At 63.3% G+C, this 57,671-nt stretch carries 50 protein-coding genes and 1 pseudogene (2 of these 51 only partly in view); 30 read left to right on the forward strand and 21 right to left on the reverse strand.

Annotated elements, in window-relative coordinates:
- The 3 genes from BM413_RS06320 to BM413_RS06330 form a co-directional block, all read left to right on the forward strand.
- A protein-coding gene (locus tag BM413_RS06320; RefSeq protein WP_091911501.1) for a mannitol dehydrogenase family protein crosses the window boundary here: on the forward strand, positions 1 to 211 show its final stretch. Its footprint begins 1,268 nt before the window's first position; the window shows 211 of its 1,479 coding nt (coding positions 1,269-1,479); the start codon falls outside the window, past its left edge; the stop codon is at positions 209 to 211.
- 117 nt (positions 212 to 328) lie between these two features.
- Entirely contained in the window at positions 329 to 1,909 is a 1,581-nt protein-coding gene (locus BM413_RS06325) for an FGGY-family carbohydrate kinase (protein WP_210188916.1), read from the forward strand.
- 402 nt (positions 1,910 to 2,311) lie between these two features.
- On the forward strand, positions 2,312 to 3,715 hold the full coding sequence (locus BM413_RS06330) for an MATE family efflux transporter (RefSeq protein WP_091911504.1): 1,404 nt from the start codon (positions 2,312 to 2,314) through the stop codon (positions 3,713 to 3,715).
- Here the strand turns inward: BM413_RS06330 and BM413_RS06335 are convergent.
- The 9 genes from BM413_RS06335 to speB form a co-directional block, all read right to left on the reverse strand.
- Complete coding sequence (locus BM413_RS06335; RefSeq protein ID WP_175544260.1) at positions 3,705 to 4,481, reverse strand: carbon-nitrogen hydrolase family protein; 777 nt, start codon at positions 4,479 to 4,481, stop codon at positions 3,705 to 3,707. The two genes, BM413_RS06330 and BM413_RS06335, sit on opposite strands and share 11 nt — an antisense overlap.
- Complete coding sequence (locus BM413_RS06340; RefSeq protein ID WP_091911754.1) at positions 4,478 to 5,278, reverse strand: ABC transporter permease; 801 nt, start codon at positions 5,276 to 5,278, stop codon at positions 4,478 to 4,480. Before BM413_RS06340 ends, BM413_RS06335 begins: the two co-directional genes overlap by 4 nt.
- Positions 5,278 to 6,132: an ABC transporter permease gene (locus tag BM413_RS06345; RefSeq protein ID WP_091911507.1), complete on the reverse strand. Its 855-nt coding sequence runs from the start codon at positions 6,130 to 6,132 to the stop codon at positions 5,278 to 5,280. The genes BM413_RS06340 and BM413_RS06345 overlap by 1 nt, the downstream gene beginning before the upstream one ends.
- Entirely contained in the window at positions 6,129 to 7,166 is a 1,038-nt protein-coding gene (locus BM413_RS06350) for an ABC transporter ATP-binding protein (protein WP_091911509.1), read from the reverse strand. The genes BM413_RS06345 and BM413_RS06350 overlap by 4 nt, the downstream gene beginning before the upstream one ends.
- Before the next feature lie 213 nt (positions 7,167 to 7,379).
- Positions 7,380 to 8,468 (reverse strand): ABC transporter substrate-binding protein, encoded by a 1,089-nt coding sequence (locus BM413_RS06355; RefSeq protein ID WP_091911511.1) that lies wholly within the window; start codon positions 8,466 to 8,468, stop codon positions 7,380 to 7,382.
- Between the two features lie 59 nt (positions 8,469 to 8,527).
- Positions 8,528 to 9,175, reverse strand: coding sequence for an amino acid ABC transporter permease (locus BM413_RS06360; protein WP_091911512.1), 648 nt, complete (start codon positions 9,173 to 9,175; stop codon positions 8,528 to 8,530).
- Positions 9,172 to 9,840, reverse strand: a complete 669-nt coding sequence (locus BM413_RS06365; RefSeq protein WP_091911514.1) for an amino acid ABC transporter permease — start codon at positions 9,838 to 9,840, stop codon at positions 9,172 to 9,174. Before BM413_RS06365 ends, BM413_RS06360 begins: the two co-directional genes overlap by 4 nt.
- Before the next feature lie 3 nt (positions 9,841 to 9,843).
- Positions 9,844 to 10,647 (reverse strand): transporter substrate-binding domain-containing protein, encoded by an 804-nt coding sequence (locus tag BM413_RS06370; RefSeq protein WP_091911516.1) that lies wholly within the window; start codon positions 10,645 to 10,647, stop codon positions 9,844 to 9,846.
- Between the two features lie 89 nt (positions 10,648 to 10,736).
- The gene (gene speB / locus BM413_RS06375; protein ID WP_091911518.1) at positions 10,737 to 11,798 is read right to left on the reverse strand and encodes an agmatinase; all 1,062 of its coding nucleotides are present in this window, start codon (positions 11,796 to 11,798) and stop codon (positions 10,737 to 10,739) included.
- A 208-nt stretch (positions 11,799 to 12,006) separates the two neighbouring features.
- Between speB and gcvA the strand changes: the two genes are divergently transcribed.
- From gcvA to BM413_RS06425, 10 genes are all read left to right on the forward strand, one after another.
- Positions 12,007 to 12,975, forward strand: a complete 969-nt coding sequence (gcvA, locus tag BM413_RS06380; RefSeq protein ID WP_091911519.1) for a transcriptional regulator GcvA — start codon at positions 12,007 to 12,009, stop codon at positions 12,973 to 12,975.
- A 122-nt stretch (positions 12,976 to 13,097) separates the two neighbouring features.
- Complete coding sequence (gene pncB, locus BM413_RS06385) at positions 13,098 to 14,402, forward strand: nicotinate phosphoribosyltransferase (RefSeq protein WP_091911521.1); 1,305 nt, start codon at positions 13,098 to 13,100, stop codon at positions 14,400 to 14,402.
- A 196-nt stretch (positions 14,403 to 14,598) separates the two neighbouring features.
- The gene (locus tag BM413_RS06390) at positions 14,599 to 16,065 is read left to right on the forward strand and encodes a hypothetical protein (protein ID WP_091911523.1); all 1,467 of its coding nucleotides are present in this window, start codon (positions 14,599 to 14,601) and stop codon (positions 16,063 to 16,065) included.
- Positions 16,066 to 16,234: 169 nt separating this feature from the next.
- Complete coding sequence (locus BM413_RS06395) at positions 16,235 to 17,539, forward strand: ABC transporter substrate-binding protein (protein ID WP_091911524.1); 1,305 nt, start codon at positions 16,235 to 16,237, stop codon at positions 17,537 to 17,539.
- 66 nt (positions 17,540 to 17,605) lie between these two features.
- Positions 17,606 to 17,890: a CopG family ribbon-helix-helix protein gene (locus BM413_RS06400; RefSeq protein ID WP_091911526.1), complete on the forward strand. Its 285-nt coding sequence runs from the start codon at positions 17,606 to 17,608 to the stop codon at positions 17,888 to 17,890.
- Positions 17,887 to 18,162, forward strand: a complete 276-nt coding sequence (locus tag BM413_RS06405; RefSeq protein ID WP_091911527.1) for a type II toxin-antitoxin system RelE/ParE family toxin — start codon at positions 17,887 to 17,889, stop codon at positions 18,160 to 18,162. The genes BM413_RS06400 and BM413_RS06405 overlap by 4 nt, the downstream gene beginning before the upstream one ends.
- Positions 18,163 to 19,044 (forward strand): branched-chain amino acid ABC transporter permease, encoded by an 882-nt coding sequence (locus BM413_RS06410; protein ID WP_091911528.1) that lies wholly within the window; start codon positions 18,163 to 18,165, stop codon positions 19,042 to 19,044.
- Complete coding sequence (locus tag BM413_RS06415; protein ID WP_091911530.1) at positions 19,041 to 20,006, forward strand: branched-chain amino acid ABC transporter permease; 966 nt, start codon at positions 19,041 to 19,043, stop codon at positions 20,004 to 20,006. The genes BM413_RS06410 and BM413_RS06415 overlap by 4 nt, the downstream gene beginning before the upstream one ends.
- The gene (locus BM413_RS06420) at positions 20,003 to 20,731 is read left to right on the forward strand and encodes an ABC transporter ATP-binding protein (protein ID WP_091911531.1); all 729 of its coding nucleotides are present in this window, start codon (positions 20,003 to 20,005) and stop codon (positions 20,729 to 20,731) included. The genes BM413_RS06415 and BM413_RS06420 overlap by 4 nt, the downstream gene beginning before the upstream one ends.
- The gene (locus tag BM413_RS06425; RefSeq protein ID WP_091911532.1) at positions 20,728 to 21,435 is read left to right on the forward strand and encodes an ABC transporter ATP-binding protein; all 708 of its coding nucleotides are present in this window, start codon (positions 20,728 to 20,730) and stop codon (positions 21,433 to 21,435) included. Before BM413_RS06420 ends, BM413_RS06425 begins: the two co-directional genes overlap by 4 nt.
- 48 nt (positions 21,436 to 21,483) lie before the next feature.
- Here the strand turns inward: BM413_RS06425 and pncA are convergent, their stop codons facing one another.
- Complete coding sequence (gene pncA, locus BM413_RS06430) at positions 21,484 to 22,083, reverse strand: bifunctional nicotinamidase/pyrazinamidase (RefSeq protein ID WP_091911534.1); 600 nt, start codon at positions 22,081 to 22,083, stop codon at positions 21,484 to 21,486.
- Between the two features lie 197 nt (positions 22,084 to 22,280).
- Between pncA and BM413_RS06435 the strand changes: the two genes are divergently transcribed.
- From BM413_RS06435 to BM413_RS06465, 7 genes and pseudogenes are all read left to right on the forward strand, one after another.
- Complete coding sequence (locus BM413_RS06435) at positions 22,281 to 23,141, forward strand: FAD binding domain-containing protein (RefSeq protein WP_091911535.1); 861 nt, start codon at positions 22,281 to 22,283, stop codon at positions 23,139 to 23,141.
- On the forward strand, positions 23,138 to 26,116 hold the full coding sequence (locus tag BM413_RS06440) for a molybdopterin-dependent oxidoreductase (RefSeq protein ID WP_091911537.1): 2,979 nt from the start codon (positions 23,138 to 23,140) through the stop codon (positions 26,114 to 26,116). Before BM413_RS06435 ends, BM413_RS06440 begins: the two co-directional genes overlap by 4 nt.
- A 364-nt stretch (positions 26,117 to 26,480) precedes the next feature.
- Positions 26,481 to 28,022, forward strand: a complete 1,542-nt coding sequence (locus tag BM413_RS06445) for a 6-hydroxynicotinate reductase (protein WP_091911538.1) — start codon at positions 26,481 to 26,483, stop codon at positions 28,020 to 28,022.
- A pseudogene (locus BM413_RS06450) lies at positions 28,019 to 28,852 on the forward strand (UPF0280 family protein); the annotation flags it as partial. The gene BM413_RS06445 and the pseudogene BM413_RS06450, both read left to right, overlap by 4 nt.
- A 345-nt stretch (positions 28,853 to 29,197) precedes the next feature.
- Positions 29,198 to 29,782 carry an amino acid synthesis family protein gene (locus tag BM413_RS06455; protein WP_091911541.1) on the forward strand — a complete coding sequence of 195 codons (585 nt, stop codon included), beginning with the start codon at positions 29,198 to 29,200 and terminating at the stop codon, positions 29,780 to 29,782.
- Positions 29,779 to 30,237 carry a MarR family winged helix-turn-helix transcriptional regulator gene (locus BM413_RS06460; RefSeq protein WP_091911542.1) on the forward strand — a complete coding sequence of 153 codons (459 nt, stop codon included), beginning with the start codon at positions 29,779 to 29,781 and terminating at the stop codon, positions 30,235 to 30,237. The genes BM413_RS06455 and BM413_RS06460 overlap by 4 nt, the downstream gene beginning before the upstream one ends.
- A 261-nt stretch (positions 30,238 to 30,498) precedes the next feature.
- On the forward strand, positions 30,499 to 30,729 hold the full coding sequence (locus tag BM413_RS06465) for a hypothetical protein (RefSeq protein ID WP_091911544.1): 231 nt from the start codon (positions 30,499 to 30,501) through the stop codon (positions 30,727 to 30,729).
- A 272-nt stretch (positions 30,730 to 31,001) separates the two neighbouring features.
- Here BM413_RS06465 and BM413_RS06470 read toward each other — a convergent pair whose 3' ends face one another.
- Positions 31,002 to 32,744 carry a hydantoinase B/oxoprolinase family protein gene (locus tag BM413_RS06470; RefSeq protein WP_091911546.1) on the reverse strand — a complete coding sequence of 581 codons (1,743 nt, stop codon included), beginning with the start codon at positions 32,742 to 32,744 and terminating at the stop codon, positions 31,002 to 31,004.
- A gap of 169 nt (positions 32,745 to 32,913) precedes the next feature.
- Entirely contained in the window at positions 32,914 to 34,983 is a 2,070-nt protein-coding gene (locus BM413_RS06475; protein ID WP_091911547.1) for a hydantoinase/oxoprolinase family protein, read from the reverse strand.
- A gap of 210 nt (positions 34,984 to 35,193) precedes the next feature.
- On the opposite strand from BM413_RS06475, the gene BM413_RS06480 reads away from it, so the two are divergent.
- The 5 genes from BM413_RS06480 to BM413_RS06500 all read left to right on the forward strand — a co-directional run bounded on the left by BM413_RS06480 (position 35,194) and on the right by BM413_RS06500 (position 41,484).
- Positions 35,194 to 36,021 (forward strand): ferredoxin--NADP reductase, encoded by an 828-nt coding sequence (locus BM413_RS06480; RefSeq protein WP_091911756.1) that lies wholly within the window; start codon positions 35,194 to 35,196, stop codon positions 36,019 to 36,021.
- Between the two features lie 1,607 nt (positions 36,022 to 37,628).
- Entirely contained in the window at positions 37,629 to 38,489 is an 861-nt protein-coding gene (locus BM413_RS06485) for a metal ABC transporter substrate-binding protein (RefSeq protein ID WP_244537789.1), read from the forward strand.
- Entirely contained in the window at positions 38,486 to 39,418 is a 933-nt protein-coding gene (locus BM413_RS06490; RefSeq protein WP_091911550.1) for a manganese/iron ABC transporter ATP-binding protein, read from the forward strand. Before BM413_RS06485 ends, BM413_RS06490 begins: the two co-directional genes overlap by 4 nt.
- 208 nt (positions 39,419 to 39,626) lie before the next feature.
- Positions 39,627 to 40,484 (forward strand): metal ABC transporter permease, encoded by an 858-nt coding sequence (locus tag BM413_RS06495; protein ID WP_091911552.1) that lies wholly within the window; start codon positions 39,627 to 39,629, stop codon positions 40,482 to 40,484.
- A 148-nt stretch (positions 40,485 to 40,632) separates the two neighbouring features.
- Positions 40,633 to 41,484 carry a metal ABC transporter permease gene (locus tag BM413_RS06500; RefSeq protein ID WP_091911554.1) on the forward strand — a complete coding sequence of 284 codons (852 nt, stop codon included), beginning with the start codon at positions 40,633 to 40,635 and terminating at the stop codon, positions 41,482 to 41,484.
- 60 nt (positions 41,485 to 41,544) lie between these two features.
- Here BM413_RS06500 and BM413_RS06505 read toward each other — a convergent pair whose 3' ends face one another.
- The 5 genes from BM413_RS06505 to BM413_RS06525 all read right to left on the reverse strand — a co-directional run bounded on the left by BM413_RS06505 (position 41,545) and on the right by BM413_RS06525 (position 48,085).
- Positions 41,545 to 42,657 carry an ABC transporter ATP-binding protein gene (locus BM413_RS06505; RefSeq protein WP_091911556.1) on the reverse strand — a complete coding sequence of 371 codons (1,113 nt, stop codon included), beginning with the start codon at positions 42,655 to 42,657 and terminating at the stop codon, positions 41,545 to 41,547.
- Positions 42,658 to 42,687: 30 nt separating this feature from the next.
- The gene (locus tag BM413_RS06510; protein WP_091911557.1) at positions 42,688 to 44,352 is read right to left on the reverse strand and encodes a beta-galactosidase BglA; all 1,665 of its coding nucleotides are present in this window, start codon (positions 44,350 to 44,352) and stop codon (positions 42,688 to 42,690) included.
- Positions 44,353 to 44,358: 6 nt separating this feature from the next.
- Positions 44,359 to 45,513: a carbohydrate ABC transporter permease gene (locus BM413_RS06515; protein WP_091911559.1), complete on the reverse strand. Its 1,155-nt coding sequence runs from the start codon at positions 45,511 to 45,513 to the stop codon at positions 44,359 to 44,361.
- A 1-nt stretch (position 45,514) separates the two neighbouring features.
- Positions 45,515 to 46,528, reverse strand: a complete 1,014-nt coding sequence (locus tag BM413_RS06520) for a carbohydrate ABC transporter permease (protein ID WP_091911560.1) — start codon at positions 46,526 to 46,528, stop codon at positions 45,515 to 45,517.
- 201 nt (positions 46,529 to 46,729) lie between these two features.
- Positions 46,730 to 48,085, reverse strand: a complete 1,356-nt coding sequence (locus tag BM413_RS06525; protein ID WP_091911562.1) for an ABC transporter substrate-binding protein — start codon at positions 48,083 to 48,085, stop codon at positions 46,730 to 46,732.
- 352 nt (positions 48,086 to 48,437) lie between these two features.
- On the opposite strand from BM413_RS06525, the gene BM413_RS06530 reads away from it, so the two are divergent.
- Positions 48,438 to 49,460 carry a substrate-binding domain-containing protein gene (locus BM413_RS06530; RefSeq protein WP_091911564.1) on the forward strand — a complete coding sequence of 341 codons (1,023 nt, stop codon included), beginning with the start codon at positions 48,438 to 48,440 and terminating at the stop codon, positions 49,458 to 49,460.
- A gap of 77 nt (positions 49,461 to 49,537) precedes the next feature.
- Positions 49,538 to 50,212: a ribulose-phosphate 3-epimerase gene (gene rpe, locus BM413_RS06535; RefSeq protein ID WP_091911565.1), complete on the forward strand. Its 675-nt coding sequence runs from the start codon at positions 49,538 to 49,540 to the stop codon at positions 50,210 to 50,212.
- 264 nt (positions 50,213 to 50,476) lie between these two features.
- Here the strand turns inward: rpe and nagA are convergent, their stop codons facing one another.
- The 4 genes from nagA to BM413_RS06555 are packed head-to-tail and all read right to left on the reverse strand — an operon-like array spanning position 50,477 to position 54,327.
- Positions 50,477 to 51,640 (reverse strand): N-acetylglucosamine-6-phosphate deacetylase, encoded by a 1,164-nt coding sequence (nagA, locus tag BM413_RS06540; protein ID WP_091911567.1) that lies wholly within the window; start codon positions 51,638 to 51,640, stop codon positions 50,477 to 50,479.
- A complete protein-coding gene (locus BM413_RS06545) occupies positions 51,637 to 52,647 on the reverse strand; it encodes an SIS domain-containing protein (protein ID WP_091911569.1) in 1,011 nt (336 codons plus the stop codon). The genes nagA and BM413_RS06545 overlap by 4 nt, the downstream gene beginning before the upstream one ends.
- Positions 52,648 to 52,682: 35 nt before the next feature.
- A complete protein-coding gene (locus tag BM413_RS06550; RefSeq protein ID WP_091911570.1) occupies positions 52,683 to 53,450 on the reverse strand; it encodes a GntR family transcriptional regulator in 768 nt (255 codons plus the stop codon).
- Positions 53,443 to 54,327: a glucosamine kinase nucleotide-binding domain-containing protein gene (locus BM413_RS06555; protein WP_091911572.1), complete on the reverse strand. Its 885-nt coding sequence runs from the start codon at positions 54,325 to 54,327 to the stop codon at positions 53,443 to 53,445. Before BM413_RS06555 ends, BM413_RS06550 begins: the two co-directional genes overlap by 8 nt.
- A 445-nt stretch (positions 54,328 to 54,772) precedes the next feature.
- Between BM413_RS06555 and BM413_RS06560 the strand changes: the two genes are divergently transcribed.
- The 3 genes from BM413_RS06560 to BM413_RS06570 all read left to right on the forward strand — a co-directional run.
- Entirely contained in the window at positions 54,773 to 56,032 is a 1,260-nt protein-coding gene (locus BM413_RS06560) for an ABC transporter substrate-binding protein (protein WP_091911574.1), read from the forward strand.
- Between the two features lie 231 nt (positions 56,033 to 56,263).
- The gene (locus tag BM413_RS06565) at positions 56,264 to 57,196 is read left to right on the forward strand and encodes a carbohydrate ABC transporter permease (RefSeq protein ID WP_091911575.1); all 933 of its coding nucleotides are present in this window, start codon (positions 56,264 to 56,266) and stop codon (positions 57,194 to 57,196) included.
- A 10-nt stretch (positions 57,197 to 57,206) separates the two neighbouring features.
- Positions 57,207 to 57,671 carry the 5' portion of a carbohydrate ABC transporter permease gene (locus BM413_RS06570; protein ID WP_091911577.1) on the forward strand. The gene runs 375 nt beyond the window's last position, so the window shows 465 of its 840 coding nt (coding positions 1-465); the start codon lies at positions 57,207 to 57,209; the stop codon falls past the right edge of the window.

Genomic DNA, 57,671 nt, shown 5'->3' on the forward strand with positions numbered 1-57,671 from the left:
CATCGAACCCAACGACCCGAACTGGGTACGCCTGCAGAAAGCGGCGCATGCGGCGAAGGACGATCCCTCGGCATGGCTGGCGATGGAGGACATCTATGGCGAGGTCGGGCGTTCGCCGGTCTTTGCCGCCGCCTTCGCCAAAAAACTGAAAACGCTGTGGGAAAAAGGCACGCGCGAGACGCTGAAACGCTATCTGGCTGACGCGCACTAGATTCACACCACATAGATTCTCACCCCTCTGGCCCCTTGCGCCGCACCCGGCGGGCTTTATTCTGCCAGCCATGATGCTTCGCCCTCGCTCCCCGAAATCCAGAAAGCCCGCCTGCTGATGGCGGGGTTCGTCTGCGCAGTCGATGTCGGAACCGGTAGCGCGCGCGCCGGCATTCTCGACCGCAACGGCAATCTGCTCGGCCGCGCCGACCACAAGATTGCGATGCGCCAGCCCAAGCCCGGTCATGCCGAACATGATTCGGAGGACATCTGGTCGGCGGTCTGCGCGGCGGTGAAGGCGGCGCGCGAAAAGGCAGGCGTAGGGGCCGAAGACATCGTCGGCATCTCCTTCGACGCCACCTGCTCGCTGGTGGTGCGCGATGTGGAGGCAAACCAGCTCAGTGTTTCAGACGACGGCGACAACCGCTGGGACACCATCGTCTGGCTGGATCACCGGGCGCTGGCCGAGGCCGACGAATGCACCGCCACCGGTCATCACGTGCTCGACCATGTTGGCGGGGTGATGTCGCCCGAGATGGAAATTCCCAAGCTGATGTGGCTGAAGCGCCATCTTCCGAGCCAGTGGCAGAAGACCGGATACTTCTTCGATCTGGCCGATTTCCTGACCTGGAAAGCTTCTGGCTCGACGGCGCGCTCGCAATGCACGCTGACCTGCAAATGGACCTACCTTGCCCACGAGACGCCCGGCTGGCAGGACGATTTTCTCAACACGGTAGCACTCGGCGATCTTCTGGCACGCGGGAACCTGCCGGAGCGGGCGAGCCCCGTCGGCGCCGACCTCGGCCCGCTTACCGCGCAGGCCGCGGAAGCGCTCGGCCTCACCACCGCCTGCCGCGTCGGCTCCGGGCTGATCGACGCCTATGCCGGTGCGCTCGGCGTGCTTGGCCGCTTCGTCGGTGATTTCGCCAGCATAGAGCGTCACATGGCGCTGATTGCCGGCACGTCGAGTTGCGTCATGGCGATGTCGCCGGAGCCGCGTCCGTTCGCCGGTGGCTGGGGCCCCTATTTCGGAGTCACGCTGGCGGACTGCTGGACCAGCGAAGGCGGCCAATCAGCAACCGGCGCGCTGCTCGACCACATCATCCGCTGGCACGGCGCCGGCGGCGAACCGGACGCCGCCATGCATGGCAGGATCGCCGAGCGCGTCATGGCGCTGCGGGCGGAAGAAGGCGAGGCGTTCGCGTCGCGGCTGCATGTGCTGCCCGATTTTCACGGCAACCGCTCGCCGCTGGCCGACTCGCATGCGGTCGGCGTCATTTCCGGACTGACGCTCGACGCCTCCTTCGACAGCCTGTGCCGGCTTTACTGGCGCACTGCCGTCGGCATAGCGCTCGGCGTGCGCCACATTCTCGAGACACTGAACGAGAACGGCTATGTCATCGACACGCTGCATGTCACCGGCGGCCACACCAAGAACCCGTTGCTGATGGAACTTTATGCCGATGCCACCGGCTGCACGGTCATAGAACCTTTAGCCGACGAAGCAGTCCTGCTCGGCACCGGCATGGCGGCAGCGGCGGCAGGTGGCCTCTATCCGACGCTTACTGAGGCGGCAGCGGCCATGCAGCAGGGCGGACGCGAGCGCAAACCCAACCCGGCGGCGCGGAAAGGTTTCGAGCGCGACTATCGTATTTTTCTGGAGATGCACCGCCAGAGGCAGGTGCTGGAGGGGCTGTAGGCGACGCGGCATCTATCCTTCTCCTCGATAGGGAGGGATTATCGCGTATGGAATTCGACCCCCACTCCGTCTCGGCTTCGCCGATCCACCTCTCCCCCGATCGACGGGGGAGAGGAAACGTCTGCAAAGCTGGCGCCCTTCGGCGAAGCCGAGACGGAGTGGGGGTAGGCCGTGCCGGATGCAAGTGCCTTCCCTTTCACGAGAGGGACAAATTGCCCTTCCATTAAGGGAAGTAAGACGTAGCCACCTCACCCTGGCTCAATTGTCGGCGACGCTGGTGGCTTGCTTAACGGGAACATTTGGTTCAAAAGGCGTTCAAAATCGGAAAAACCGTCTGTTTTTCCGTAAAAACGCGACTGGCGGCATGATTTTCGCCGCGGTTCGCCCCTGAAAGTTAGAAAAATGTCTGCGATACAGGTCGAGGCGAGAGCTTCGGCAAACCCTTGGCGTCTCGAAATTCGCGCGATGCTGGCGCTGGCCTGGCCGATGATCCTGACCAATCTCGGCCAGACCGCGATGACGGCCACCGACGTGATGATGATGGGCCGGCTCAGCGCCGATACGCTCGCCGCCGGTGCGCTTGGCGCCAATCTCTATTTCGCGCCGCTGATCTTCGGGCTCGGCCTGATGCTCGCCACATCGCCGATGATTGCGACCGAACTCGGTCGCAGGCGTCATTCCGTGCGCGACCTGCGCCGCACCGTGCGCCAGGGGCTTTGGCTCGCCATCCTCGTTTCGATCCCGATCTGGATCGTGTTGTGGAATGCGGAGGCCATATTGCTTGCCATGGGGCAGGAACCGGCGCTCGCCGCGCAGGCCGGCATCTATGTGCGTTGGCTGCAATGGGCAGTGCTGCCCTTCTACGGCTATATCGTGCTGCGCTCCTTCATCTCGGCGCTGGAGCGTCCGGGCTGGGCGCTGGCCATCGTCTTCGTCGCGGTCGCCTTCAACGTGCTCGCCAATTGGTGCCTTATGTTCGGCAATCTCGGCTTTCCGGCCATGGGCATCGCCGGCTCCGGGCTGGCGACGAGCCTGTCCAGCGCCTTGATGTTCATCGGCATGGCCGCCGTGGTGATGATGGAACCGAAATTCCGGCGCTATCGCCTGTTCGGCCGCTTCTGGCGCTCGGATTGGCCGCGTTTCGTCGGGCTTCTGAAGCTCGGCCTGCCGATCGCCGGCATCCTGGCTTTCGAAGTTACCATCTTCAACGCCGCGGCGCTGTTCATGGGCCTGATCGATTCACCGTCTCTGGCAGCACACGCGATCGCCATCCAGATCGCCTCGATCAGCTTCATGGTGCCGCTGGGGCTGAACCAGGCCGTCACCGTGCGCGTCGGCCTGGCCTATGGCGCGCAGAATCCGGAGGGCATCAGCCGCGCCGGCTGGACCGCCTTCGTCATGGGCGTTTCCTTCATGGCGCTGACCGCGCTGGCGATGATCCTGTGGCCGCGCCTGTTGATCAGCGCCTTTATCGATCTCCATGACCCGGCCAACGCGGTCGTCATCGGCCTCGCCGTGTCGTTCCTGGCGCTGGCGGCGCTGTTTCAGATCGTCGACGGCGCGCAGGCGGTGGCTGCCGGCATGCTGCGTGGCCTGCACGACACCACCATACCGATGATCTATGCGGCGATCGGCTATTGGGGCGTCGGCCTGCCGCTCGGCGTGGCGCTGGCCTTCCATTTCGGCTTCCACGGCGTCGGCATCTGGATCGGCCTGTCGGTGGGGCTTGCGGTCGTGGCGGTGCTGCTGATGTGGCGCTGGCTGCGCCGCGACCAGCTCGGCCTGACCGGGATGGCTAGACTCTGAGATCGATCAGATAGGAATTCGCCGCCGCCGAGGCTTCGTAGTCGGCGGGGCGGATTTCAGCGAACAGCAATGCCTCGGCGCTTCTACCGGCTTCGGCCAGCATGGTGCCGTCGGGTGCGGCAATGCCTGAAAGACCGGCATAGGCAAACAGCGCGTCCGCGCCGCAATGGTTCACATAGGCGACAAAAATCTGGTTCTCGAAGGCACGCACCGGGATAAGCTTTCGGGCGATGAATTCGTCATGGTCGCTTGCCGGCAGCGCCGTCGGCACGATGACCGCATCGACGCCGGCCTGCGCCAGGCGGCGGACGTTTTCGGGGAATTCGACATCATAGCAGATCAGCAGGCCGATCTTTGCGCCACGATGGTCGACCACGCAGGCGGCAGGCCGTTCCGGCTGGAACAGACCGCGCTCGTAAGGCCCGTAGAGATGCGACTTGCGGTAGACGACCGCAGCCGCTGAGCCATCGACATAAAGCGCGCTGTTGTAGATCGTCTCACCGTCGCGCTCGGCAAAGCCGATGACCATCGCGATTCCGGTTTCAGCCGACAGCGCTGATAGCCGGGCGGCCAGATCACCGCCCGCAGGCTCGGCCAGTGCCTTCACCGCCTCGCCCGCGCCATAGCCGGTGACGGCGAGTTCGGGCGTGACAAGCAGATCGGCACCGTTACTTGCCGCCTCGCGCACCGCCCGTTCGATGCGCGCAAGATTGGCCGCAACGTCACCGGCCACGGCCTGCATCTGGAGTGCCGCCAGTCTCATCACTTGCCCTCCGAGCCCATGGCGCCGAGCAGTTTTCGGATATCGCCGAACCTGGCGATCAGCCCGAAGACGAGAGCGGCGATCGCCACGAAGAACACCGATACCGACGCCATGGTCGGCGTATAGCCGTAGCGCAGCGCGTTGAAGATTTTTATCGGCAGCGTTTCCATGGTGAAGCCGATGGTCATATAGGCAACGATGTATTCGTTGAGCGACAGCACGAAGGCGAAGGCATAGCCGGAAACGAGATAGGGCAGGATCAGCGGCAGCACCACGGTTCTTGCAATCGTGCGGTCGTCGGCGCCCATGGTCGCGGCGGCTTCCACGAGCGAGCGATCAATGGAGGCGAAGCCCAGCGACAGCGTCACCAGCGGCAGCGTGACGAAGAAGATCGCGTGGCTGATTGCTGCCGTCCATGGCTGGCCGTAAAAGCCGGTCGTCGCCCAGAAGGTCAGGAAACCAAGCGCCGTGATGACCGGCGGGAGAATAAAGGGCGCAACGCCGAGAAGCTGGAAGATATGCGCCCAGGGCGCATGGCGCCGCCACAGGAACCAGGCCAGCGGCAGCGCAATCGCCACGGCAAGGGCTGCCGCCGAGATCGCCAGCAGCAGCGAAGCGATCAGCGCACTGCGCCATTCCGGGTCCATGAAGATCTGCGCATACCAGGCGAGCGAAAAGCCCTTTGGCGGGAATGACAAATCCTGTTTCTCGTTGACCGAGACGCCGAGCACGACGATCAAGGGTGCTGCGAGAAACAGCGCGACGAGGACGAAATAAAGCCGGCGAAGCAGTTTTTCCATCATCCCGCATTCTCCCGTCTGCCAACCAGCAAGGTAAGCCCGACCAGCGCCAGCGACATCAGCACCAGGAACACGGCCATGGCCGCCGCGAAAGGCATGTTGGACTGGTAGATCGCCTGATCGGTGATGAGCACCGACAGCGTCCAGTGCTGCGGCCGGCCGAGGATCTGCGGCAAGAGGTATGAGCCGAGCGCGAAGACGAAGACCATGATCAGCGTCGCCACCAGCGTGTTGCGCAGCGCCGGCGTAACCACGTTGAAGAAGGCGCGCACCGGCGAGGCGCCGAGCGTGCGCGCGGCCTCAAGCAATGTCGGATCGAGCCGCACGAGGGCTGGGTAAAGCACGAGGATCGTATAGGGCAGCGCCTGGTAGACCATGCCGGTCAGCACCGCGCCGAAGCCCGGCAACAGCGCCTGCGGCTGCGACATCAGACCGACCGCGACCAGCAGGTTGGTGATGCCGGCGGTGCGCGAAAAAAGCGTCGACCAGGCAAAACCGATGATGACTTCCGACAGCGACAGCACCGAAAGCAGGCAGACCAGCCACACCGTCTGCACCTTGCGCGAGCGCTTCGTCAGCAGATAGGTGAAGGGAAAGGCGATGGCGATGCAGCAGATGGCGACCAATACCGCCAGCATCAGCGAGAAACCAAGCACGCTGCCAAAGAAGGTCGACAGGAAGCGCGCATAATTGTCGAAGACGAAATCGGTCTTGTAGAAGCCGGCCGGGTCGCGTTTGAAGAAGCTCACCGCGATCATGGTCGAGAACGGCACGACGAAGAACACGATCAGCATCAGCGCCGGAAAGAACAGCGGCGTGTAGTCAGCGATGGTGCGCGGCGCCTCGCGTCTCATGACTTGAGCACCACGCAGCTTTCGGGCGGCAGCACGATGCCGACGCTTTGCCCGACCTTGACTTCGGGCCGCTCGCGCGGCGTGGCGACCGCGATGATGGTCTTGCCGCCGGCCTCGACGAAGGTTTCGATCGTGCCGCCGAGATCGCGCACGAAGGTAACCGTGCCGTCGATCGCGCCATTGCCGGGAGCGGTGAGATGCACGTCCTCGGGCCGCACCGAGACCGAGGCGTTCGAAACGCCGGAGGGAAGCGTCAGGCCGGGAATGGCCGATCCCAGAACCGTGGCGCGGTCGGCGCTGTCGGCGGTGATCGGCAGAAGGTTGGTCGAGCCGATGAAGTCGGCGACGAAGGCGTCCGCCGGCTTGCGGTAGATTTCGACCGGGGCGGCGGCCTGGCGGATGCGGCCCTCGCCCATCACCACGACCAGATCGGCCATAGTCATGGCCTCGCGCTGGTCATGGGTGACGACGATGGTGGTGATGCCGAGCTTCTGCTGCAACTGGCGCAGCTCGACCTGCATGGATTCGCGCAGCTTGGCGTCGAGCGCCGACATCGGCTCGTCGAGCAGGAACAGGCGCGGCGAGAGCGCAAGCGCGCGGGCAATGGCGACGCGCTGGCGCTGGCCGCCCGAAAGCTTGGCGACGGGCCGGTCGGCAAAGCCCGGCAGATGGATAAGCTTGAGCAGCTCATCGACTCGGCTTTTCTGGTCCTGCTTCGACGCTCCGCGAATGCGCAGCGAATAGGCTATGTTGTCGCCCACCGACAGATGCGGAAACAGCGCCAGAGACTGGAACACCATGCCGAGATTGCGCTTGTGGGTCGGGACGGAGGTGATGTCCTCGTCATCGATGACGATCCTGCCGCTGGTCGGCTCCTCCAGCCCGGCGATCATCCGCAGCAGCGTGGTCTTGCCGCAGCCCGATGGGCCGAGGAGGCAGACGAAGGTGCCGTGCGGCACGTTCAGCGCGACATTGTCGACGGCTTTGAAGTCGCCGAATTCCTTGGTGATGCCGTTCAGTGACAGGCCGGACATACTGGTTACCCTGCTCTTTTGCTTATCATATGCGGGTAAGGGATAAGGCGAAAAGGTCGCCGCTTACTTCTTCTCCCCGTCTCTATACGGGGAGAAGATGCCGGCAGGCAGATGAGGGCGGAGCCAGCTTAGCCAATTTTGGTGCCGCCCCTCATCCGGCCCTTCGGGCCACCTTCTCCCCGTATAGTGACGGGGAGAAGGAAGAACCGCCGTTTACCCGACGATCAGCTCGGTCCACTTCTGGTTAATCCAGTCGGACTTGGTCGTGTAGAGATCGTAGCGCGGGATGATCGGCTCGATGTCGGAAGACACGGCGGCGAACTCTTCCGGCTTGAGGTCGAGCACTTCCTTCTTCAGCGTCGGCGCGGTGCCGACCTTGCGCGACATCAGGCCCTGGATCGCCGGCTGGCTCATATAGTCGATGAAGGCATGCGCCTCGTCGACCTTCTTGGACGCGCGCGTCAGGACCCAGTTGCCGGAATCCTGGATGCCGCCTTCCTTCGGGAAGGTCGAGCGCACCGGCTGGCCGTCGGCTGCGGCAAGGCCGGTGACGTCGTGATAGTACTGGCCCATCGGGATTTCGCCCGACTTCAGCGCCTGCTCGAACTGCGCCTCGTCGCGATACCAGAGGCGGACGTTCGGCTTGACCTCGGCGAGCTTCTCGAAGGCCTTCAACTGGCCTTCCTCGGTGTCGAGCGCATTGGTGCCGCCCATGAAGGTCTTGGCGGTCACTTCCAGCAGGAAGGAGTTGGAGGCCAGCGCCAGAAGGCCGAGCTTGTCGGCATTTGCCGGGTCCCACAGGGCTTCCCACGAAGTCGGCGCTTCCTTGTAGACATCGGTGTTGGTGACCAGCGTGATGTACCACGCCACCGCGCCGACGCCGGCGATGCGGCCGTCCGGATATTTGTTGACGAAGCGGTCGAGCAGGTCGCCGCCATGCTTGATCTTGGCGATATCGATCGGCGTCCACAGTTCGGTCGCCTGGCCTTTCAGCGTCGAGGTCTGCGACATCATCGAAACATCGGCCGGCGCCTGGCCTGCCTTGGCCGCCTGTTCGAGCTGCACCAGCCAGGCTTCACCGGTCGGCTCGGCGATGGATTCGACGGCAATGCCGGTCGCCTTGGTGAATTCCGGGAAGATGTGCTCGTCGAAGGACTTCTTGAAATAGCCGCCATAGACGCCGACCTTCAGCGACTTGTCCTGCGCGCGCAGCACGGCAGGCATGGCAAGCAATGCGGCACCCGCAACGCCCGCGCCCAGCACGCCGCGGCGGCTGAGACTGGTTTTCAGAAATTCGGTCATTTTCGTTCTCCTCTATTCATGCCGCTTTTGCGGCTGTTCCCACGGTCGTTCAAGTGAATTCAATGTGCGGCGGCACGGCTCTCCAGCATTCTGGCATATTGGGTGAGCGGATAGCACAGCACGAAAAAGATCAGCGCGACCAGCCCGTAAACCGTGAAGGGTTCGAACGTCGCATTGTTGATCGCATTCGAGGTCCTGAGAAGCTCTTCGAAGCCGATGATCGAGGTCAGTGCCGTACTTTTGATGAGCTGGACGAGGAAGCCGACGATCGGCGCCCGCGTGATTGAGAACGCCTGCGGCAGGATGATGAGGCGCAGTTCCTGAATATAGTGCAGTCCCAGGCTCGCGCCCGCGTCCCACTGGCCGCGCGGCAAGGCGTCGACGCCGCTCCGCCATATCTCGGCAAGATAGGCACTGGCGAAAAAGGTCAGCGCAAGCACCGCCGCAGTCCACGGCTCGATGCGAAAGCCGAGCATCGGCAGGCCGAAGAACATCAGGAAAAGCTGCATCAGAAGCGGCGTTCCCTGGAACAGCGCGATGTAGCCGCTGGCAAAGCGGCGAAGCCATTTCGCCTTGGAAATCCTGAGGAAGAGGATGACGATGCCGACCACGCCGCCACCGACAAAGGCTGCGATCGACAAGAGGATCGTCCAGCGCGTGGCAAACAGCAGGTTTCGCAGAATGTCCCAGAAGGTGAACTCGATCATGTCACACCTGCCGAGAGTGTGCGGCGTCCAACCGAAACCAGCATGCGCCGCAGCGCGATCGAAAGGCCGAGATAGACCATCGTCACGACGAAATAGGTCTCGAAGGCGCGGAAGGTCCTGGCCTGCAGCATGTCGGCTTCATAAGTGAGTTCGCGGACGGCGATCTGCGATACGACTGCGGATTCGAGCATCATGATCACGATCTGGCTCGTCAGCGCCGGGAAGATGACCTTCAGCGCCTGCGGCAGGACGATCTTGACGAACACCTGTCGCGGCCGCAAGCCCAAAGACAGTGCAGCTTCCTTCTGGCCGACCGGCACCGCATCAAGACCGGCACCGACGATCTCCGTCGTATAGGCCGCCATGTTGAGCGTCATCGCCAAGATCGCGGCGAGGATGGGGTCGAGCCTGATGCCGAGGCTGGGCAGGCCGAAAAAGATGAAGAAGAGCTGCACCAGAAACGGCGTGTTGCGGATCACCTCGACATAGGCGGTTATCGCCAGGCGGAGCCAGCGATAGCCGCTGCGCCGGCCGGCCGCGGCAAGGACGCTGATGAACGTCCCGGCCAGCGTCGTCACCACGATCAGCATGACCGTCACGGCAGCACCCCGGGCAATTGCGCCCGAGGCCTCGTAAAGCCAGCCGAAATCGAGGCTGTAGCCCACAGATCAATCCTTGAGGTTTTCAGGATTGAGCGGCGTCTTCAGCCATTCCTCCGATGCCTTGTTCAACTGTCCGTCGGCCAGCATCTTGGCGACGGCGTCGTTGACCGCCTTCTTCAGCCCCTCTTCGTTCTTGTTCAGTCCGATATGCGAGGGAGAGGTCAGCAGCTGGAACTTCTGCTCGGGCTTGAGCGCTTCCTGGCGCGCCAGAACCTGCGCGCCGACATCGTTGCCGACGACCATCAGCTGGGTCTGGCCCGAAATGAAGGCCTGGATCACCGCATTGTAATTGTCGAAGCGCTTGATGTCGGCTGTGGCCGGGGCCGCTTCCGTAAGCGACGTGTCTTCCAGCGTGCCACGGTTCACGGCGATGCTCTTGTCGGCCAGCGCGGCCTTGTCCTTGACCTCAAGGGCGGCGGGTCCGATCACCGCGATATAGTAAGGCGCGTAAGCGACGGCGAAGTCGATGACCTGCTCGCGCTCCTTGCTGTAGCCGACGCTCATCAGCAGGTCGACGCGATGGTCGGTCAGGTAGGGAATGCGGTTCTGGCCGGTCACCGCGACCGTGTTGAGCTTTACCTTCAGCGAGTCGGCGATGAACTGCGCGACTTCCATGTCGTAGCCCTTGAGGCTCATATCGGCGCTGGCCGAGGAGAAGGGCGGAAAGTCGGCAAAAACGCCGACATTGATGACGCCGGCCTTTGCGATGTCTTCAAGGGCATCAGCGTGGGCTGGCTGCGTGGCGATGGCGGCGCTGCCGAGCAGCAGCAACGCGGCAAAGGACGATTTGAGATGCGAATGCATGGTCATTTTGGTTCCCCTTCTGGAAAATCATTATTGTCGGTGCGGCCCAGGCGGGCCGCCCTGCCATCGGTTCCAGGCCGATGGCTAAAACTGGATCAGGCCTTCCTGTCTTTGACGGCGGGACTGAACACCATCAGGCTCAATATCTCGAACAGAACCTGCGCGCCGGCATGGGCGGTGTTGGTGGTCGAGTCATATTGCGGCGCCACTTCGACGACGTCGCCGCCGACGAGGTTGAGGCCTTTCAGGCCGCGCAGGATTTCCAGGACCTCGCGCGTCGTCAGCCCGCCGACTTCCGGTGTGCCGGTGCCGGGCGCAAACGCCGGGTCGAGGCTGTCGATGTCGAAGGAAAGATAGGTCGGGCCGTCGCCGACGATCTTGCGCGCCTTTTCGATGACGGCGGGAATGCCCATGCCCGTCACCTCTTCGGCGTGGATGACCGTCATGCCGGATTCATAGGTGAACTCCCACAGATATTCGGCCGAGCCGCGAATGCCGATCTGGACCGTGCGGGTCGGGTCGAGCACGCCGTCCAGCACCGCGTTGCGGAACGGGCCGCCATGGTGGAATTTGGTCAGGTCGTAGGCGCCGCCGGTGTCGCAATGCGCGTCGATATGGATCATGCCGACCGGGCGGTTCTTGCCGACCGCCTTGAGGATGGGATGGCTGATCGAATGGTCGCCGCCGACCGACAGCGGCAGCACGCCGGCATCGACGATCTGGTTGATGCGCCGCTCGATATCGTCATGGCTGAGCTCGAGACGATAGCGGCTCTGGAACGGCACGTCGCCAATGTCGGCGACGCGCAGATCCTGCACCGGGGCGCAGTCGAGCACGTGATTATACGGCCCGATGCGCTCGATGGTGCGCAGCGCGCGCGGGCCGAAGCGGGAGCCAGGACGATTGGTGACGCCGAGATCCATCGGCACGCCGATCATCGCAACCTGGAGATCGCCGAAATCGGGATTGTCGTTGTCGACCTGCACGTAAGGCGCGGTCAGGAAGGTCGGGATGCCCGAATAGGGCGCCAGCCGCGTGCCACTCTTGGAGAAAATCTTGTCGGCGACGCGCCGGAACTGGGGGTTAAACAGTTCGCCGCCATGGCTCTCACCATATTTGCGGCGCAACGCGTCGAGCTTGCCACGATCGAAACCCATGCCGGTAGTCTCCCTGAATTGCCGTACTGGACGGTGGTCTGCCGGAGTCCCTCGCGGCGTTTTCGCCGTCTCGCTCCTGCGTGAAAGTGCAATCCCGCACCTTCTGTTCCGTCTGAATTCTTGGGCAGGCGCGTTGAAAAATCAATTGATATTGTTAAAGCTTCGATTGTGAGATTTTCTCACATGCGAGTGCTACCGGAAACCGCCTATGAGCAAGCGCCTGCCACCGCTGAACCCGCTGCGCGCCTTCGAAGCAACGGCGCGGCATGGCTCGCTGAGCAAGGCCGCCGGCGAGCTCAACGTCACCCATGGCGCCATCAGCCACCAGATCCGCGCGCTGGAGCTTTCGCTTAGGGTCAAGCTGTTCGAGCGTATCGGCCAGCGGCTCAAGCTGACACCGCAGGGCGCAGAGCTTCTGCCGGCGGTATCGAGCGCCTTCGACGGCATCGCTGCGGCCACCGCGCGCATGACGCGGCCGACGAGTTCCGGCACGCTGACCATAAGCTGCGTGCCGGCGCTGCTGTCGCTGTGGCTGATCCCACGCCTCGGCAGTTTCATGGCGCGTTTTCCCGACATAAGGCTCAAGCTGATCGCCTCCAACGACCCGCAGGATATCCGCTCGCCCGATATCGATGTCTGCGTGCATTATGGCGACGGCAACTGGGCCGATTGCTGGCTGAAGAAATGGCTCAATCTGGAGCTCTTTCCGGTGGTGAGCCCGACGCTGATCAACAACCGGCCCATTCGCACCATCCGTGACCTTGCCGACCACGTCATGCTGCACGGCGATGACGGCCGCGAATGGCATACCTGGCTTGCCGCAGCCGAGGCGCTGGACCTGAACCGCGGGCGCGAACACCATTTCAGCGATGCGCGGCTGTCGACCGAGGCGGCGATCAGCGGCCATGGCGTTGCGCTCGGCGATTCAGTCACCGCCAGCGGCCTGCTCGCCAAGGGCCAGCTGGTGACGCCGTTCAACCTGTCGGTTCCCGCCAGCTACGCCTTCTACGTCATCTGCCGCAACGAGGTGCGCTCAGCGCCCGTGGCGCAGGTCTTCATCGACTGGCTCTACGGCGAAGGCGAGGAGGCGGCGGGCCGGACCGAGGCAGCCGTCGCTGGCCAGATCAGCATCCGCAAGCGCCGCTCGCAGAAGGCAAACGCCCCGGTCGAGCCATAACCAATCTCTGTCGCCGGCTCATTTTTTGTCGGTCCAGAGCGGCAATCATGAAGCGCAACGTCAAATTCAGTGATATTAGCGCTGTCGGACAGTCCGAAGCGGCATGAAAAGGCACTTGGTGAATGGCGAAAACCGATATTGCGCGGCGCGTCTACAATCACGCATGGAAGCTCGACCCCATCGTGCGCAGCCTGCTCGATACCGATTTCTACAAGCTGCTGATGCTCCAGATGATCTGGGGCATGTATCCGAATGTCGACGTCACCTTCTCGCTGATCAACCGCACCACCTCGGTGAAGCTCGGCGAGGAAATCGACGAGCAGGAACTGCGCGACCAGCTGGACCATGCCCGCACGCTGCGCTTCAGCAAGAAGGAGATGATCTGGCTGGGCGGCAACACCTTCTACGGCCGCAAGCAGATCTTCGAGCCGGAGTTCCTGGCCTGGCTGGAGGATTTCCAGCTTCCCGAATATGAGCTGACCAAGCGCGACGGCCAGTATGAGCTCGAATTCCACGGTCCGTGGATGTACACGACGCTGTGGGAAATCCCGGCGCTCGCCATCATCAACGAATTGCGCTCGCGCTCGGCGATGAAGCCGTTCGCGCCGTTCGCGCTCGACGTTCTCTATGCCCGCGCCAAGGCCAAGCTGTGGACCAAGACCGAGCGGCTGCGCCAGCTGCCGGACCTGAAGATTTCCGACTTCGGCACGCGCCGCCGCCACAGCTTCCTGTGGCAGCGCTGGTGCGTGGAAGCGCTGAAGGAAGGCATCGGCGAGGCTTTCACCGGCACGTCGAACGTGCTTCTGGCCATGGACAACGACCTCGAAGCGCTCGGCACCAACGCCCATGAGCTGCCGATGGTGCTGGCGGCACTGACCAACAGCGAGCAGGAGCTGCGCAAGTCGCCTTACAAGGTGCTGCAGGACTGGCAGCGTTACTACGGCGGCAACCTCCTGATCGTCCTGCCCGACGCCTTCGGCACCACCGCCTTCCTGCGCGACGCGCCGGACTGGATCGCCGACTGGACCGGCTTCCGCCCCGACAGCGCCCCGCCGATCGAGGCCGGCGAAAAGATCATGGCCTGGTGGCGCGAAAAGGGCGTCGACCCGAAGAAGAAGCTGCTGATCTTCTCCGATGGGCTTGAGGTCGAGACGATCGAGGAGACGTACCGCCATTTCAAAGGCAAGGTGCGCATGTCCTTCGGCTGGGGCACCAACCTGACCAATGATTTCGAAGGCTGCGCGCCGATGGAAACCCGCGGCCTCAACGCCATCTCACTGGTCTGCAAGGTCACCAAGGTCAACGGCCGTGAGGCAGTGAAACTCTCCGACAATCCGGCCAAGGCGACCGGCGACAAACGCGAGATAGAGCGCTATCTGCGGATCTTTGGCGAGAAGGACCGCGTGGAGCATTTGGTGAAGGTGTGAGGGGCTAGTAGGCAGGCTGGAGCAATCGGGAGATTAAATCTTGACACCGCTGCTCTCGTCACCACCCCCCTCTGTCCTACCGGACATCTCCCCCGCAAGGGGAGAGATCAGACTTTCATCAACGATTTCGCCAATCTCAAACGGTGTAGGAGATGAGCCGGCGTCGCCACTGCTAATCTCCCCCCTTGCGGGGGAGATGTCCGGCAGGACAGAGGGGGGTGGTGACGTAGGGCACGGATTCCAGTTTTCTCATTCCGCACCGGCTATCCTGTTCCTCACTCTCGTTTTACTCCTGCCTGCCAGTCCCGCCTTCGCCCACGCTTCCGATCGCGGCTATGTCCTGCTTATGCCGACCGGCTACTACCTCACCGGCGGCGCTATCGCCGTTGCAGCAAGTTTTCTGGTGCTGGCCGTCTTGCCGCCAGCCCTGCTGGAACGCATCGCCGCCAAACGTCTTGCGCTTTTCCCGCTCAATGAAAGCTCGCGCGTCTTCACCAGCCTCATCGCCTTCGCCATTTTCGCCGTTCTGGTCGGCGCCGGCTTTTTCGGCAGCCGCGATCCGCTTTCCAACCCGCTGCCGCTGACCGTCTGGACGCTGCTGTGGGTCGGGCTGACGCTGGTGCAGGGCCTGTTCGGCAATCTCTGGGCATGGATCAACCCGTGGTACGGGCCGTGGCGCGTCGCGACTGTCATCTTTCCGGTGCTGCGCTACAGGCGAATGCCCGAATGGGCCGGCTACTGGCCGGCGCTCATATTGTTCTTCGCCTTCGCCTGGTTCGAGCTGATCGATCCTGCACCCGACGACCCCGCGCGGCTCGCCTGGGCAGCTGGCATCTACTGGCTGCTGAGCTTCTTGGCTGTCATCGCCTTCGGTTATGAAGACTGGAGCCGGCGCGGAGAATTCCTGTCGGTGTTTTTTCGCATAGTGTCACGGTTTGGGGTGGTCGAGGCCGATCACCGGGCGTCATCCCGGGGCATATCGGCAAAACTCTGCCTCCCCGGCGCGAAACTCTGGGCGGAAAATCCTTTGCCGGCTAGCGGTATGTTCTTTCTCCTGCTGGCGCTCAGCTCCGTCTCCTTCGACGGCCTGTCGAAAACCTTCTTCTGGCTCGGCCTCAACGGCATCAACCCGCTGGAATTTCCGGGCCGCTCGGCCGTGATGACGACGAACACGGTCGGGCTGGCGCTGATGTTCGTTGCCCTATCAAGCGTGTACCTGCTGGCCGTGTTCCTCGGCGAGCGCCTTGCCGGCAGCCGCCTGCCCTTCGCCAAATCCGCCGGGCTGCTGGTCTGGTCGATCGTGCCGATCGCGCTCGCCTATCACTTTTCACACTATCTCACCGCCTTCCTCGTCAACGGCCAATATGCGCTGGTGGCATTGTCCGACCCGTTTTCCAGCGGCTGGAACCTTTTCGGCACCGCCGGCTTTCAGGTCGGCGCCGGCATCGTCGCCGGCTACCAATCCGCCTGGACATTGTGGAACGCGCAGGCCGCGGCAATCATCGGCGGGCATGTGCTGGCCGTCCTCATCGCGCATGGTCTGGCCTACCGCCTGCATCCAAGCGCCAGACAGGCCGCGCTCAGCCAGTTGCCGCTGACGATCCTGATGATCGGCTATACCGTTTTCGGCCTGTGGCTGCTGTCGACACCGACCGCCGGCTGACGCTGTTTTCAAGCTGGAACACAGCTCGAACTTCCCCTAAGGGAAGCAGCTATTGCCATGCCGGAACTTTGGTGATTTAGTTTGTATACATGCAATTTTTCGCCTCGAAAATGGGCGAGGCGAATGATGCTGATCAGCGGTTATAAGTCATAAGACAAGGGGAACCGACATGACCGACAAAAGCAGGATTCTGGGGCCGGATGGCCTTCGCTTGAACCGCCGCACCGCGCTGAGGGGGCTTGCCGCAACCGCCGGCCTCGCGGCCGCGCCCGGCTTTGTCCGCTATGCGCAGGCGCAAAGCTCAGCACCGATCAAGATCGGCTTCCAGTCGCACCGCACCGGCATCGGCGCCGCCTATGGCCGCTGGTATGAAAAGACCACGGCGGCCGCCGTGAAACTGATCAACGATGCCGGCGGCATCACCGGGCGGCCTGTCGAGATCGTCATCGAGGACGACGGCACCGACCCCAAGCGCGGCGCCGAAGTGGTGGCCAAATTCGCCAGCCAGCACAAGACTGACATCGTCTTCGGTACGCTGTTTTCCCATGTCGTCATCGGCTCGGCGCCGACGGCGGGCGAACTGAAAATCCCATACTACGTGGTCAGCGAAGGCCACCACGTCGCCTCGACCAAGCTCAACCGCTACTGCTTCCAGCCCGGCATCACCGACGTGAAGAGCCAGGTGCAGTCGGTCGCACCGTGGATCGCGGCCAATGCCGGCAAGAAGGTCACGATGATCTATCCGGATTTTGCGTTCGGCTACGACCATCGCGACTACCTGCCGCCGGCGCTGAAGGCGCAGGGCGCCGAGGTCATCGCGCAGATCGCCATCCCGCCGACCGAAAGCTCGTTCACGCGTTATTTCCCGCAGATTCCGGCTGAGACCGACGTCATCTACCACGTCATGGTCGGCCCGGCCGTGCTGACCTTCGTCAAGGAACTCGGCGAATTCTACGGCTCGAACCGGCCGCAGCTTTTCGGCTTCATCGATTCGCTCGAGGCCGTCGACATCAACAGCCCCGGCCTCGAATTCCTCGATGGCAGCCATTTCTGGGAAGGCTCGCCGCGCTATGCGCAGGAGAACGATTCCGACGCACAGAAGGCCTATCGCACTGCCGTCGGCATCGACGAGAATGGCGCTGCCGTCGGTGACCCCAAGGACGTCTCCACCGCCGCCCATATGTTCGGCTGCTGGGAAACGCTCTACGTCATCAAGAAGGCAATGGAAGACGCCGGCTACAAGGGGCCGGAGGATCGCGGCAAGCTGGTCGAGGCAACCGAGGCGCTGACCGAGTTCAAGGAGGGCCCGGAACACCCGCAGGGCGACAAGACCTTCAACGGCAAGATCCACCAGTGCTTCGGCCACCAGAACATCTCCAAGGTGGAAGGCGGCAAGCTGAAGGTCGTGCACCGCACCTCGATCGAGGACGGCATGTACGAGGCCGAAGGCGATTACACGACGCAGCCGCTGTAAGCTGAGACGTTGCCGGAAAGGTACTGACGGCGTATATACATCGTCAGTACCGAAAAGGAGGCTATCATGCCGAAAGAAGCTGTCTTCACGATGAAGCTGGAGCCCGAACTGCGCGATGCGTTCATGGCGGCGGCAAAGGCCGAAGATCGCCCCGCCTCGCAGATCGTGCGCGAATTCATGCGGGATTTTGTCCAGCAGAACCGTGACTATGTCGCGTTCCTGCAGCGCAAGGTTGATGCTGCACGCGCGGACATCGCCGCTGGACGGGTCTTCTCGAACGAGGAGGTCGAGGCCGAGATGGACCTGCTGCTCACGAAGCTCGAGAACAAAGGCCGAGAGGCTGCCGAGTGAGGCTGGAATGGACGGCTACTGCAAAGCGAGACCTGAAAGATATCATTGACTACATCTGGCTGGACAATCCTCAGGCGGCACGGCGCATGAACACTCGCTTTCGGGCCGTCGCCAGGCTGCTGGCACATTCTCCCTACTCCGGAAAACTGGGTGCGATAACCGGCACGCGCGAGTTCGTTGCCCATTCGAACTATCGGGAGGCCGTTTCGATCATGGCGCTCGTCCACACCTCCCGCCAGTGGCCGCCGGTCGAACCCGAAGGCGATCACTGAATGGCCTTCGGACCCCACCTCCTCCTCGCCGCCCTCGAAGGCCTCGTCACAAGTGCCGTGCTGGCGCTGATGGCGCTTGGCCTTTCGCTGGTGTTCGGCGTCATGCGCGTGGTCAATGTCGCCCATGGCGAGTTCTTCATGCTGGGTGCTGTGCTGGCATGGTGGATCGCCTCGCTGGTCACCGGCCATCCGGCCATCGGATTCCTAGCAGCCTTGGTCATCAGCCCGCTGATCGTCGGGGCCGTAGCGCTTGTGGCCGAACGGCTGGTGCTGCGCCGGCTGAACTACAATCCCGAAGCGACCATCGTCGCCACCATCGGCATGCTCTACATCATCCAGCAGCTTGCGCTCACTTTCTACGGCCCGCAGGCGCGGCCGGTCGATGCGCCTTTCACCTATCGCATCCTGTTCCCGTGGTTCGGCTATTCCGGCTACAAGCTGTCGATCATCGCCGCGTCCATCGTCCTGCTTACGGCGACATGGTTCGTGCTGACGCGCACGAAAATCGGCCTCGTCATGCGCGCCACGCAATATGACAGCGAAACCGCGCAGGCCTTCGGCATCCCCGTCGACCGCGTCTATGCCGGCGTCTTCGCGCTCGGGGCGATGCTGGCCGCGGTCGCTGCCGTGCTGATCGTGCCGATCACCCAGGCCCACTACCTGATGGGCATGGACCCGCTTCTGCTCTCCTTCATCGTCGTCATCATCGGCGGCCTCGGCTCGCTGCGCGGCACCGTCGTCGCCGCCGTGCTGATCGGCCTTTCCGACGGCATCATCTCGGCCTTCTTCTCGCCGACGCTGGCCAAGATCATCGCCACGCTGCTGGTCGCCATGGTGCTGGTGTTTCGCCCACAAGGCCTGTTCGGGACGGCCAGCCGATGACGGGAAACAACGCGTCAGCCAAGGTTTTCCTGCTCCACATCGCCGTCATTGCGATTCTGTTCGCGCTGAATTTTATTCTCCCCGAATATCACCATGGCGTGCTCGCGCGCGTCATGGTGCTTTCCGTCTTCGCCATGGGCTACAACATGCTGTTCGGCTATGCCGGCCTGCTCAGCCTTGGCCACGCCATGTTCTTCGCCGCCGGGCTCTATGGCGCGGGGCTCACCGCCTATCACCTCAGTTGGGCCATGCCGGCGGCCTTTGCCGCCGGGCTTGTCGCTGGTGCGGTGCTATCGCTCGCCATTGGCCTGCTGGCGCTGCGTACCACCGGCGTCGCCTTCATGATCGTCACCATGATGTTCGCGCAGGTCTGTTATCTCCTGACCTTCTATTTCAGCGAATGGACGCGCGGCGACGACGGCCTCGTTCTCGGCCAGGAAACCCGCCGGCTCTTCATCGGCGATTTCTATCTCGACCTCACGCATCCAGCGACGCGCTATATGGCGGCGCTTGTACTGTTTTCCGTCGTGCTTCTGATCACGCTTTTCGTCGTGCGCTCCGCCCATGGCCGCGTGCTGGTCGCCATCCGCGAAAACGAGGAACGCACGAAGATGTTGGGCTACGACACCTTCGCCAACAAGCTGGTCGCGGTCGTCGTCTCCGGCGTCATCTGCGCCTCGGCGGGCGCTGCCTATGCGCTGCTGTTCGGCTATGTCGGCTCGAGCTTCGCCTCGGTACAGTATTCGATCCTGCCGCTGCTCTGGGTGCTGCTCGGCGGTGCCGCCACCACGCTCGGCCCCTTCGTCGGCACGCTGTTCATGTATTATGTCGTCGACATCACCTCCAGCTACACTTCGGCCTATCTGCTGATCGTCGGCGTCGCGCTTATCCTGCTGGTGCTCTATTTCCCGAAAGGCATTCTCGGTACCATCCGCGAACGCTGGATACGGTGGCTGCCATGACGCCGCTGCTCACCACACGCGATCTCAGGAAGAACTATGGCGGCCTGCGCGCAGTCGACGGCGTCGATTTCTCCCTGCTGCCCGGCGAGATCCGCGCCATCATCGGCCCCAACGGGGCCGGCAAGACGACCTTCGTCAGCCTCGTCTGCGGCCGGGTCATGCCGAGTTCGGGCACCATCATCTTCGACGGCAACGACATCACCCACCTGCCGGCCTATCGGCGCGTTCGCCGCGGCATTGCCTATACGTTCCAGATCACCAGCGTGTTCGCCCATCTCAGCGCCTATGACAATGTCGCCTTGCCGATGCAGCGCACGCTGACCGACGGCCGCTCGCGCGCAAAACTGCATGCCGGTGTCATGACAGCACTCGAGCGCACCGGCCTGGCCGACCGCGCTAACAGCCTCGCCGGCACGCTGTCCTACGGCCATCAGCGGCTTCTCGAAGTGGCCATGGGGCTGGCGCTGAAGCCGCGCCTGCTGATCCTCGACGAACCGACGCAGGGCCTGTCCGATGGCGAGATCGCCGGCTTCATGGATCTGGTTCGCGAAATCGCACAGGACGCCACAGTGCTTCTGATCGAACACAACATGCAGGTGGTGATGGGGCTGGCCGACCGCATCACCGTCATGAATGCCGGCAAAATCCTTGCCGAGGGTACGCCGGAAGACATCCGCGCCAATGACGAGGTCCAGCGCGCCTATCTCGGAACGGAGCCGGCATGAGCGACGCGCTGACCATCTCCGGGCTCGACTGTTTTTACGGCGAAGTACAGGTGCTGCATGGCCTCTCGCTGACGCTGAAAAAGGACGAGGTGCTTTGTCTCCTCGGCCGTAACGGCGCCGGCAAGACGACAACGCTGAAGGCGATCATGGGGCTGGTGCCGGCGCGCACCGGTTCGATAAAGCTGGACGAGCGCGAACTGACCACCCTTGCCGCCCATGACGTGCCCAAGGCCGGCGTCGCCTATGTGCCGCAGGGCCGGCGGCTGTTTGCCGAAATGACGGTGGCCGAAAACATCGAGATCGGCCTGATGACGCGCGCCAAGGGCAAGGCGACGCGCGATGCCGTGCTCGACCTTTTCCCGCTGCTGCGTGACCGGCTCGGCCAGCGCTCCGGCACGCTATCGGGCGGCGAGCAGCAGATGCTGGCCATGGCCCGCGCGCTCTGCTTGGAACCCGAGGTGCTGCTGCTCGACGAACCCACCGAGGGGCTGATGCCTTCGATGATCGCGAAAATCCGCGAGACGGTGGCCAAGCTGCGCGAGCGCGGCGTCTCGACCATTCTGGTTGAGCAGCGCGTCGATGCCGTGCTGTCGGTCGCGGACCGCGTGACCTTCATCGAGAATGGGCGTGCGCGGGAGACGGTGGGTGTCGAGGCGCTGCGGGCTGATCCGGCGTTCGTGCAGAGATATGTCGGCGTGGGGTAACCTGGCGCGACGCCACCCTCCCCTCAAGGGGGAGGGTTATGCCAGCGCTCAAACCAGCCTCACCCCCGCGTCCCGCATCTTCCCCGTCATGATCTCCAGCGAACCACCAAGATCGATCGCCCGGCAGGCGTCCAGCCGCACGGTCGTATCAAACCCCAGCTTCACCGCGTCGAGTGCCGAATAGGCGACGCAGAAGTCGGTCGCCAAGCCGACCAGCGTGATGCTGCCGATGCCGCGCTCCTTCAGGTAGCCGCCAAGGCCGGTCGGCGTCTTGCGGTCGTTCTCGAAAAAGGCGGAATAGCTGTCGATCGCCTTGCGAAACCCCTTGCGGATGACGATCTCGGCCTTGGTCCATTCCAGCGCCTCGTGGAACGCCGCGCCGCCCGTGCCCTGCACGCAGTGATCCGGCCACAGCGTCTGGTCGCCATAGGGCATTTTCGTTGTCTCGAAGGGCTGCCTGCCGGGATGCTGCGAAGCGAAACTCGAATGGCCGGCGGGGTGCCAGTCCTGCGTCAGCACGACATGCTCGAACCGGCCGATCATCTCGTTTATCAGCGGCACGATCTCATCGCCGCCAGCGACCGCCAGATTGCCGCCAGGGCAAAAATCGTTCTGCACATCGATGACGACAAGCGCTTCTTCCTTCATGTGACCTCCGGCCCGAAAAATGATCGCGCTGAGCGTTGGCCGGAAGCCGCCGCCACGTCAACCGGCATTGTGCTGAAAGGCGAAATTCTGGCCGCAGGAGGGTGGCCGACAAACTCCCGCTTTGACAATTTCCGCCACCTTGATATCATTTGTGTGCGAATGAATTTTCGAGCGCCGGCCATGCCGGGAGGCATTGCGTGATCCGTTACGCGAAACCCAAAAATGTCGATGAGGCGCTGGCGCTGCTTGGCGAAGGGCCGTGGCGCATTCTGGCCGGCGGCACCGACTTTTATCCAGCGCTCGGCAACAGGCCCCTCAGCGAAAATGTGCTTGATATCAATGGGCTCTCCGAGCTTCGCGGCATCGCGGAGGTCGGCTCCCATATCGTCATCGGCGCGCGCACGACCTGGACCGATATCATCCGGCATGACCTGCCGGCCGCTTTCGACGGGCTGAAGCTTGCTGCACGCGAAGTCGGCTCGGCGCAGATCCAGAACCGCGCCTCCATCGCCGGCAATCTGTGCAACGCCTCGCCTGCCGCCGACGGCGTGCCGCCGCTGCTGACGCTGGGTGCTGAAGTGGAGTTGCGTTCAGCCAGTGCAACGCGCCACCTGCCGGTCGAAGATTTCATTCTCGGCAACCGCCGCACCGCCTTACAACCCGGTGAGATGGTGACGGCGATCCGCATCCCGAAATCCGCTACTGGCGGCACCAGCGCCTTCGTCAAGCTCGGTGCGCGCCGTTATCTCGTCATCTCCATTGCCATGGCGGCAGCCCGCATCGTGGTGGAAGACGGCACCGTCACTGAGGCTGCCGTGGCGGTCGGCTCCTGCTCGCTGGTCGCCAAACGGCTGGCCGGCCTTGAAGCCGCCTTGCGCGGCCTGCCCATTGGCCCGGCGCTGGCCGAGACAGTCGCTGCCACATCGCTTCCCGAACTCGCTCCGATCGACGACGTGCGCGGCACGGCCGAATACCGGCGCGAGGCGGCCTGCGAGATCGTTGCCCGCGCCGTGCTTGCCGCTGCTGGCTACCAACCTCTGACAAAGGTGGCGGCATGAGTTCGGAGCGCATCAACATCACCTTCGAGGTCAATGGCGCCGCCGTTTCCGTCTCGGCGCCGCCGGTCCAGCGCCTGTCCGCACTGCTGCGCGACGAGTTGCACCTCACCGGCACCAAGGTTGGCTGCGATGCCGGCGATTGCGGTGCCTGCACGGTGCTCATCGACGGCGAACCGGCCTGCGCCTGCCTCGTGCCGACGGCATCGGTCGCGGGATCGTCCGTGCGTACAGTGGAAGGGCTTGCCAACGGAAAGCTCTCGGCGCTGCAGGCGTCATTCCTAGAACATGGTGCGGCCCAATGCGGCATCTGCACGCCGGCACTGCTGGTGGCGGGTACGGCGCTGCTGGACAGGAACCCGCATCCGACCGAGATCGAAGTGCAGGACGCGCTCGGCGGCATTCTGTGCCGCTGCACCGGCTATCGGAAGATCGTTGCGGCAGTGATGGGGGCTGGGCGGTTTGCGCCTGCGTCGCTTGATCCTGAAACACCCCCCTCTGGCCTGCCGGCCATCTCCCCCGCAAGGGGGGAGATCAGCAGCTTCGCCCCCGCCTCATCTCCTGCAACGTTGACGATTGGCGAAGGAGCCTATGACGGAGTGATCTCCCCCCTTGCGGGGGAGATGGCCGGCAGGCCAGAGGGGGGTGGTGCAGAGAGTGCGCCATCGCAGAAGGCTACCGCAGACATTGCGCTTTCGCGCACCCTCAACCGCCGCCTCCCCGAAACCGGCCACGCCGTCGGCGCCTCGCCCGTCCGCCTCGACGGCATCCCAAAGGTAACCGGGACCGAAAAATTCGGTGGCGACAGCTTTCCCGCCGACGCGCTGCATGTCGCCGTCATCCGCTCGCCGCACTACCACGCGGCTTTCGCCTTCGGCGATCTCGAAGCCTACAAGGCAGCAAACCCCGGCATTGTTGGCGTCTTCACCGCCGCCGACATCCCGGGCAAAAACTGTTTTGGCGTGATTCCGCCCTTCGCCGACCAGCCGGCGCTCGCAGAGAACACCGCCCGCTTTCGTGGCGAGGCTGTGGCGCTGGTCGCCGGCGAGCGCGAAGCGATCGCCTCGCTCGACCTGACGAAATTCCCGATCACCTGGACCGAACTGCCGCATATGCTTCAGCCGCGCGAGGCGCAGGCGACAGATGCGCATCGCATCCACCCAAGCCGCGAACACAATCTGCTGACCCAGGGTTTTGTCGAGCGCGGCGACCCTGAGGCGGCACTCGCCAAGGCAGCGCACACCGTGTCCGGCGAGATCGAGACATCCTTCGTCGAGCACGCCTATATCGAGCCGGAAGCCGGTTTCGCCACTATGGACGGCGACACGCTGGTCATCACCGCCTGCACGCAGGCGCCCTATATGGACCGCGACGACACCGCGAAAGTGCTTGGCCTCGCGCCGGAAAAAGTGCGTATCGTACCGACCGCAACGGGCGGCGGCTTCGGCTCCAAGCTGGACGTGTCGCTGCAGCCGCTGATCGGCCTCGTCGCGATGAAGACCGGCAGGCCGGCGGCCCTTGCCTACACCCGCAACGAATCCATGATGTCGACCACCAAGCGCCATCCGGCGTCGATGAAGGCGACCATCGGCGCGGATGCCGGGGGCCGCGTCACCGGCATGGTATTTTCCGGCGATTTCAACACCGGCGCCTATGCAAGCTGGGGACCGACTGTGGCCAACCGCGTGCCTGTCCACGCCTCCGGCCCCTATGCCACGCCGAACTATCGCGCCGTTGGCCGCGCCATCCACACCAACGGGCCGATCGCCGGCGCTTTCCGCGGCTTCGGCGTGCCGCAGGCGACCATCATGCAGGAGACGCTATACGACGCGATGGCCGAAAAGCTCGGCCTGGACCGGCTGGATTTTCGCTTGATGAACGCACTTCGGAACGGCTCCGAAACGGTGACCGGGCAGGTCCTCAAGGCCGGCGTAGGCATCGCCGATTGCCTCGAAGCCTTGAAGCCGCATTGGGCGCGGGCGCTGGCCGATGCGCAAACCTTCAACACCGAAAACACCACCAGGAAACGCGGTGTTGGCGTCGCCTCCTGCTGGTATGGCTGCGGCAACACTTCGCTGCCCAATCCTTCGACGATCAAGATCGGCATCTCCCCCGCCGGCAAGGTGGTGCTGCATCAGGGCGCGGTCGATATCGGCCAGGGCTCCAACACCGTGATTTCGCAGATCGCCGCCGACGCGCTCGGCGTGCCGCTGTCGCTGATCGTGCTGCGCAGCGCCGACACCGCCATCACGCCTGACGCCGGCAAGACCTCCGCCTCGCGCCAGACCTTCGTCTCGGGCAAGGCGGCGGAGAAGTCGGGCCGGAGCTTGCGTGAAAAGATCCTGCGCTTCGCCAATGTCTCGGAGCGCGCAACGCTGCAATTCGATGGCGCGGCGCTCGTCATCCGCGAGGGCGAGGCCACCCGCCGCATCGATCTCGCCGGGCTTGCCGTGGATGCTGACGGTTTCGTCTTCGGCGCGCAGGAGACCTACGATCCGCCGACCTTGCCGCTGGACGAAAAGGGCCAGGGCACGCCCTACGCACAATATGGCTATGGCGCGCAGATTGCCGAGCTTGAAGTCGACCTGAAGCTCGGCACGGTCAAGCTGATCAAGATCACCGCCGCACACGATGTCGGCCGTGCCATCAACCCGCTGCTTGTCGAGGGTCAGATCGAAGGCGGCATCGCGCAGGGCATCGGCATGGCGCTGATGGAGGAATACATCCCCGGCCGCACCGAGAATCTGCACGACTACCTCATCCCGACCATCGGCGACGTGCCGCCAATCGAAACCATCCTGGTGGAGGTTCCGGACCCGGAAGGACCGTTTGGGGCAAAGGGCCTGGGCGAGCATGTGCTGATCCCGACCGCACCGGCGATCCTCAACGCCATCCGCCACGCAACCGGCGTTCTGGTGACCAAGGTGCCGGCGACGCCAAGCCGGATACGCGCGGCGATCCGGGAGGCACGGATATGAAGAGGGCACAGCATGGTGGCAGTCCTTCCTCTCCCGACTTACGGCACGCCAATCACATATGGCATAGCCGACCCCCACTCCGTCACGCTTCGCGTGACACCTCTCCCCCTCAAAAAGGGAGAGGAAGGGTGCCAGACATTCGGACGGCGTTTCCTCTCCCCCGTCGATCGGGGGAGAGGTGGTTTGCAAAGCAAATCGGAGTGGGGGTCGAATGGCATAGTCGATTGCCCTCAAGTTCCTGGAGAAAGGATGCCGGCAGGCAGGCGAGGGGCAGCGCCAGCAAGGCAAGGTTTGCGCTGCCCCTCATCCGTCACTTCGTGACACCTTCTCCCCGTAAACGGGGAGAAGGAAGGGAGGCGCCATCATGAGCGAGCTTGCCGAACGCTTCGACACCCACGACCCCGGCGAAAAGCAGGTGGCCGAAAAGATCCGCTGCGATGCCTGCCCGGTCATGTGCTATATCGCCGAAGGCCGCACCGGCGCCTGCGACCGCTACGGCAATACCGGCGGGCGCATCGTGCGCTGCGACCCGTTGACCATCCTCGATCACAGCACCGGGGCTGGCGGCGCTGTGGTGCCCTTCGCGGCGGAAGGCGAAGAATGGAATGGCGAACTGGTCAACAGCGGCCGCCGCTTCGTCACCGCCATCGGCGCCGGCACGACCTATCCCGACTACAAGCCCGCCCCCTTCATAGTCAGCCAGGAGGTCGAGGGCGTCGATCTGGTGACGGTCGTCACCGAGGGTATTTTTTCCTATTGCGGCGTCAAGATAAAGATCGACACCGACCGCTTCCTCGGCCCCGAAACGGCGGTCGTGCGCGCCGAAGGCGAGGCAGTCGGTCATGTCACCACCGGCGAATATGGCTCGCAGATGCTGTCGCTCGGCGGCGTGCATCACCTGACCGGCGGCTCCAAATCCGAAGGCCGCGTCACCTGCGCGACCATGCTCGACCTCTGCAATCGCAAACCGGTCGAGCTTTCCATCGACGGCGGCGTCACCGTCGTCGTCGAAGCCGGCAAGGCGCCGGTGATCGACGGCCAGGCCGAGCACCGCATGCGCGTCGGCTGCGGCTCGGCCACCATCGGCATGTTCGCGACGCAATGGCGCGGGCTGGTCGACGAGGTCGTGGTGGTCGACGACCACATCACCGGCGTCGTCTCCGAGCATCAGGCCGGCAAGGTGCTGGGCTGGGAGGACACGGGCATAAAGATCATCGGCCGCCGCTCGACGCCCGGGCGCTATTTCAAGGTTTCCGAACCCGGCCTCGGCTGGGGCGGCACGACCATTTCCGACCCGCTGTCGATCCTCGGCGAGTGGAACCCGAAGAAGGGCGCACGGCCGGGCCTGTCGCTGCTGATGGTCTCGACCACCGGCGAGCAGTTCGCCTATTTCGAGCTCGACGACGATCTGAAACCGGTCGAAAAGCCGTTCCCCGAGCGGCTGCGCAAATCAGTCGGGCTGATCGAGGACAATTGCGAGCCGGCGCTGTGCACGGTGCTGTTCGTCGGCGGGGCCGGCGGCTCCTTGCGCGCCGGCGTGGTGGAAAATCCGGTCAACCTCACCCGCTCGGTGCAGGGCCTGAAAACCTACGTCACGGTCGGCGGCGCGCCGGTCTATGTCTGGCCCGGCGGCGGTATCACGCTGATGGTCGATGTCATGCGCGTGCCGGAAAACGCCTTCGGCTATGTGCCAACACCAGCACTTGTCGCGCCGATCGAATTCACGCTGCGCCGCGACGACTATATACGGCTCGGCGGCTATGCCGATGAAATCCGCAGCGTCGACGATGTCCTCGCCAAGGGCGGCGAATATTTCAATGCCCGCGCCCGCAAAGACGCGCCGGCTGACAATCCGTGGCCGCCGCTGGCGCAGCTGCGCCGCTCCAGCGAAAGCCCGGATCGATGAACAGCCCACAGGTATCCTGGCTGGCCGACGGCAAGCGCCTTCATCTCAACCACGGTCCGATCGACTTGATCATCGAGTCTTTCGGCGAGGCGACGGAAGTGCGCGCTACGTATGAGCAGGCCGTCGCGCGTTTCCAGACCGTGCTGATCGAACTCGTCGCCGAACTGCCGGAGTTGCGCCGGCCTGCAAGTGTTCAGCCACGCGCCTTTGCCGGCGTTGTGGCGCGACGCATGGAGGCGGCGGTCAGCCGGCTTGCTGACAAGAACTTCATCACGCCGATGGCCGCAGTCGCGGGTTCCGTGGCAGAGGAAATCCTTGCTTCCATGCTCATAGGTCGAACCTTGCAAAAGGTCTATGTCAACAATGGCGGCGACATCGCACTGCATCTCGCACCCGGGGAAACGATGACGCTGGCCATCGCCGGCACCGGCCACGGCTTTGCCGACCGCATCACCATCCGGGCGGAAGACGGGGTAGGTGGCATCGCCACCTCCGGCTGGCGCGGGCGCAGCCATTCGCTCGGCATCGCCGATGCGGTGACTGTTCTGGCGCACACGGCGGCCGAGGCCGACGCGGCGGCGACGCTGATCGCGAATGCCGTCGACCTGCCAGGGCATGCGGCAATCGCACGGCGGCCGGCGCGGGAGCTCGCGCCCGACAGCGATCTTGGCGACCGGTTGGTGACGGTCGGTGTTGGGGTGCTCAGCTCTGCCGAGGTAGACGCTGCACTGGGGCGTGGCCTTGATGTTGCAGAAGACTTTCGCCGGCGTGGACTGATTGAGACAGCAGCGCTGTTTCTGGATGGCGACAGTCGCCTGTGCGGGGAAGTTCATCCTGAAGCATTGATGGCCCATGCTGCACCCTCTGTCCTGCCGAACATCTCCCGCGCCACGACAATCGCATATGGCACGGCTAACCCCCACTCCGCCGAGCTTCGCTCGGCACCTCTCCCCCTCAAAAGGGGAGAGGAAAGGCGCCAGCCTTGCCGAGGTGCGTTTCCTCTCCCCCGTCGATCGGGGGAGAGGTGGCTCGGCGAAGCCGAGACGGAGTGGGGGTCGAATTCTATAGGCGATTACCCTGCCCTTGGAGATGTCCAGCAGGACAGAGGGTAGTGCGAATGCGCCCGCAAACAATCCTCGTTCCCACCACCCGACAAACATCGAAAGACCCGTACCATGCCTGACTTCCCGATCCGCAAGATCGCCGTCCTGACCGAAGAAATCTTTCACGAGGGCGGCCCCGCCGCCAGCGAACCGCGCCGGCGCGTTGCCGGGCTGGCCGTCGTGAAAAACCCCTTCGCCGGCCGATACGCCGAGGAACTGCAGAGCGCGATGGACGATCTGAAGCCGCTGGGCCTGCTCCTGACCGAGAGGATGATCGAGGCGCTTGGCGGCGACATCAAGGCCATCGACGGCTACGGCAAAGGCGCCATCGTCGGCACCGGCGGCGAGATCGAGCATGGGGCGCTGTGGCATGTGCCGGGCGGCTATGCCATGCGCGAACGCCTCGGCCAGGCAAAAGCCATCGTGCCGTCGGCGATGAAGGTCGGCGCTTTCGGCTCGCGCCTCGACGTGCCGCTCGGCCATACCAACGCCGCCTATGTGCGCAGCCATTTCGATGCCATGGAAGTCGGCATCGCCGACGGGCCGCGGCCGGACGAAATCCTGTTCTGCCTTGCCATGGCCTGCGGTCCGCGTATTCATAGCCGCATGGGCGGTCTTGAAGCCAAGGACATCAAGGTCTGGGACGGGCAGCGATGACCGGAGAAGACAATCTCCTGAAGCTTGTCGAGGCCGACGAGACGGAAGGCGAGTACCACCTGCAGGAGCAGGTCGGCTTTATCCTGCGCAAGGCGCATCAGCGCCACGTCTCCATCTTTGCCTCGCATATCGGCGATCTGACGCCGCCGCAATTTGCAGCGCTCGCCAAGCTGCATGATGTCGGCGAGACCTCGCAGAACCAGCTCGGCACGCTGATCGCCATGGACGCGGCGACCGTCAAAGGCGTCATCGACCGGCTGAAGGCGCGCGGGTTGGTCGAACTGTCCAAACACGAGGTCGACAAGCGCCGGCTGCTGGTCAGCCTGACGGTGGAGGGCCGCGCCATGGTGGAGCGGCTGATACCGCTTGCCCAGAAGATCACCGAGGAAACGCTGGCGCCGCTGACGCCCAAGGAGATCGGCACCTTCCTGAAGTTGCTGGCCAAGATGGCGTAACTCGCCTGCCGCATAGGCGAAAGGCTGAAGCATACCCCAAAGATCGGAATCGATTTTTGGACGAGCCGCGCCCAGATTAGAAATAGCTAATGCGCGGCGTGCCCAGTTGGATATGTCGTTTCAACGCTCGCAGACCGCCCATGGCGCATGCGACATTTCCGTATGTTGCAGTGCGATATTTTATGTTGCAACGCAATAAAATCAGCGTAGGCTGAGTTCGAACCCTGGGAGGAGCAACCGTTTCACGGAAGGCGTGAATGCATGCTCCAGATCATGATCCTCGTTTGCTCGGTCAATGTTTCCCCGGTCGACTGCCAGATGGAAACCGCCCTCGACGTCATCAGCGGCCCGCAGACGGCCAGCGCTATTTCCTGCGGCATGCAGGGCCAGGCGCTGATAGCGTCGACCTCGTTCGCCAGGCAACGCCCCGGCGAATATGTGAAAATCAAATGCACGCATTTGAAAGAGGCAAGGACGGCGCAGAAGATCTGAAGGCCGAATACTTGCAAGACGAATGAGCTTGGCCTTGCCAAGGTGTGCCTAATCCCCCTCTCCGTCTCGGCTTCGCCGATCCACATTCCGGGGCGAGCCACGGGTCTCGCCCGTCCTCCGGACCCCCCATTTCATGGGGGCGAGGAACCCAGGTTCTGCAAAGCTGCGACCTCGGCGAGTGCCGGTTCCTCGCCCCCGCATAGCGGGGGAGAGGTGGATCGGCGAAGCCGGGACGGAGAGGGGGAATTCCAGCCAGCACCGTTCCGAAGTCGTTACTTTTTCGCCACCCGCAGTTCCCGCGTCGCTTCCCGGTCGATCGAGTTCGCCGCCACCACGACCCCGAACATCTCTGCCGCCTGCTCAGCCGTGTAGTAGCCCAGCCGGACATCCCTGAGCACCAGTTCGGGATCGCGCTTGAGCGGATCGCCGTAGCCGCCACCACCGGGTGTGCCGACCTGTACGCGGTCACCGGCCCTCAGTGGAATGTCCTGTTCCTTCGACAGATGCGGCGGCACATGGGCCTCGCCGCCTCGATAAACGGTGACGGAATTAACCGCGCCATCGCTGCCGCCGCGCACGCCCTGCGGACCGACGCGGCCATGGTCCATGACGAAGGAGGCACGCGCCTCGCCGCGCAGCAGTTCCACTTCGTATGCCAGCCCGAAGCCGCCGCGATGTTCGCCCGCGCCGCCCGAGCCTTCGCGCAGCGCATAGTGGCGGTAGAGCACGGGATAGGCCTGCTCCATGATCTCGACCGGCGGCGATTTCGAAATGCCGATGGTCGAGCAGCCATTGGAGAGGCCGTCATGGGAAAGATTGCCGCCATAGCCACCGCCGGAAATCTGGTACATGACATAGTCGCGGCCCCGTGCCGGGTCGCTGCCGCCGAGCGCGAAATTGCCGCTGGAGCCGGCGGGCGCTGCCGTCACTTTTTCAGGCACTGCCTGCACCATGGCCGCAAACACCGCCTCGGCGATGCGCTGCGAAACCTCCGCCGCACATCCGGAAACCGGGCGGGGGTATCTGGCGTCGAGGAACGTTCCCTCCGGCCGCTTCACCTCCAGCGGCTCGAAGGCGCCGGCGCTGATCGGCACATCGGGGAAGATGTGGCGCATGGCGAGATAGACCGACGATAAGGTCGTGGCCAGCACGCTGTTCATCGGGCCGATGCAGGGCGGGCTCGATCCCTCGAAATCGAAGGTCAGCGTATCGCCCTTTTTCTCGATCGCCAGCGCGATGGTCAGCGGCTGGTCGACCACGCCGTCGGAATCGACGAAGGCCTTCGAGCGGTAGATGCCGTCCGGGATCGGCGCGATATGCGCCCGCATCTGCTCGGCAGCGCGCCGGCGCAGTTCGGCGATGGCCTCGATCACCGTTTCGTCACCGTAACGATCGAGGATCGCAAAGAGCCGATCCTGCCCGACATAAAGCGCTGCGGCCTGGGCGCGGATGTCGCCGATGCGCTGGTCGGCCACGCGGATGTTGGAGCAGATGATCGAATAGATTTCCTGGTCGAGCACCTTCTTCTTGAACAGTTTTACCGGCGGCAGGCGCAGGCCCTCCTGCTCAACCGCCGTCGCCGAGGCGGAAAACCCGCCCGGCACCGAACCGCCGATATCGGGCCAGTGGCCGGTGTTGGAGAGCCAGCAGAAGATCTTGCCATCGCGCCACACCGGCATGGCGAATCGCACATCCATCAGATGCGTGCCGCCGAGATAGGGGTCGTTGACGATGTAGATATCGCCCTCGTCCGGGGCCGCGCATCTGCCGTCGCGGATCATCCCGATGATCGTGCGCGTCGAATACTGCATCACGCCGACGAACACCGGCAGGCCTTGGCTACCTTGCGCGATCAGCGAGCCGTCCTCGGCCGAATAGATGCCGTCGGAGCGGTCGTTGGCCTCGGCGATGACGGGTGAGAAGGCAGCGCGCGAGAAGGTGAGGTCCATCTCGTCGCAGGTCTGCTGGAGCGCTGCCTGGATGACGGAGAGGGTGATGGCGTCGAGGGAGGTCATAGCGCCAATCTCCTCCCTCCCCCTTGTGGGGAGGGATCGAGGGTGGGGGTATTTGCTGTGCGCCCTTCGTTGACTTCCTGCGACACTGCACGGCCGTAAGTACGACAAGCAAAGGAACTCCCACCCCTAACCCCTCCCCACAAGGGGGAGGGGGACAACGGCATCGCGTTCATTTGCCCACCTCGATCACAATATTCCCATCCGCATCCGACCGCGCGCGATCTCCAGGCTCCAGCACCGTCGTGGCATCCATCTGCTCGAGGATCGCCGGCCCCTCAATCTCAGCATCCAGTGGCAGTTTTTCGCGGGCATAGACCGGCGTGTCGTGCCATGCGCCGTCATACCAGACCGGCCGCGTCTCGCGAAGCGCGCCATCCAGCGTCTTCGCCCGTCCCGCCGGGTCGATCAGCCGCGAAAGATCGACCGCCGGGCGCACGCCGGTGACCGAGGTGTTGAGGTTGACGAGATTGGCGCGGATTTCCGGCAGCTCGACCTTGAAGCGGGCGAAATAGGCTTTTTCGAACAGGCTTTGCAGCGTCGGGCGATCCACTTGCGCCGACGGCAGCGGCACGTTGAGGATATGTGTCTGGCCGACAAACTGCATGTCGGCAGAATGCGTGACGCGAATGCTTTCCGGCTTCACCGCTTCCTTCGCGATGAGGGCAGCGCCCTCCTCGCGATGCCACTGCAGGATGTCAGCAATACGCGCCTCATCGACGCTCGCCACCGGCTGGTTGACGGTGTTGACGAAATCGTGGCGCAGATCTGCCACCACGCAGCCCAGCGCATTGGTGATGCCCGGCCGCGCCGGCACCAGCACTTTCGGCAGGCCGAGTTCGCGGGCAAGTGCCGTCGCATGCAGCGGCCCTGCCCCGCCGAAAGCGAACAGCGCGAAGTCGCGCGGGTCATGGCCGCGCGCCACTGACACCATGCGGATCGCGCCCGCCATCTTCATATTGCCGAGCCGCAGGACCGCGCCCGCCGCCGCGACACCGTCAAGGCCGGTCGCCTGCCCGATCCTGTCGGCGAAGATCGCGCGCACATGCTCGACCGTCACCGGGTTCTCCACCGCCAGCAGCTTTTTCGGATCGAGCCGCCCCAGCACCAGATTGGCGTCGGTGATGGTCGGCTCCGTGCCTCCGCGCCCGTAGCAGATCGGGCCGGGATTGGCGCCGGCACTTTCCGGCCCGACCTGGATCAGCCCCGAAGCATCGACGCGCGCGATCGAGCCGCCGCCCGCCCCCACGGTGTGCACCGCCACCATCGGCACATGGATCGGCATCGCATATTCGATCTCGGTCTCGTTCGACACCGCCGGCTCGGCGTTCTGGATCAGCGCCACGTCGGTCGAGGTGCCGCCCATGTCGTAGGTGACGAGATTCTCATAACCGGCGCGCTTGCCGGTATAGGCCGCCGCAATCACGCCCGAAGCCGGACCCGACATCACCGTCTTGGCTGATTCACGTGTGACGAAGCGGGCCGAGATCATGCCGCCATTGCCGTTCATGATCAGGAAATCACGGCCATAGCCGCGCGCTTCCAGTTCCGTGCGCAGCCGCTCGACATAGCGCTCCAGGATCGGCTGCACCGAGGCGTTGACGGCAGCGGTGACCCCACGCTCGAATTCACGCGCCTCCGAAAGCAGCGCGTGGCCGGTGGTGATGTAGCCGTTCGGCCAGCTTTCCCGCGCGATCTCGGCTGCACGTTTCTCGTGCTCCGGATTGGCGTAGGCGTGCAAAAAGTGGATGACGAGGGATTCGCAGCCGGCCTCGATCAGCCGCCGCACGGCCTCGCGCATCTCCGCCTCGTCGAGCGGGATGCGAACTGCCCCCGATGCTTCCACGCGCTCGGACACTTCCAGCCGCAAGTCGCGCGGAATGACAGGCACGAACACGCCCGTCATGCCGTAGGCCTGCGGCCGCGTGCGGCGGCCAAGCTCGATCACGTCGCGAAAGCCGCGCGTGGTGATCATGCCGGTGCGCGCCAGCCGGCGCTCCAGCACGGCGTTGGTGGTTGTGGTCGTGCCATGCACGATCAGGTCGATCTCGGGAATGGGAAACCCGGTGTCGGCAAGGGCCGAAACCACGCCGAAAGCCTGGTTGTGAACGGTGGTCGGCGTCTTGGCGATGTGCACCCGGCCGCCGCCCCGGCCGTCGATCATCAAGAGGTCGGTAAAGGTCCCGCCGACATCGATGCCGGCGACCACACTTCCGGCATTTGCGGAATAATTCTCAACCATGCTCGAAACCCGAAATGTCCGGCCTAAGGATGGGAAGTAGATTGGAAAGGTGTTTCACGTCGCTATCTTGACGTCAATATCGTTTGTATACTAATAAATTTCGGACACAAGAGTCTACCGTTTCGAGATTTGTGGTGGCGCGCCGGGCAGTCAGGCCATGGTTCGCAGGGCGATGTTTTTGCGCCGCCGCAGGCACAAGGTTTGGTTTCGATGAACACCGCGACTGCCCTGAATACCGTTGGCGCCAAGCCGCTCGACTTCCCTATACCGGCCAATGTTCACGCCGAGACCGTCGTCTCGGTCAAGCACTATACCGACCGCCTGTTCTCCTTCCGCATCACCCGGCCGCAGTCGCTGCGCTTCCGCTCGGGCGAGTTCGTCATGATCGGCCTGCCCAATGCCGAGAAGCCGGTGTTCCGCGCCTATTCGGTCGCCAGCCCGGCCTGGGACGAAGAGCTGGAGTTCTTCTCGATCAAGGTGCCGGACGGCCCGCTGACCTCGCATTTGCAGAAGATCCAGCCCGGCGACACGGTGCTGATGCGCCAGAAGTCGACCGGTACGCTGGTGGTTGATGCGCTGACGCCGGCCAAACGCCTGTTCATGATCTCGACCGGCACCGGCGTGGCGCCCTTCGCCAGCCTGCTGCGCGATCCCGACACCTACGAAAAGTTCGATCAGGTCATTCTCACCCACACCTGCCGCGACGTGGCAGAGCTCGCCTATGGCAAGGAGCTGGTTGAAGGGCTGGAGAACGACCCGCTGATCGGCGAACTCACCCATGGCCGCGTCACGCTCTATTCGACGACGACGCGCGAAGAGTCCTCCCATATGGGCCGCATCACCGCGCTGATCGGCTCGGGCAAGTTCTATACCGACCTCGGCATCGAAAAGCTGAACCCGGAAACCGACCGCATCATGATCTGCGGCTCGATGCACATGCTGAAGGACGTCAAGGAACTCGCCGAAAGCCTCGGCTTCGACGAAGGCTCCCTCAGCCACCCCTCGACCTTCGTCGTCGAGCGCGCTTTCGTCGGCTGAGTTTTTGGCGAGTGGCGGGTGTCGCTCGTTTTGGCCGATTTTCTCCGGAAATCTTCGGACGCAAGCTTCAGCGTCGGTAGTTGGTGACTACGTCCGTGACATCGCCAACGTCAACCTTGACGATCAGCGATGCCAACCATGACGTCGTCTTCCCGGAAACCGCAGCGAAGCGGAGGTTATCCGGGACCTATTGGCCGCAGCATCGTCAGGCACGGCCTGGTCCTGATATTGACGCGCGTTCTGTACCGTTGAAGCTCTTCTACATTCAGGCATGGATTCCCGACACTCTCCGCTCGTCCCTCGCTCACGAGGTCGAGAATGACGAATTGCATTTAGGCTTGCCGCCAATCTCAAGCGTTGGCCGCTGGCGTTGGCCGCTTGGCGCTGGCGGTTTGGTGTGTTGGCGGCTTAGCGTTGACGGTTTACGAAGGCGGCAAATAACAAGCTCGTCATCCCAGGCGAAGCACGAGCGAAGCGAAGGGCGAAGACCCGGGGATCCATGCCGGAACATCAAATGAGGCTACAGCGGTGCAGAACTGCCGAAGCTGAAGCTTGCGAACTGTGGGAAAGATTTCCATCCGATTTCCCAGCAACCCATTGTTTCCGCTCACACCACACACTTTCTCACGCCCGATTTTTCCACACCCTTCGAGCATCTTTCATAATCCAGCCAGTTCCTCCCGCGGGAACGCCGGTCGCGACGGTGATCTGTGGGGAGGAACCGGCGCTTCCGTCTTGCGGCAAACGTAGCAGCAAGGCCGGGGAGGTTCCGTCCAAGGGTTCCCCTGCGGGTAATACGGCCCGCGCGTGCTGGACGAGCACATAGGCCCTGCAAACCAAAAGGTTTGCAGGGAGCAGCGGAACGGACGGGAACAGAAATCGCCGGCGGGGCGCGGAAGCTGCGCCACTTACTAAACATTAGGAAGGCACGGCCATGCGCCCCGCTTCCCACCCTCGTAGAGGGAGTTCTTTGACAATGGCCAGACGGTGAAAACCGGGCGTGGCGATGAATAGGTGCGTCCTTCGAGGCTCGCTACGCTCGCACCTCAGGATGAGGATGCGAGTTTCCTACGATCCTCATCCTGAAGTGTGAGCACATTTCAGAAGAACGGCTTTGCCGGCACACCCTCCCTCATCCTGAGGTGCGAGCGTTAGCGAGCCTCGAAGGACGCACCAGGGACAGTTTACTTTCTTGCCCGGAAAGGCAGCGGCGGCTGCGATCGCGCAAGGGGCAAAAAGTAAACTGTCCCCTGCCGCCTAGCAACGAAGCGAAGCGCCAGAGGGGTCGGTCAAGGCAGCGCGCGGCCGCAAAAGAACGTCGAGCACACTACCGCAGCCACCCTACCCGGCCCTTTGCTTACGCTTCGGGCGTTCGTCGCTTCAATCGACAAATCGTTGTCGATTGATCGCCTTTAGCGACCGCGTCTCACGGGAGGGAAATGCCCGCAAAGCTCGCTTCTTATTGCAAACGATTTGCAATTGCATTGACAGCTGGCCGCTGCTGCTTTATCTCCAGGCACAAGGGCCGGGACTTCCGCGCGCCCAAACTCCACCCGACAGGATTTTTCATGACAGGCATTCGCGCATTTCTTGTTTCGTTATCGCTCATGGCGCTTGCGGCTTTCTCGGCCAGCGCCGCCCAGGCCGCCGACAAGATGAATGTGGTCACCACCTTCACGGTGATTGCCGATATCGCCCGCAACGTTGCCGGCGATGCCGCGACCGTTGAATCCATCACCAAGCCTGACGCCGAGATCCACAACTACCAGCCGACGCCGGGCGACATGATCAAGGCGCAGAAGGCCGACCTGATCCTGTGGAACGGGCTCAACCTCGAGCTCTGGTTCGAAAAGTTCTTCGCCAATCTGAGCGAAGTGCCGAGCGTCGTGGTTTCGGAAGGCGTCGAGCCGATGGGCATCGCCGAAGGCCCCTATACCGGCAAGCCGAACCCGCATGCATGGATGTCGCCCGAGGCGGCGCTGGTCTATGTCGAGAACATCCGCAAGGCCTTTGCCGCGCAGGACCCGGACAATGCCGAGGCCTATGCCAGGAACGCCGCCGCCTATTCGGAAAAGATCAAGGCGACTGTCGAGCCGATCCGCACCGAGATCGCCAGCATTCCCGAAGAACGGCGCTGGCTGGTCACCAGCGAAGGCGCATTCTCCTACCTCGCCCGCGACTTCGGCCTGAAGGAGCTTTATCTCTGGCCGATCAATGCCGACCAGCAGGGCACGCCGCAGCAGGTGCGCAAGGTCATCGACGCCGTGCGCGCCAACAACATTCCCGCCGTGTTTTCCGAAAGCACCATTTCGGCTTCGCCTGCCGAGCAGGTCGCCCGCGAAACCGGCGCCAAATATGGCGGCGTGCTCTATGTCGACTCGCTGAGCAACGAGGATGGCCCGGTGCCGACCTATCTCGACCTGCTGCGCGTCACGACCGAGACGATCACGAAAGCGCTCGTGCAATGAATGCTTTAGCCAGGGCGAACCCAGCCAGCAGAACGGAAGACGGCAGCGGACTACGCGTCGACAGCATCACCGTCACCTATCGCAACGGCCACACCGCGCTGCGCGATGCCAGCTTCGCCATTCCCACCGGCACCATCACGGCGCTGGTCGGGGTTAATGGCAGCGGCAAGTCGACGCTGTTCAAGTCGATCATGGGTTTCGTGCCGCTGGCCGCCGGCACGGTCGAGATTTTCGGCCAGCCGGCAGCCTACGCCCTGAAGCGCAATGCTGTTGCCTATGTGCCGCAGAGCGAGGATGTCGACTGGAACTTTCCGGTTCTGGTCGAGGATGTCGTGATGATGGGCCGCTACGGCCACATGAATTTTCTGCGCATGACCCGCCCCGTCGACCGGCAGGCGGTGGACGAGGCGCTGGAGCGTGTCGGCATGGCCGACTACCGCAAGCGCCAGATCGGCGAGCTTTCCGGTGGCCAGAAAAAGCGCGTCTTCCTCGCCCGCGCACTGGCGCAGGAAGGAAAAATCATCCTGCTCGACGAACCCTTCACCGGTGTCGATGTGCGCACCGAGGAAGCAATCATCACGCTGTTGCAGGCGCTGCGCGACGAGGGCCGGGTGATGCTGGTTTCCACCCACAATCTTGGCAGCGTGCCACGCTTCTGCGACCGCGCGGTGCTGATCAACCGCACGGTGCTCGCCGCCGGACCGACGGCGGAAGTGTTCACGCAGGCCAATCTCGAAAAGACCTTTGGCGGCGTGCTGCGCCAGTTCATCCTCGGCGGTGCCGATCTCCACGCCGACGCCGACAAGCGCCGCGTCACCGTTCTGACCGACGACGAGCGCCCCTTCGTCATCTATGGCGACGAGCCTCAAACGGCGAACAGGGCAGAAATGTCAGAGACAGAAAAAGATCGTATCGGAAAAGAGAAATGACCGTGTTTCATCTGCTCTACCTTCCTCGATCGGCGCATGCCATTTCACCCCCACCCCTTACCCCTCCCCACAGGGGGGAGGGGTTTTCTGAGACGCTGACGCCCCCCTCCCCCCTGTGGGGAGGGGTAAGGGGTGGGGGTCGGAAAGCTAGAGACTCGAAGGCAAATCCCTCCCGCAATTCACTACCGTTTCTACGCGAGGTCACTGCATGAGTGTCCTCCTCGAACCCTTCGGCTATGGCTACATGGTCAATGCCATGTGGGTGTCGGCGCTTGTCGGCGGCGTCTGCGCCTTTCTCTCGGCCTATTTGATGCTGAAGGGCTGGTCGCTGATCGGCGACGCGCTCTCGCATTCGATCGTGCCGGGAGTTGCCGGCGCCTATATGCTCGGCCTGCCCTTCGCGCTGGGCGCGTTCCTGTCCGGCGGGCTTGCGGCTGCGGCCATGCTGTTCCTCAACCAGCGCACCAAGCTGAAGGAGGACGCCATTATCGGCCTGATCTTCACCTCCTTCTTCGGCCTCGGCCTGTTCATGATCTCGCTGTCGCCGGCCTCGGTGAACATCCAGACCATCGTGCTCGGCAACATCCTCGCCATCACGCCGGGCGACACGCTGCAGCTGGTCATCATCGGCGGCGTCTCGCTGGCGATTTTGCTGGCGAAATGGAAGGACCTGATGGTTGCCTTCTTCGACGAGAACCACGCCCGCTCCATCGGCCTCAACCCGGACTGGCTGAAGGTGCTGTTCTTCACGCTGCTTTCGGCCTCGACGGTTGCTGCCTTGCAGACGGTCGGCGCCTTTCTCGTCATCGCCATGGTGGTGACGCCGGGCGCAACCGCCTATCTGCTCACCGACCGCTTTCCGCGGCTGATCGCCACCAGCGTCGCCATCGGCGCGGTCACCAGCTTCGTCGGCGCCTATGCCAGCTATTTCCTCGACGGCGCGACCGGCGGCATCATCGTCGTGCTGCAGACGCTGATCTTCCTCACCGCCTTCGTCTTCGCCCCCAAGCACGGAATGCTGGCAGCGCGACGCAAGGCGCGCGAAGCTCTGGAGGCGGGGGTATGATTTACTTCGGGACCAGCAGCGCTGCCCCTCACCCTTACCCTCTCCCCGTAAAAGACGGGGAGAGGGAGGCGTCAGCGTTGCAGCTTCGTCCTTCTTCCCGTCCTTCACGGGGAGAAGGTGCAGGCAGGCGGATGAGGGGCAAACAATCATGACCGAAACCCTCCTCATGCCATTCGCATTCCCCTTCATGCAGCAGGCTTTCGTCATCGCCGTGCTGGTCGCCATCCCCATGGCGATGCTGTCGGCGTTCCTGGTGCTGAAAGGCTGGTCGCTGATGGGCGATGCCATCAGCCATGCGGTGCTGCCGGGCGTCGTGCTTGCCTATATCGCCGGCATTCCGCTCGCCATCGGCGCGTTTGCCGCCGGCATGGTCTGCGCGCTTGCCACCGGCTTCCTGAAGGAGAACAGCCGGGTCAAGGAAGACACGGTCATGGGCATCGTCTTTTCCGGCATGTTCGGCCTCGGCATCGTGCTCTACACCAAGATCCAGACCGACGTTCACCTCGACCACATCTTGTTCGGCGACATACTCGGCATCACCTGGGGCGATGTCGCGCAGACCGGCATCATCGCCGTGATCACTGTTGGCGCCATCGGCATCTTCGGACGCGACCTGCTGCTGCACGCCTTCGACCCGCAGCATGCACAGGCGATCGGCCTGCCGGTGAGGCTGCTGCATTATGGCCTGCTGGCGATCCTGTCGCTGACCATCGTCGGAGCGCTGAAAGCCGTCGGCATCATCCTGGCGATCGCCATGCTGATCGCGCCGGGGGCCATCGCCTTTCTGCTCACCGACAGGTTCTCGCGGATGATGCTCGTCTCCGTCATCATCGCGGTGGCGGCATCCTTCTTCGGCGTCTACCTCAGCTTCTTCATCGACAGCGCGCCCGCGCCGACCATCGTGCTTCTGATGAGCGTCGCCTTCATCGCGGCCTTCATCTACTCGCGCTGGAAGACCGCCCGCGCCGAGCGCAGGCTGACCGAGGCGAGAATATCCTGAGAGGTTGCAGACACAACAACGGCGGGGCAAAACCCCGCCGTTGTCATGCGCGTCTTGGGATCAGGCCGCTTTCGCAGCCAGGCGGTCGCGCGCGAAGGAGCGTCCATCAGCGTCGAAGATATGCAGGTCGCCGGGATCGGCGGTCAGCCGCAAGACGGCACCGCGCGTGATCTCGGCATTGCCGGGCAGCTTCGCCACCAGCGGTTCGGTGACGCGGCCAACCTGGATATAAGCCATCTGCACTTCGCCGAGCTGTTCGATGTAATCGACGACGCCCTCGAAGAGAAAATCCTTGCCCGTCGCGATGTTGAGGTCTTCCGGGCGCACGCCGAAACTGACCTTGGTGCCTGCAGCATCTGCCGGCGTTGCCACGGGAACGGACACGTTGTGTCCGCCGACGTGGCTGACGATCGTCGGCTGGCCCGTCTTTTCGATCGTTGCCGGCAAAATGTTCATTGCCGGCGAACCGATGAACTGCGCGACGAACAGGTTGCCGGGGTGGCGGTAAAGCTCCATCGGTGAGCCGACCTGCTCGATGCGGCCATCCTTCAGCACCACGATGCGGTCGGCAAGCGTCATCGCCTCGACCTGATCGTGGGTGACGTAGATCATCGTCGTTTCCGGCATGCTCTCCTTGAGCTTGGCGATCTCGATGCGGGTCGCGACGCGCAGTGCTGCGTCGAGGTTGGACAGCGGTTCGTCGAACAGGAACACCTTCGGATTGCGCACGATGGCGCGGCCGATGGCGACGCGCTGGCGCTGGCCGCCGGAAAGCGCCTTGGGCAGGCGTTCGAGATATTTGGTGAGCTGCAGGATTTCGGCGGCCTGGCGCACGCGCTTGTCGATCTCGGTCTTGTTTTCGCGGCCGATCCGCATGCTGAAAGCCATGTTGTCGTAGACGGTCATATGCGGGTAGAGCGCATAGGACTGGAACACCATGGCGATGCCGCGCTTGGATGGCGGCACGTCGTTGACCTTCTCGCCGGCGATCTCAAGCGTGCCGCCGGTGATTTCTTCCAGCCCGGCGATGGTGCGCAGAAGCGTCGACTTTCCGCAGCCCGACGGTCCGACGAAGACGATGAATTCGCCGGACTTTATGTCGAGATCGATGCCGTGCAGGATGTTGAGGTTGCCATATGCCTTCTTGACGCTGGTCAATGTGAGATCGGCCATAATATCCTCCCGATTTCCTTTGTTCCCCGATCAGGCGAGACGCCCGAACCAGGCTTCGTAAGCTCCAAGCCGGATCGCGCCGGCGCCGGCATTTCCCGAAAATCCATGACCCGACAGCGGCTGCGCCGTGCCGTTTCCGCCGAGATCGATCACCGCAGGCGCCGAGCCCAGATTGAAGGCGCAGACGATTTCCTCATTGCCTTCGCGACGGGTGAAGGCGACCGCGTCACCCTCTGCCGCGAGGAAGGAAATATCGCCCTTGGTGAGTGCCGGATGCATACGGCGGAAGTCGAGGAAGCGGCGGTAATGCTCAAGCAAGGACGCTTCGTCGCCTTCCTGAGCGCTGACCGACAGCGGCAGATGATCCTTCGACACCGGCAGCCATGGTTTCGCGGTCGAGAACCCGCCATTGGCAGCGTTGCCATCCCAAACCATCGGCGTGCGGCAGCCGTCGCGGCCCTTGAATTCGGGCCAGAAGCGGATGCCGTAGGGGTCTTGCAAATCCTCGAAAGCGAGATCGGCCTCGCCGAGACCAAGCTCCTCGCCCTGATAGATGCAGACCGAGCCGCGCAGCGACATGAGCAGAGCCGAAAGCACCTTCAGATAGGCGGTGCGATCGGCCTCGCCCCCGCCCCAGCGCGAGGCATGGCGCATCACGTCGTGGTTGGAGAAGGCCCAGCACGACCAGCCGTCGCTGGCAACGTCGCCGAACGTTTCCAGCACGGTCCGCACGCGGGCGGCGGTGATCTTTTCCGGGGCGAGGAAGTCAAAGGCGTAGCACATCTGCACGCGGTTATCGCCGGCGGTATAGGCGGCGACGATATCGAGGCCGCGCTGTGCATCGCCGACTTCGCCGACTGCGGCAGCCGCCGGATACTCGTCCAGCAGAGCGCGGAAGCGCTCGAGGAAACCGAGATTGTCGGACTGGCTCTTGTCGTAGAGATGGTCTTGATAATTGTAGGGGTTGACCGCCGGCGCGATGGAATCGTTGCGCTGCTCCTTCGGCAGCGGCGGATTGTCTTCCAGCCCGGCGGAGTGGAAGTAGAAGTTGATCGTGTCGAGGCGGAAGCCGTCGACGCCGCGCTCCAGCCAGAAGCGGGTGGCATCGAGCACGGCGTCCTGAACCTCGACATTATGGAAGTTGAGATCAGGCTGCTCTGCCAGGAAATTGTGCAGGTAATATTGCAGACGCCGCGCATCCCACTGCCAGGCCGAGCCGCCGAAGATCGACAGCCAGTTGTTGGGTGGCGTGCCGTCCGGCTTGGCATCGGCCCAGACGAACCAGTCAGCCTTGGGGTTGGTGCGCGAAGCGCGGCTTTCCCGGAACCATGGGTGCTCGTCGGCAGTGTGCGAGATGACCTGGTCGATCATCACCTTGAGGCCCAGCCGGTGCGCCTCGGCAATCATCGCGTCGAAATCGGCAAGCGTGCCGAACATCGGGTCGACGTCGCAATAGTCCGACACGTCATAGCCGAAATCCTTCATCGGCGACTTGAAGAACGGCGAAATCCAGATCGCGTCGACGCCGAGCCCGGCGATATAGGGCAGGCGCTGGATGATGCCTTTCAGGTCGCCGATGCCGTCGCCGTTCGAGTCCTGATAGCTGCGCGGATAGATCTGGTAGATCACCGCGCCACGCCACCAGTCGCGGTCGACCGCCGGTTCAGGATGTTCGATTATGCGTGCAGCATGCATGGGCGGTCAGCCTCCTTTGACGGAACCCGCGAGCAGGCCGCGGACGAAATAGCGTTGAAGCGAGAAGAATACGGCCAGCGGAACCAGAATGGTGACGAAGGCCGAGGTGGTAAGGATTTCCCAGTTGCCGCCGCGCGAGCCGAGCAGGGCGTTGAGCTTGCCGGTCAGCACGAGCTGGTCCGAGCCGGAGCCGAGGAACACCATCGCCACCAGAAGGTCGTTCCAGACCCAGAGGAACTGGAAGATGGCGAAGGAGGCGAGCACCGGGAAGGACAGCGGCAGCACGATCTTGATGAATATCTCGAAATCGCTGGCGCCGTCGATGCGCGCCGATTCCATGATCTCGCGCGGCAGGCCGGCTATGTAGCTTCTGAGCAGATAGATGGCGAAAGGCAGGCCGAAGCCGGTATGCGCCAGCCAGATGCCGAGATAGGTCTTTGCCGGCACGCCGAAGAACGCGCCGACGCCGTTGTAGAGCTTGAGCAACGGAATCAGCGACATCTGCAGCGGCACGACGAGCAGGCCGATGATGGTGGCGATCAGCAGCGCACGGCCGGGAAAGCGCATCCAGGCCAACGCATAGGCCGCAAAGGCCGCAATCAGGATCGGGATGATCGTGGCCGGTATGGTCACCGTCAGCGAGTTGATGAAGGAGCGCCCGATGCCTTCGGAAAACAGCACGGTCTGATAGTTGTCGGTGGTGAAGCGCGGCGGCATCGAGGAGGCGAAATAGATGCGGCGGCCGCGATCGCCCTCAAAGGCAACCGGCGAGGATTGCACATAGGAGCCGTCGTCATTGACCTGAAGCGTCACGCCATCGCCGAGGTCGGCAACGGCGCCTGCGGCAAACTCGGTCGGGGCCTGCGACTTGATGCCGAAGGCGCTGATCGTGCGGTTGTCGCCGGCCTTGAGCAGATTGCCCATGATCAGGAACTTGCCGTCTTTCTGAACTTGGTCGGCGGCAGTGCCCAGCCGCCCGTCGTCGTTCTGCGAGGAGGTGACCAGCGACGTCCACCAGCCGGTGACGGCGAGCTGGTTCTTGTCGCGCAGCGAGCTGACGAGGATGCCGAGCGTCGGGATCGTCCAGATCGCGACGAAGATCAAAACCGCGATGTGAACGCCGAAGCGGCCGAGGAAGGATTTTCCGGTGGAGCTGGCCATCTCAGTGTCCTCCGCCTTCGCGATTTGCCTGGCGAATGTTCCAGATCATGATCGGAACGACGGCCAGCATGATGATGACGGCGATGGCCGCGCCGCGGCCGAAATCGCCGCCGCCGCGGAACATCCAGTCGAACATCAGGTTGGCCAGCGTGTTCGAATTCCACTGGCCGTTGGTCATGGTCAGGACGATGTCGAAGACCTTCAGCACGAGGATCGTGATGGTGGTCCAGACCACGGCGATGGTGCCCCAGATCTGCGGGATCATGATCTTCCAGAAAATCTGGAAACCACTGGCGCCGTCGATGGTCGCCGCCTCGATCGTCTCGTCGGGAATGCCGCGCAGCGCCGATGACAGGATGACCATGGCAAAGCCGGTCTGGATCCAGATCAGGATGACCATCAGGAAGAAGTTGTTCCAGAACGGCGTCGATATCCAGACCTGCGGATTGCCGCCGAAATACTGGACGATGGCGTTGAGGATGCCGATCTGCGGCTGGCCCTCGCCGCGATATTCATAGACGAATTTCCAGATGACGCTGGCGCCGACGAAGGAGATGGCGAGCGGGGCGAAGACCAGGCTCTTGGCGATATTGCCCCACCAGATCTTGTCGGTGAGCACCGCGATGATGAGGCCGAGGAAGGTGCAGGCGGCGGGCACGACGGCAAGCCACAGGATGTTGTTGAAGATCGCCTGCAGGAACTCCCGGTCGCCGAAGGCCCAGCTGTAATTGGCCATGCCGACGAAATTCTGCCCGGTGCGGTCGTGAACGGAAAGGATCAGCGTCGCGACAACCGGGTAAATCAGGTAGACGGCGAGGATGATCATCGCCGGGCCGACGAACAGCCATGGCCGGATGTAGCCCTGCCGGCGAAGGTTATCGATAGCAGCCGCGCCCGACACACCACGCGAGGGGAAGATGACATCGAGTAGGCGGTTTGCTGTCCAGAAATAGACCACGCAGCCGCCGACGCCGATGATGATCGTGAAAACCGCTGAGAGAAGCTGTGCCGTCATGGGATCGTCCCCCCTGATCAGACTTGCGATAATTTCCTTAGAACCGTTCAGCTTTTTGATAGAAACGTTGAACCGCTCTAACTATTTGTTTTTACGCAATTCCGGACGGAAAACCGCTACACACTTTTCCTGGAATTGCTTAGGCGTCCTGCCGGAAGGATCCGGGCCGTTGGCCCGAATCCTGTTTGCGTCTGATTGGCCCTACTTGATCGCGTCCCAGCTCTTCTGGACGTCGGCTGCCACGTCGGCTGCCGGCTTGCCGCCGACCAGATCGATCATGCCGGTCCAGAAGGCGCCGGCGCCGATCTTGCCGGGCATCAGGTCCGAACCATCGAAGCGGAAGGTCGAGGCGCCCGACAGGATCTCGCCCTGCTTCTTCAGGGCGTCGCTGGCATAGGCGTCGTTGTTGACCGATTTGAACGGCGTCACGAAGCTGCCCTGCGCCATCCACAGCTCATGCGCCAGCGGCAGCTTCAGGAACTCGATGAAGGCGCGCGAGGCCTTGGTGTCCTTGGTGATCATCGCCAGCGTGCCGGCGCCGAGAACCGGCGTGCCGAGTTCGGGCTTCGAGGCATAGGTGGGATAGTAGAAGAAGTCCGCATCCTGCCCGAGCTTGGTGCCTTCCGGGAAGAACGAAGGAATGAACGATGCCTGATGGTGCAGGTAGCATTTCGGCGGCACCGAGAAGAGACCCTTCGGGCTGTCGCGGAAATCGGTTGCGGACACTGCGGCGGCACCGCCGCTGACCATCTTGTCGTCGGTGGCGATCTTGGCGAAGATATCGAGCGCGCCGATCACAGCCGGATCGTTGAACGGGATCTCGTTCTTGACCCATTTGTCGTAGGTTTCCGGCGGCTGCGTGCGCAGCATGATGTCTTCGACCCAGTCGGTCGCCGGCCAGCCGGTGGCGCCGCCCGAACCCAGGCCGATGCACCACGGCGTGCCGCCATCGGCGATGATCTTTTCCGACAGCGCCTGCAGTTCTTCCTGCGTCTTGGGAACTTCGTAGCCGGCTTCCTCGAAATTATCCGGCGAATACCAGACCAGCGACTTCACGTCGGCCTTGTAGGGAAAGGCAAAATAGCCGGCCTTGCCGTCCTTGTCCTTGAAGGTGCCGAGGTCGACCCATGACTGGCCGGCGCCGTAATTGTCCTTGACCCATGCAGCCGTCTCGTCGCCGAGCGGCGTCAGCAGGCCCTTGGAGGCCAGGTCCTGGATCAGGCCGGGCTGCGGCAGGATGGCGATGTCGGGCGGGCTGCCGGCCTGCGTATCGATAACGATCTGCTGCTCGTAATTCTCGGACGAGGAGTATTTGAGATCGACGCCGGTGGCTTCGCTGAAATATTCGAGAACGTTGCGGACCAGCGCTTCGTCCTCACCGCGCCACGGTCCGAAAATGGAGAGCGTCTGGCCCTTGAGGTCGACTTTCTTCAATGTTTCGAAATCGGCCCAGTGGAAACGGGCGTCCTCGCCCGGCTTGAATTTCAATTCCGCCTGAGCGGGCGCACCGAGCGCCAGCGCTGCCAGCGCCACGCCTATGAAAAGGCTCTTTCTCATCGACTTTCCTCCCAGTGGTCACAGGTCATCGGCGAAACCTCCATTTCGCCGTGCCGATGTCGCCCTGGTCGCGTCCGCCTTGCGGAACCGTCAACTCCCGCCCGTACTGGCCGAAAGTCTTCCAAAGCGCTTTGGCTACTTTTATCATCGCCGCCGAAACGGGTCAGAGTCAAGCGTCATGTTACATAAACCGATTTAAATTGCAAATTTGCTGCGTTGCGTCATCGTTTTTTGCGTCGCAACAGCGAATTTCACTTCTGAAACGCGCTTTCTGCACCTAGACTGGAAATTCCGGATTTGGGTAAGGGCAAAGGAAAATACCGATGTTTAAAAGCGCTTTGAGGATAGGGACGTGAACCTCAAGCAACTGTCGCTGATGCTCGACCTGTCGCAGACCACGGTCAGCCGGGCGCTCAACGGCTATCCCGAAGTCAGCGAGGAAACGCGCCGGCGCGTGGCGGACGCCGCAAAGCGCCACGGCTATCGCCCCAACCCCAGCGCGCGCCGTCTGGCGACCGGCAAGGCCGGCATGATCGGCTATGTCATGCCGACTGGCGCCAGCGTCGACATCGATCCACATTTCGTCGAATTCCTGTCGGGGCTGGGCGACTATGCCCGCGCGCATGACCTCGATCTGGTGCTGAGTCCGGCAGACGCCCGCGACGAGGAAACGACCTACCGCCGCATCGTCGCCAACAAGCAGGTCGATGCGGTCTATGTCTCCGCACCGCGCCATGGCGACAAGCGGGTGGCGCTCATCCATCAGCTCGGCATGCCCTTCATCGTTCACGGACGCAGCGAGGGGCTGGATTTCGATTATCCCTATCTCGACATCGACAACGAGGCCGCCTTTCACGAAGCGACGCGGCTTCTCGTGCAACTTGGACACAAGCGCGTCGCGCTTATCAATGGCGACGATACGCAGACCTTTGCGATCTTCCGCGAACGGGGCGTGCGGCGGGCGCTGGCGGCAAGTGGCATTGCCCTGCCGCCTCATCTTTTGCGATCGCTGGCAATGACCGAGGAAAACGGCTACCGCGCCACCCGCAGCCTGCTCGAACAGAGCGAGGCGCCGACGGGCATCGTCTGCTCCAGCCTGATCATGGCGCTGGGCGCGGTGCGTGCGGTGCGCGATCTCGGCCTGACCATTCCCGGTGACCTGTCGCTGATCGCCCATGACGACGTCTTCCCATGGCTCAAGCCGGAAAATTTTTCCGTGCCGCTGTCGACGACGCGCTCTTCGATCCGCGCGGCCGGCCAGCGCATTGCCGAACGGCTGGCAGCACGGATTTCGGGCCTGGAAACCGGCGCACGTGGCGAAATCTGGCCGGTCGACCTCGTCGTGCGCGGCTCGATCGCCGGCGCGCCGGGCTGAGCGGCTTTCTCTATCGACAATCGCGAGGCCAGGCTTTACGGGGCGAGGAAACTTTCCCCGACCCTGAAAGGCCCGGCATGCGCACAAAAACCCTGATCGCCCCTTCGGTGCTGGCATCGGATTTCTCCAGGCTTGGCGACGAGGTCGCGGCTGTCGCGGCAGCCGGTGCCGACTGGATCCATCTCGACGTCATGGACGGCCACTTTGTTCCGAACATCACCTTCGGCGCGCCGGTCATCAAGGCGATCCGCGACCGCACCGACAAGGTGTTCGACTGCCACCTGATGATAACGCCGGCCGATCCCTATCTCGCCGCCTTCGCCGACGCCGGCTGCGATATCATTACGGTTCACGCCGAGGCCGGCCCGCATCTCGACCGCTCGCTGCAGGCGATCCGCAATCTCGGCAAGAAGGCCGGTGTTTCATTGAACCCGTCGACGCCTGAAAGCGTCATCGAATATGTGCTCGACCGGCTCGATCTCGTGCTGATCATGACCGTCAATCCCGGCTTCGGCGGCCAGGCTTTCATCCCGGCGATGGTGGAGAAGGTGAAGCGCATCAAGGCGCTGATCGGCGACCGCCCGATCGACATCGAGATCGACGGCGGGGTGAGTGCGGAGACTGCACCGCTGGTCACGGCTGCTGGTGCCAATGTTCTGGTGGCGGGCGCTGCGATCTTCAAGGGCGGCTCGGAAGCGGCTTACCGCGCGAATATCGAGGCGATCAGGACGGCGGCTGACCGGGCTCTGTAATCTCCCCCCTCGAGGGGGAGATGGCGCGTAGCGCCAGAGGGGGTCGGTCAAGGCAGCGCTCAACATTGCTCGGAAGTCGAGCACTGCGCCGGCGAGCCCCCTCTCCGTCGCGCTTCGCGCGCCACCTCTCCCCCGCGTTGCGGGGGCGAGGAACCCAAGTCCTGCTATGCTGCGACCTCGGCGAGTGCCGGTTCCTCGCCCCATGAAATGGGGAGAGGTGGCTCGGCGAAGCCGAGACGGAGAGGGGTAGTTTCGAGTACGGGTTCAGTTCGCCGCGAAAACCTTCTCGCCCTCGATCCAAACCCCCTCCACATCCAGCGCATCCGACAGATGCACGATGCTGGCGGCAGCGCCCTCGCCGAGATGGCCAAGCCGGCTGGCCTGTCCGACGCTCTGCGCCGGATAAAGCGAGGCCATGCGCAGCGCCTCGTCAAGCTCAAGCCCGATGGTCTCATGCATGAAACGCACCGCCGAGATCATGTCGAGATCGGCGCCGGCAAGCGTTCCATCTTCCAGCGTCAGGCGGCCATTCTCGCGGCGGATCAGCCGGCCGTTCAGCGTGAACGACTTCATGTCGGTGCCGATGGTTGCCATGGCGTCGGTGACGAGGAATATTTTCGCCGGCCCCTGCTTGGCGCGCAGCGCAATGCCGATGGTCGCAGGATCGACATGAATGCCGTCGGCGATCAGGCCGGCCGACAGCGTGCCGGTGTCGATCGTGGCGCCAGCAAGACCCGGCTCGCGATTGCCGATCTGGCTCATCGCGTTGAACAGATGCGTGACCATGGTGGCGCCGGCGGCGGCCATTGCCTGCGCCTTGCTGTAGCTGGTGTCGGAGTGGCCCAGGCTGACAATGACGCCGGCGCTTGCAAGCCCGGCGACGCGACGCTCATCGACCGACTCGGGCGCAACGGTGGTCAGAAGCACCGGCATCTTTTCGCGTGCGGCGATCAGCCTTGTCTCGTCCTCGTCGGTCATCGGCCGGATCAGCGCCGGGTCATGCGCGCCCTTGCGGGCCTTCGACAGATGCGGGCCTTCGAGGTGGAGGCCGAGGAAACCCGGCACCTTCTGCAACGCTGCCTGCGCGCCGGCCGCGATGGCGGCTTCGGTGATCTCCGGCGTATCGGTGATCAGCGTCGGCAGCAGCGCCGTGGTGCCGAAAGGCACGTGGGCCGCGCAGATGGTGCGGATCACTTCCAGCGACGGGCCATCATTCAGCATCACGCCGCCGCCGCCATTGACCTGAAGGTCGATGAAACCAGGCGCAAGGATACCGCTGTCGAGTTCTATCAGGTGAATGTCAGAAGGCAGGCTGCCGCGCTGCGCGATGCGCTCGACGCTGCCGTCGCGAACGACAAGCGCGGAGTCTTCATGCCACGCCTGTCCGTCGAAAATGCGTGCGCCGGCGATGGCAAAACGATCGGTCATAGGGTCTCGGTCACTTTTCTCAGGTTACGCGGTTCGTCGGGGTTCAGCCCGCGATGGCGGGCGAAGGCCTCGACGAAGCCGTAGAAGGAAACGATCAGCGCCAGCGGGTCGGTCAGCGGATGGCCGGTGGCGACGTAGGGCAAGCGCACCGCCTTACCCGCTTTTTCCGATGTCATGAAGACCGCCGCGTGCTTTTCGGCGAGCTGGCCGACGACATCGGCCATCGAAGGCTCGGAAGCGTCCCGCGCCGCCAGCGCCAGCACCGGGAAGCCGGGGCGCACCAGCGCCAGCGGGCCGTGCATGACCTCCGCCGCGCTGTAGGATTCGGCATGCATGGCGCAGGTTTCCTTGAACTTCAGCGCTGCCTCGTTGGCGATGGCGAAGGACGGCCCGCGGCCGAGAATGAACAGCGAGCTTTCATCGGCAAGTGCTGCGGCCAGTTCCATCCAGTCGCAATCGACCGCCTTTGCCAGATGCACCGGCAGGTCGCGGAGCGCATTCATCAGCGCGTCGTCATTGGTGCAATGCGCCATCAGCGCCAGCCCGGCGACCGCCGAATTCATGAAGGTCTTGGTTGCCGCGACACTCTTTTCCACACCGGCAAGAATGTCGATCGTGTGGTCGGACGCTTTTGCCAGTGGCGAATCCGGCGTGTTGGTCAGCGCAATCGTCAGCGAGCCCGCCTTGCGGGCGGCGTCCGCCATGGCAACGATGTCCGGGCTCTTGCCGGATTGCGAGATCGCCAGGCAGGCGGAACCGGCAAGGCGAAGCTTTGCACCATAGATCGAGGCGACGGAGGGGCCGACGGAGGCGACCGCCAGACCGGCGGTAAGCTCGATCGCGTATTTCAGAAAGGAAGCAGCGTGGTCGGATGAGCCGCGCGCGACGGTGACGATGAAGCGCGGATCGCGCTCCCTGATGTCGCGGCCGGCCTCGGTCAGCGCCTGACCGGAACCGTCGAGCAATCGCGCCACGGCGTCGGGTATTTCGACGATTTCGCGCCGCATATGGGTGGTGTCAGTCACTTACAGTCTCCGAGATGCTATTCCGAACCCGCCAGGCGCAGTTCGGCGACGAAATCATAGGCGTCGCCGCGATAGATGGAGCGGGTGAATTCGATGACCTTGCCGGTCGCCAGATAGGAAATACGCTCGATGTTGAGGCTGGCCGAACCGGGCGGCACGTCGAGCAGCTTTGCGTCCGCTTCGCCGAGATTGGCCGCGGAAATCCGCTGCACGGCGCGAACGGGGCGGTTGCCGGTGCGCTCCAGCACCGCATAGAGCGAGGAGCCGATGGCTGCCGGGTCCGGCAGGACGGTGGCCGACAGCGAAGCGCGTTCGATCGCCAGCGGCGTGTCGTTGGCGATGCGCAGGCGGCTGATGCGGGCGACCAGTTCCTTGGCCGACAGGCCGAGCACCATGATCTCGTCGGGCGAAGGCGGATAGACGCCACGGTCGAGCCAGGTCGAGGTGACCGCCATGCCGCGCCTGGCCATATCCTCGGTGAAGGAGGTGAGCCGCGACAGCGATTGCTCGACACGCTCGACACGCGGCGCGACGAAAGTGCCGGAGCCGTGGCGCTGCACCAGAATGCCGCCCTTGACCAGATCCTGCACCGCCTTGCGCACGGTCACGCGCGAAACGTCGGCTTTCACCGCGATATCGCGTTCGGAGGGCAAGGCATCGCCCGGCCCGATGACGCCGCGCTGGACCGCGTCCTCGATGCTCTTTTTCAGTTGCAGGTAGAGCGGCGCGCCATTGCGCGCAGAAGCCTTCACGGTCGAGAAAATCTGTTCCGCGACGTCAGGCATGGGCGGGCGCTCCGGCATTGCCGAACAACCGCGCCGCCATCGTCACGGCGCCGCCCAGTGCGTCCTGCAGCGGCGCATGCATCATCGCCTGATAGCGTGCCGACATATAGGGCGCGACGAGGCCCGCGAGCCCGCCGAGCAGGCAAAGCCGCTGGCCGGGTTCGAGCTTCAGCGCATCCAACGCTTCCTCGAGATCGCCGACGGCGCGCTGCAGCACGCGCGCGGCGACCGGGTCGCCCTTGCCGGCATGCTCGAAAACCATCGGCGCGAAAGTGCCGAAATCGGCCGGTTTCGATGCCGCGCCGAACTTGACGATGTCGCGCGGATCGCCGGCGAATTTCTCCATCACCGCCTGCGTCAGCGCCGAGCCGGGACGGATGTCGTCATGGGCGAGCAGCGTTTCCTGCAGCAGGTCGCGGCCGATGCGCGCGCCGCCACCGAGATCTCCGAGCAAAAAACCCCAGCCGCCGATGGTCTGCATCGCGTCGCCCTTGCGCGACATGAAGATCGAGCCGGTGCCGATGATGGCGATGGCGCCGTCATGGTCGCCGAGCGCACCATTCATGGCGATCAGCGCGTCGCTTTCGACGAGGCTGCGGCGGAAGGGCAGGATCGCTTCGAGCTGCTGCTTGTAGCCGCCGACATTGGTGCCGGCGAGGCCGAGCACTGCCGACGTGTCAGGGATGAGGCCGGGGTCCATGCTCGCCTCGACGAAGGCCAGCCGCGCCGCCTCGACGATGTTGTGGCGGGCGCCGTCCAGATCGGTCATGATGTTGGCCGGGCCGCTCTTGCCGCGGCCGACGACGTCGCCGGAAGCCGTCGCCAATGCGGCCCTGCAGCTTGTGCCGCCGCCATCTATCCCGAGCACCAGATTCACTGTGAAGTCTCCTCGTCGGTCATGATACCAATAAAATACCAATAGCCAAGGATTAATTTCCGAGCAACGACGACAGAAGCGAAACCTATTGATTTATAACAATTTTATACACCTTCCCCATCGTCATCTCGGCTAATTCGTTAACGCGGCTGGACAAGTGGTATTTTTTTGGTATTGTCGATCCAGGGAGGAGATTTGATGGCCGACACGCGTACCGGAATGGTGCACGAAAGGGCCGGCGCGTTGCAAGTGCGAGCGCCTGCGAACACGCACCAGCTATCCTCCGACGCGGACGCGATCCTGCCTGCCGCCGGCATTCGAATGCCGGCGCAGCATTGAGACTGCTCGAAAATGCGGGCCGAGTTTCGCCCGTCTTGTCGAGAATGGAGGAGAGCGAGGGCTCTCATCAAAATCGAACCTGAACAGGTCAACAGGGAGAACCGAAATGAAACGTACGGCACTAACCACGCTTCTGATGGCAACCAGCATCCTCGGCTCGGCCGGGTTTGCGGCTGCACAGGATGCCACGCTTACCGTCGAAAGCTGGCGCAATGACGACCTTGCCATCTGGCAGGAAAAGCTCATCCCCGCCTTCGAGAAATCAAATCCCGGCATCAAGGTCACCTTCGCGCCATCCGCGCCGACCGAATACAACGCCGCGTTGAACGCCAAGCTCGATGCCGGTTCCGCCGGCGACCTCATCACCTGCCGCCCGTTCGATGCCTCGCTCGAACTCTACAACAAGGGCCAGCTTGCCGATCTCGCCAGCCTGCCCGGCATGGAGAATTTCTCCGACGTCGCCAAGTCGGCCTGGACGACCGACGATGGCAAGGCGACCTTCTGCGTGCCGATGGCCTCCGTCATCCACGGCTTCATCTACAACCAGGAAGCCTTCGACAAGCTCGGCATCAAGCCGCCGGCAACCGAGGAAGAGTTCTTCGCAGCGCTCGAGAAGATCAAGGCCGACGGCACCTACATCCCGATGGCTATGGGCACCAAGGATCTCTGGGAAGCCGCGACCATGGGCTACCAGAACATCGGCCCGACCTACTGGAAGGGTGAGGAAGGCCGCCTGGCGCTGATCAAGGGCGACCAGAAGCTGACCGATCCGGACTGGGTCGAGCCCTATGCGACGCTTGCCAAGTGGAAGCCTTATCTCGGCGACGGCTTCGAGGCGCAGAGCTATCCGGACAGCCAGAACCTGTTCACGCTCGGCCGCGCCGCGATCTACCCGGCCGGCTCGTGGGAAATCTCGGTGTTCAACACGCAGGCCCAGTTCAAGATGGGCGCCTTCCCGCCGCCGGTGCGCAAGGCCGGTGACACCTGCTACATCTCCGACCATAACGACATCGGCATCGGCATGAACGCCAAGAGCAAGAACCCCGAAGCAGCGAAGAAATTCCTGTCCTGGGTCGCTTCGCCCGAGTTCGCCACCATCTACGCCAACGCGCTGCCTGGCTTCTTCAGCCTGTCCTCGACGCCGGTGAAGATGGAAGATCCGCTGGCGCAGGAATTCGTGTCCTGGCGCGAGAAGTGCAAGCCGACGATCCGCTCGACCTATCAGATCCTGTCGCGCGGCACGCCGAACCTCGAAAACGAGACCTGGGTCGAATCGGCAAACGTCATCAACGGCACCGATACGCCCGATGTGGCAGCCAAGAAGCTGCAGGACGGCCTCGACAGCTGGTACAAGCCGGCAAAGTAAAGCTCAGGCAGCAGGTCGGGTCGCGCATCATGCGCGGCCCGGCTTAACAATCGCAATTGTCGGCGCTGCCCCTCACCCTTACCCTCTCCCCGTAGAGGACGGGGAGAGGGGGTCGTCAACGTTGGAGCTTCCTTCTTCTCCCCGTTCACGGGGAGAAGGTCCCGGCAGGGGGATGAGGGGCAGCGCCCACCTATCAGATCAGTTCCAGCGCAGAGTTTGGAAAGCTAGAGCATGGCCGGAAACATCGAGAACAGGCGCCCATTCCGCTGGCATATCGCCGTTTTCCTGGCGCCGGCGGTGCTTGTCTATACGGCGTTCATGATCCTGCCGCTGTTCGGCACGCTGCAGCTTTCGCTGTTCACTGCCGACGGCCACCAGTCCCGCATCTTTGCCGGGCTCGACAATTTCCGCCGGCTGTTCTTCGACCCGCGCTGGTCGGCTACCTTCTGGAATGCGCTGTGGAACAACACCTGGTTCTTCATCATCCACATGCTGGTGCAGAACCCGATCGGCATCGCGCTGGCAGCCCTGCTTTCCAGCCCGAAACTGCGCTTTTCGGCTTTCTACCGCACCGCGATCTTCATCCCGACCGTGCTGTCCTTCGTCATCGTCGGCTTTGCCTGGAAGTTGATCCTCAGCCCGCTCTGGGGCGTGGCGCCGAACTTGCTCGACCTCGTCGGCCTGAAGAGCCTGTTCGTGCCGTGGCTCGGCAAGGAGGAATATGCGCTGACCACGCTCGGCCTGATATCCGTGTGGCAATTCGTCGGCATCCCGATGATGCTGATCTATGCCGCCCTGCTGTCGATTCCCGATGAGGTGATCGAGGCCGCCGAATGCGACGGCATCACCGGCATGTCGCAGTTCTGGAAGATAAAGCTGCCGCTGATCCTGCCTTCGATCGGCATCATTTCGGTGCTGACCTTCGTCGGCAATTTCAATGCCTTCGACCTGATCTATTCGGCACAAGGCGCGCTCGCCGGCCCGAATTACGCGACCGACATTCTCGGCACCTTCCTCTACCGCACCTTCTTCGGTTTCCAGTTGCAGACGGGCGATCCCTATATGGGCTCGACCATCGCCTCGATGATGTTCTTCATCATCCTCACCGGCGTCTGCCTCTACCTCTTCGCCATCCAGACGCGCCTGCGTCGGTATCAGTTCTGAGGGCGGCGCGATGAGCAAGGCAACACACTCCCTCCCCCGCACCATCGCCGCCCATGCGGTGCTGATCACCTATACGGTGATCGCGCTGTTTCCGGTCGTGGTGATCATCATCAACTCGATGAAGTCGCGCAATGCGATCTTCCGCACGCCATTGTCGCCGCCGACGCCCGAGACCTTCGATCTCGTCGGCTACACCACCGTTCTGGCGCAAGGCGATTTCTTCCTCTATTTCCAGAACAGCTTCATCGTCACCGTCGCCTCGCTGTTCTTCGTGCTGCTGTTCGGCGCGATGGCGGCCTTCGCGCTTGCCGAGTACCGCTTCAAGGGCAATACGCTGATGGGGCTCTACCTGGCGCTCGGCATCATGATCCCGATCCGTCTCGGCACCGTCGCGATCCTGCAGCTGATGGTGGCGAGCGGGCTGGTCAACACGCTGACAGCGCTGATCCTCGTCTATACCGCGCAAGGCCTGCCG

It is taken from the genome of Mesorhizobium sp. YR577 (assembly GCF_900116595.1).
Taxonomy (GTDB): Bacteria; Pseudomonadota; Alphaproteobacteria; order Rhizobiales; family Rhizobiaceae; genus Mesorhizobium_M.

Coding starts and splice junctions, on each gene's coding strand:
- BM413_RS06560 (WP_091911574.1), top strand. CDS start 54,773: ATGAAACGTACGGCACTAACCACGCTTCTGATGGCAACCAGCATCCTC.
- rpe (WP_091911565.1), top strand. CDS start 49,538: ATGCGCACAAAAACCCTGATCGCCCCTTCGGTGCTGGCATCGGATTTC.
- BM413_RS06350 (WP_091911509.1), bottom strand. CDS start 7,166: ATGTCCGGCCTGTCACTGAACGGCATCACCAAGGAATTCGGCGACTTC.
- BM413_RS06415 (WP_091911530.1), top strand. CDS start 19,041: ATGACGGGAAACAACGCGTCAGCCAAGGTTTTCCTGCTCCACATCGCC.
- BM413_RS06515 (WP_091911559.1), bottom strand. CDS start 45,513: ATGGCCAGCTCCACCGGAAAATCCTTCCTCGGCCGCTTCGGCGTTCAC.
- BM413_RS06565 (WP_091911575.1), top strand. CDS start 56,264: ATGGCCGGAAACATCGAGAACAGGCGCCCATTCCGCTGGCATATCGCC.
- BM413_RS06465 (WP_091911544.1), top strand. CDS start 30,499: ATGCTCCAGATCATGATCCTCGTTTGCTCGGTCAATGTTTCCCCGGTC.
- BM413_RS06525 (WP_091911562.1), bottom strand. CDS start 48,085: ATGAGAAAGAGCCTTTTCATAGGCGTGGCGCTGGCAGCGCTGGCGCTC.
- BM413_RS06400 (WP_091911526.1), top strand. CDS start 17,606: ATGCCGAAAGAAGCTGTCTTCACGATGAAGCTGGAGCCCGAACTGCGC.
- BM413_RS06345 (WP_091911507.1), bottom strand. CDS start 6,132: ATGAGACGCGAGGCGCCGCGCACCATCGCTGACTACACGCCGCTGTTC.
- BM413_RS06455 (WP_091911541.1), top strand. CDS start 29,198: ATGCCTGACTTCCCGATCCGCAAGATCGCCGTCCTGACCGAAGAAATC.
- BM413_RS06370 (WP_091911516.1), bottom strand. CDS start 10,647: ATGACCATGCATTCGCATCTCAAATCGTCCTTTGCCGCGTTGCTGCTG.
- BM413_RS06425 (WP_091911532.1), top strand. CDS start 20,728: ATGAGCGACGCGCTGACCATCTCCGGGCTCGACTGTTTTTACGGCGAA.
- BM413_RS06475 (WP_091911547.1), bottom strand. CDS start 34,983: ATGGTTGAGAATTATTCCGCAAATGCCGGAAGTGTGGTCGCCGGCATC.
- BM413_RS06360 (WP_091911512.1), bottom strand. CDS start 9,175: ATGATCGAGTTCACCTTCTGGGACATTCTGCGAAACCTGCTGTTTGCC.
- BM413_RS06325 (WP_210188916.1), top strand. CDS start 329: ATGGCGGGGTTCGTCTGCGCAGTCGATGTCGGAACCGGTAGCGCGCGC.
- pncB (WP_091911521.1), top strand. CDS start 13,098: ATGGCGAAAACCGATATTGCGCGGCGCGTCTACAATCACGCATGGAAG.
- BM413_RS06395 (WP_091911524.1), top strand. CDS start 16,235: ATGACCGACAAAAGCAGGATTCTGGGGCCGGATGGCCTTCGCTTGAAC.
- BM413_RS06510 (WP_091911557.1), bottom strand. CDS start 44,352: ATGCATGCTGCACGCATAATCGAACATCCTGAACCGGCGGTCGACCGC.
- BM413_RS06410 (WP_091911528.1), top strand. CDS start 18,163: ATGGCCTTCGGACCCCACCTCCTCCTCGCCGCCCTCGAAGGCCTCGTC.
- BM413_RS06390 (WP_091911523.1), top strand. CDS start 14,599: ATGTCCGGCAGGACAGAGGGGGGTGGTGACGTAGGGCACGGATTCCAG.
- BM413_RS06505 (WP_091911556.1), bottom strand. CDS start 42,657: ATGGCCGATCTCACATTGACCAGCGTCAAGAAGGCATATGGCAACCTC.
- BM413_RS06500 (WP_091911554.1), top strand. CDS start 40,633: ATGACCGAAACCCTCCTCATGCCATTCGCATTCCCCTTCATGCAGCAG.
- nagA (WP_091911567.1), bottom strand. CDS start 51,640: ATGACCGATCGTTTTGCCATCGCCGGCGCACGCATTTTCGACGGACAG.
- BM413_RS06445 (WP_091911538.1), top strand. CDS start 26,481: ATGAGCGAGCTTGCCGAACGCTTCGACACCCACGACCCCGGCGAAAAG.
- BM413_RS06440 (WP_091911537.1), top strand. CDS start 23,138: ATGAGTTCGGAGCGCATCAACATCACCTTCGAGGTCAATGGCGCCGCC.
- BM413_RS06355 (WP_091911511.1), bottom strand. CDS start 8,468: ATGACCGAATTTCTGAAAACCAGTCTCAGCCGCCGCGGCGTGCTGGGC.
- BM413_RS06330 (WP_091911504.1), top strand. CDS start 2,312: ATGTCTGCGATACAGGTCGAGGCGAGAGCTTCGGCAAACCCTTGGCGT.
- BM413_RS06480 (WP_091911756.1), top strand. CDS start 35,194: ATGAACACCGCGACTGCCCTGAATACCGTTGGCGCCAAGCCGCTCGAC.
- BM413_RS06420 (WP_091911531.1), top strand. CDS start 20,003: ATGACGCCGCTGCTCACCACACGCGATCTCAGGAAGAACTATGGCGGC.
- BM413_RS06460 (WP_091911542.1), top strand. CDS start 29,779: ATGACCGGAGAAGACAATCTCCTGAAGCTTGTCGAGGCCGACGAGACG.
- BM413_RS06520 (WP_091911560.1), bottom strand. CDS start 46,528: ATGACGGCACAGCTTCTCTCAGCGGTTTTCACGATCATCATCGGCGTC.
- BM413_RS06490 (WP_091911550.1), top strand. CDS start 38,486: ATGAATGCTTTAGCCAGGGCGAACCCAGCCAGCAGAACGGAAGACGGC.
- BM413_RS06340 (WP_091911754.1), bottom strand. CDS start 5,278: ATGGAAAAACTGCTTCGCCGGCTTTATTTCGTCCTCGTCGCGCTGTTT.
- speB (WP_091911518.1), bottom strand. CDS start 11,798: ATGGGTTTCGATCGTGGCAAGCTCGACGCGTTGCGCCGCAAATATGGT.
- BM413_RS06550 (WP_091911570.1), bottom strand. CDS start 53,450: ATGCCTGACGTCGCGGAACAGATTTTCTCGACCGTGAAGGCTTCTGCG.
- BM413_RS06495 (WP_091911552.1), top strand. CDS start 39,627: ATGAGTGTCCTCCTCGAACCCTTCGGCTATGGCTACATGGTCAATGCC.
- pncA (WP_091911534.1), bottom strand. CDS start 22,083: ATGAAGGAAGAAGCGCTTGTCGTCATCGATGTGCAGAACGATTTTTGC.
- BM413_RS06485 (WP_244537789.1), top strand. CDS start 37,629: ATGGCGCTTGCGGCTTTCTCGGCCAGCGCCGCCCAGGCCGCCGACAAG.
- BM413_RS06470 (WP_091911546.1), bottom strand. CDS start 32,744: ATGACCTCCCTCGACGCCATCACCCTCTCCGTCATCCAGGCAGCGCTC.
- BM413_RS06545 (WP_091911569.1), bottom strand. CDS start 52,647: ATGCGGCGCGAAATCGTCGAAATACCCGACGCCGTGGCGCGATTGCTC.
- gcvA (WP_091911519.1), top strand. CDS start 12,007: ATGAGCAAGCGCCTGCCACCGCTGAACCCGCTGCGCGCCTTCGAAGCA.